Origin of the sequence: Haloprofundus sp. MHR1 (genome assembly GCF_005155585.1) — an archaeon.
Taxonomy (GTDB): Archaea; Halobacteriota; Halobacteria; order Halobacteriales; family Haloferacaceae; genus Haloprofundus; species Haloprofundus halophilus.
Genome location: NZ_CP039833.1, coordinates 1,001,341 through 1,057,044, shown reverse-complemented (window position 1 = coordinate 1,057,044; position 55,704 = coordinate 1,001,341). Strand labels below are relative to the sequence as shown.

At 67.3% G+C, this 55,704-nt stretch carries 56 protein-coding genes (1 of these 56 only partly in view); 28 read left to right on the top strand and 28 right to left on the bottom strand.

The window, feature by feature from the left end:
• The 6 genes from FCF25_RS05350 to FCF25_RS05325 all read left to right on the top strand — a co-directional run.
• Nucleotides 1–35: the 3' end of a hypothetical protein gene (locus FCF25_RS05350; protein ID WP_137047554.1), read on the top strand. It extends 913 nt beyond the left edge of the window; only the last 35 of its 948 coding nucleotides appear in the window; its start codon lies off the left edge, out of view; its stop codon occupies nt 33–35.
• A 94-nt stretch (nt 36–129) separates the two neighbouring features.
• Entirely contained in the window at nt 130–651 is a 522-nt protein-coding gene (locus FCF25_RS05345) for a multiprotein-bridging factor 1 family protein (protein ID WP_117595113.1), read from the top strand.
• 48 nt (nt 652–699) lie between these two features.
• Nucleotides 700–1,944, top strand: coding sequence for an alanine--tRNA ligase-related protein (locus FCF25_RS05340; protein WP_137047553.1), 1,245 nt, complete (start codon nt 700–702; stop codon nt 1,942–1,944).
• 73 nt (nt 1,945–2,017) lie between these two features.
• Nucleotides 2,018–3,166, top strand: coding sequence for an acyl-CoA dehydrogenase family protein (locus tag FCF25_RS05335; protein WP_137047552.1), 1,149 nt, complete (start codon nt 2,018–2,020; stop codon nt 3,164–3,166).
• 68 nt (nt 3,167–3,234) lie between these two features.
• Nucleotides 3,235–3,807 (top strand): GNAT family N-acetyltransferase, encoded by a 573-nt coding sequence (locus FCF25_RS05330; RefSeq protein ID WP_137047551.1) that lies wholly within the window; start codon nt 3,235–3,237, stop codon nt 3,805–3,807.
• A gap of 77 nt (nt 3,808–3,884) precedes the next feature.
• Nucleotides 3,885–4,472, top strand: a complete 588-nt coding sequence (locus tag FCF25_RS05325; protein WP_232819750.1) for an HAD family hydrolase — start codon at nt 3,885–3,887, stop codon at nt 4,470–4,472.
• Nucleotide 4,473: 1 nt separating this feature from the next.
• On the opposite strand, the gene FCF25_RS05320 is transcribed toward FCF25_RS05325, so the two are convergent.
• Nucleotides 4,474–4,758: a DUF5822 domain-containing protein gene (locus FCF25_RS05320; protein WP_137047549.1), complete on the bottom strand. Its 285-nt coding sequence runs from the start codon at nt 4,756–4,758 to the stop codon at nt 4,474–4,476.
• Between the two features lie 126 nt (nt 4,759–4,884).
• Between FCF25_RS05320 and panB the strand changes: the two genes are divergently transcribed.
• Nucleotides 4,885–5,694 (top strand): 3-methyl-2-oxobutanoate hydroxymethyltransferase, encoded by an 810-nt coding sequence (gene panB / locus FCF25_RS05315; protein ID WP_137047548.1) that lies wholly within the window; start codon nt 4,885–4,887, stop codon nt 5,692–5,694.
• Between the two features lie 129 nt (nt 5,695–5,823).
• Here panB and FCF25_RS05310 read toward each other — a convergent pair whose 3' ends face one another.
• Nucleotides 5,824–6,609, bottom strand: a complete 786-nt coding sequence (locus tag FCF25_RS05310; RefSeq protein WP_117595108.1) for an alpha/beta fold hydrolase — start codon at nt 6,607–6,609, stop codon at nt 5,824–5,826.
• A 205-nt stretch (nt 6,610–6,814) separates the two neighbouring features.
• Between FCF25_RS05310 and FCF25_RS05305 the strand changes: the two genes are divergently transcribed.
• From FCF25_RS05305 to FCF25_RS05295, 3 genes are all read left to right on the top strand, one after another.
• Nucleotides 6,815–7,066 carry an Hsp20/alpha crystallin family protein gene (locus tag FCF25_RS05305; RefSeq protein ID WP_117595107.1) on the top strand — a complete coding sequence of 84 codons (252 nt, stop codon included), beginning with the start codon at nt 6,815–6,817 and terminating at the stop codon, nt 7,064–7,066.
• Nucleotides 7,063–9,324 (top strand): CDC48 family AAA ATPase, encoded by a 2,262-nt coding sequence (locus FCF25_RS05300; protein ID WP_117595106.1) that lies wholly within the window; start codon nt 7,063–7,065, stop codon nt 9,322–9,324. The genes FCF25_RS05305 and FCF25_RS05300 overlap by 4 nt, the downstream gene beginning before the upstream one ends.
• Before the next feature lie 388 nt (nt 9,325–9,712).
• A complete protein-coding gene (locus tag FCF25_RS05295) occupies nt 9,713–10,657 on the top strand; it encodes a DMT family transporter (RefSeq protein ID WP_117595105.1) in 945 nt (314 codons plus the stop codon).
• Nucleotides 10,658–10,679: 22 nt separating this feature from the next.
• Here FCF25_RS05295 and bcp read toward each other — a convergent pair whose 3' ends face one another.
• From bcp to priS, 3 genes are all read right to left on the bottom strand, one after another.
• A complete protein-coding gene (gene bcp, locus FCF25_RS05290; protein ID WP_137047547.1) occupies nt 10,680–11,138 on the bottom strand; it encodes a thioredoxin-dependent thiol peroxidase in 459 nt (152 codons plus the stop codon).
• Between the two features lie 66 nt (nt 11,139–11,204).
• On the bottom strand, nt 11,205–12,143 hold the full coding sequence (locus tag FCF25_RS05285) for a hypothetical protein (RefSeq protein ID WP_137047546.1): 939 nt from the start codon (nt 12,141–12,143) through the stop codon (nt 11,205–11,207).
• Nucleotides 12,140–13,297, bottom strand: coding sequence for a DNA primase small subunit PriS (priS, locus tag FCF25_RS05280; RefSeq protein WP_117595102.1), 1,158 nt, complete (start codon nt 13,295–13,297; stop codon nt 12,140–12,142). Before priS ends, FCF25_RS05285 begins: the two co-directional genes overlap by 4 nt.
• Nucleotides 13,298–13,676: 379 nt before the next feature.
• Between priS and FCF25_RS05275 the strand changes: the two genes are divergently transcribed.
• Complete coding sequence (locus FCF25_RS05275; RefSeq protein ID WP_117595101.1) at nt 13,677–15,029, top strand: ribonuclease J; 1,353 nt, start codon at nt 13,677–13,679, stop codon at nt 15,027–15,029.
• Entirely contained in the window at nt 15,029–16,075 is a 1,047-nt protein-coding gene (idsA3, locus tag FCF25_RS05270; protein WP_117595100.1) for a geranylfarnesyl diphosphate synthase, read from the top strand. The genes FCF25_RS05275 and idsA3 overlap by 1 nt, the downstream gene beginning before the upstream one ends.
• A gap of 39 nt (nt 16,076–16,114) precedes the next feature.
• On the opposite strand, the gene FCF25_RS05265 is transcribed toward idsA3, so the two are convergent.
• The gene (locus FCF25_RS05265; protein WP_137047545.1) at nt 16,115–16,477 is read right to left on the bottom strand and encodes a hypothetical protein; all 363 of its coding nucleotides are present in this window, start codon (nt 16,475–16,477) and stop codon (nt 16,115–16,117) included.
• Between the two features lie 131 nt (nt 16,478–16,608).
• Here FCF25_RS05265 and FCF25_RS05260 point away from each other — a divergent pair, with 131 nt between their 5' ends.
• Nucleotides 16,609–18,324, top strand: a complete 1,716-nt coding sequence (locus FCF25_RS05260) for a glutamate--tRNA ligase (protein ID WP_137047544.1) — start codon at nt 16,609–16,611, stop codon at nt 18,322–18,324.
• A gap of 169 nt (nt 18,325–18,493) precedes the next feature.
• Here the strand turns inward: FCF25_RS05260 and FCF25_RS05255 are convergent, their stop codons facing one another.
• The gene (locus tag FCF25_RS05255) at nt 18,494–18,976 is read right to left on the bottom strand and encodes a DUF456 domain-containing protein (protein ID WP_137047543.1); all 483 of its coding nucleotides are present in this window, start codon (nt 18,974–18,976) and stop codon (nt 18,494–18,496) included.
• Nucleotides 18,977–19,013: 37 nt separating this feature from the next.
• Nucleotides 19,014–21,350, bottom strand: a complete 2,337-nt coding sequence (gene tmcA, locus FCF25_RS05250; protein ID WP_137047542.1) for a tRNA(Met) cytidine acetyltransferase TmcA — start codon at nt 21,348–21,350, stop codon at nt 19,014–19,016.
• 276 nt (nt 21,351–21,626) lie between these two features.
• Between tmcA and rpl7ae the strand changes: the two genes are divergently transcribed.
• The 8 genes from rpl7ae (at nt 21,627) to FCF25_RS05210 (ending at nt 26,491) form a co-directional block, all read left to right on the top strand.
• Nucleotides 21,627–21,989, top strand: a complete 363-nt coding sequence (gene rpl7ae / locus FCF25_RS05245; RefSeq protein WP_117595096.1) for a 50S ribosomal protein L7Ae — start codon at nt 21,627–21,629, stop codon at nt 21,987–21,989.
• Between the two features lie 6 nt (nt 21,990–21,995).
• Nucleotides 21,996–22,220 carry a 30S ribosomal protein S28e gene (locus FCF25_RS05240; protein ID WP_058582947.1) on the top strand — a complete coding sequence of 75 codons (225 nt, stop codon included), beginning with the start codon at nt 21,996–21,998 and terminating at the stop codon, nt 22,218–22,220.
• A gap of 4 nt (nt 22,221–22,224) precedes the next feature.
• Nucleotides 22,225–22,407, top strand: coding sequence for a 50S ribosomal protein L24e (locus FCF25_RS05235; RefSeq protein WP_117595095.1), 183 nt, complete (start codon nt 22,225–22,227; stop codon nt 22,405–22,407).
• Nucleotides 22,404–22,883 carry a nucleoside-diphosphate kinase gene (gene ndk / locus FCF25_RS05230; protein WP_117595094.1) on the top strand — a complete coding sequence of 160 codons (480 nt, stop codon included), beginning with the start codon at nt 22,404–22,406 and terminating at the stop codon, nt 22,881–22,883. Before FCF25_RS05235 ends, ndk begins: the two co-directional genes overlap by 4 nt.
• A 186-nt stretch (nt 22,884–23,069) precedes the next feature.
• Nucleotides 23,070–23,660 (top strand): hypothetical protein, encoded by a 591-nt coding sequence (locus FCF25_RS05225; protein WP_137047541.1) that lies wholly within the window; start codon nt 23,070–23,072, stop codon nt 23,658–23,660.
• A 104-nt stretch (nt 23,661–23,764) separates the two neighbouring features.
• Complete coding sequence (locus FCF25_RS05220) at nt 23,765–25,231, top strand: selenium-binding protein SBP56-related protein (protein WP_137047540.1); 1,467 nt, start codon at nt 23,765–23,767, stop codon at nt 25,229–25,231.
• 1 nt (nt 25,232) lies between these two features.
• Nucleotides 25,233–25,550: a 2Fe-2S iron-sulfur cluster-binding protein gene (locus tag FCF25_RS05215; protein WP_117595091.1), complete on the top strand. Its 318-nt coding sequence runs from the start codon at nt 25,233–25,235 to the stop codon at nt 25,548–25,550.
• Nucleotides 25,547–26,491, top strand: a complete 945-nt coding sequence (locus tag FCF25_RS05210) for a hypothetical protein (protein ID WP_137047539.1) — start codon at nt 25,547–25,549, stop codon at nt 26,489–26,491. The genes FCF25_RS05215 and FCF25_RS05210 overlap by 4 nt, the downstream gene beginning before the upstream one ends.
• 273 nt (nt 26,492–26,764) lie before the next feature.
• On the opposite strand, the gene FCF25_RS05205 is transcribed toward FCF25_RS05210, so the two are convergent.
• The 8 genes from FCF25_RS05205 to FCF25_RS05170 all read right to left on the bottom strand — a co-directional run bounded on the left by FCF25_RS05205 (nt 26,765) and on the right by FCF25_RS05170 (nt 32,997).
• Nucleotides 26,765–27,838, bottom strand: a complete 1,074-nt coding sequence (locus tag FCF25_RS05205; protein ID WP_137047538.1) for a methionine synthase — start codon at nt 27,836–27,838, stop codon at nt 26,765–26,767.
• Entirely contained in the window at nt 27,835–28,857 is a 1,023-nt protein-coding gene (locus tag FCF25_RS05200) for a 5-methyltetrahydropteroyltriglutamate--homocysteine methyltransferase (protein WP_137047537.1), read from the bottom strand. The genes FCF25_RS05205 and FCF25_RS05200 overlap by 4 nt, the downstream gene beginning before the upstream one ends.
• A gap of 87 nt (nt 28,858–28,944) precedes the next feature.
• Nucleotides 28,945–29,574, bottom strand: coding sequence for a HemK2/MTQ2 family protein methyltransferase (locus FCF25_RS05195; RefSeq protein ID WP_254425890.1), 630 nt, complete (start codon nt 29,572–29,574; stop codon nt 28,945–28,947).
• Nucleotides 29,571–30,749 (bottom strand): mechanosensitive ion channel family protein, encoded by a 1,179-nt coding sequence (locus tag FCF25_RS05190; protein ID WP_137047536.1) that lies wholly within the window; start codon nt 30,747–30,749, stop codon nt 29,571–29,573. The genes FCF25_RS05195 and FCF25_RS05190 overlap by 4 nt, the downstream gene beginning before the upstream one ends.
• Nucleotides 30,742–31,614: a 16S ribosomal RNA methyltransferase A gene (locus FCF25_RS05185; protein ID WP_137047535.1), complete on the bottom strand. Its 873-nt coding sequence runs from the start codon at nt 31,612–31,614 to the stop codon at nt 30,742–30,744. Before FCF25_RS05185 ends, FCF25_RS05190 begins: the two co-directional genes overlap by 8 nt.
• 93 nt (nt 31,615–31,707) lie before the next feature.
• Nucleotides 31,708–32,304 (bottom strand): DUF655 domain-containing protein, encoded by a 597-nt coding sequence (locus FCF25_RS05180; protein ID WP_117595086.1) that lies wholly within the window; start codon nt 32,302–32,304, stop codon nt 31,708–31,710.
• 41 nt (nt 32,305–32,345) lie between these two features.
• Nucleotides 32,346–32,702, bottom strand: coding sequence for an RNA polymerase Rpb4 family protein (locus FCF25_RS05175; RefSeq protein ID WP_117595085.1), 357 nt, complete (start codon nt 32,700–32,702; stop codon nt 32,346–32,348).
• Between the two features lies 1 nt (nt 32,703).
• Nucleotides 32,704–32,997, bottom strand: a complete 294-nt coding sequence (locus FCF25_RS05170) for a 50S ribosomal protein L21e (RefSeq protein WP_058582934.1) — start codon at nt 32,995–32,997, stop codon at nt 32,704–32,706.
• Between the two features lie 96 nt (nt 32,998–33,093).
• Between FCF25_RS05170 and FCF25_RS05165 the strand changes: the two genes are divergently transcribed.
• Together FCF25_RS05165 and FCF25_RS05160 are read left to right on the top strand one after the other, a co-directional pair.
• On the top strand, nt 33,094–34,260 hold the full coding sequence (locus tag FCF25_RS05165; protein ID WP_117595084.1) for a cystathionine gamma-synthase: 1,167 nt from the start codon (nt 33,094–33,096) through the stop codon (nt 34,258–34,260).
• Nucleotides 34,261–34,399: 139 nt separating this feature from the next.
• A complete protein-coding gene (locus tag FCF25_RS05160; RefSeq protein ID WP_137047534.1) occupies nt 34,400–34,711 on the top strand; it encodes a hypothetical protein in 312 nt (103 codons plus the stop codon).
• A 387-nt stretch (nt 34,712–35,098) separates the two neighbouring features.
• On the opposite strand, the gene FCF25_RS05155 is transcribed toward FCF25_RS05160, so the two are convergent.
• The 7 genes from FCF25_RS05155 to FCF25_RS05125 form a co-directional block, all read right to left on the bottom strand.
• A complete protein-coding gene (locus FCF25_RS05155; protein ID WP_117595082.1) occupies nt 35,099–35,365 on the bottom strand; it encodes an elongation factor 1-beta in 267 nt (88 codons plus the stop codon).
• Between the two features lie 2 nt (nt 35,366–35,367).
• Nucleotides 35,368–35,547 carry an HVO_2753 family zinc finger protein gene (locus FCF25_RS05150; RefSeq protein ID WP_058582930.1) on the bottom strand — a complete coding sequence of 60 codons (180 nt, stop codon included), beginning with the start codon at nt 35,545–35,547 and terminating at the stop codon, nt 35,368–35,370.
• Nucleotides 35,548–35,639: 92 nt separating this feature from the next.
• On the bottom strand, nt 35,640–36,914 hold the full coding sequence (locus tag FCF25_RS05145) for a tripartite tricarboxylate transporter permease (protein WP_137047533.1): 1,275 nt from the start codon (nt 36,912–36,914) through the stop codon (nt 35,640–35,642).
• Between the two features lie 160 nt (nt 36,915–37,074).
• The gene (gene rpl12p, locus FCF25_RS05140; RefSeq protein ID WP_117595080.1) at nt 37,075–37,404 is read right to left on the bottom strand and encodes a 50S ribosomal protein P1; all 330 of its coding nucleotides are present in this window, start codon (nt 37,402–37,404) and stop codon (nt 37,075–37,077) included.
• 24 nt (nt 37,405–37,428) lie between these two features.
• Nucleotides 37,429–38,472: a 50S ribosomal protein L10 gene (locus FCF25_RS05135; protein WP_137047532.1), complete on the bottom strand. Its 1,044-nt coding sequence runs from the start codon at nt 38,470–38,472 to the stop codon at nt 37,429–37,431.
• A complete protein-coding gene (locus FCF25_RS05130; RefSeq protein WP_117595078.1) occupies nt 38,469–39,110 on the bottom strand; it encodes a 50S ribosomal protein L1 in 642 nt (213 codons plus the stop codon). Before FCF25_RS05130 ends, FCF25_RS05135 begins: the two co-directional genes overlap by 4 nt.
• Before the next feature lie 329 nt (nt 39,111–39,439).
• On the bottom strand, nt 39,440–39,934 hold the full coding sequence (locus FCF25_RS05125) for a 50S ribosomal protein L11 (protein ID WP_117595077.1): 495 nt from the start codon (nt 39,932–39,934) through the stop codon (nt 39,440–39,442).
• Nucleotides 39,935–40,169: 235 nt separating this feature from the next.
• On the opposite strand from FCF25_RS05125, the gene FCF25_RS05120 reads away from it, so the two are divergent.
• The 3 genes from FCF25_RS05120 to FCF25_RS05110 all read left to right on the top strand — a co-directional run bounded on the left by FCF25_RS05120 (nt 40,170) and on the right by FCF25_RS05110 (nt 43,949).
• Nucleotides 40,170–40,604 carry a hypothetical protein gene (locus FCF25_RS05120; RefSeq protein ID WP_137047531.1) on the top strand — a complete coding sequence of 145 codons (435 nt, stop codon included), beginning with the start codon at nt 40,170–40,172 and terminating at the stop codon, nt 40,602–40,604.
• A gap of 83 nt (nt 40,605–40,687) precedes the next feature.
• Nucleotides 40,688–41,644, top strand: a complete 957-nt coding sequence (locus FCF25_RS05115; protein WP_117595075.1) for a zinc-dependent metalloprotease — start codon at nt 40,688–40,690, stop codon at nt 41,642–41,644.
• An 85-nt stretch (nt 41,645–41,729) separates the two neighbouring features.
• Entirely contained in the window at nt 41,730–43,949 is a 2,220-nt protein-coding gene (locus tag FCF25_RS05110; protein ID WP_137047530.1) for a glycoside hydrolase family 3 N-terminal domain-containing protein, read from the top strand.
• Nucleotides 43,950–43,985: 36 nt separating this feature from the next.
• Here the strand turns inward: FCF25_RS05110 and FCF25_RS05105 are convergent, their stop codons facing one another.
• The 4 genes from FCF25_RS05105 to FCF25_RS05090 form a co-directional block, all read right to left on the bottom strand.
• Nucleotides 43,986–47,639 (bottom strand): glucodextranase DOMON-like domain-containing protein, encoded by a 3,654-nt coding sequence (locus tag FCF25_RS05105; RefSeq protein WP_254425889.1) that lies wholly within the window; start codon nt 47,637–47,639, stop codon nt 43,986–43,988.
• Nucleotides 47,640–47,874: 235 nt separating this feature from the next.
• Nucleotides 47,875–48,090: a hypothetical protein gene (locus FCF25_RS05100; RefSeq protein WP_137047529.1), complete on the bottom strand. Its 216-nt coding sequence runs from the start codon at nt 48,088–48,090 to the stop codon at nt 47,875–47,877.
• Between the two features lie 126 nt (nt 48,091–48,216).
• Nucleotides 48,217–48,768 carry a hypothetical protein gene (locus FCF25_RS05095; protein WP_137047528.1) on the bottom strand — a complete coding sequence of 184 codons (552 nt, stop codon included), beginning with the start codon at nt 48,766–48,768 and terminating at the stop codon, nt 48,217–48,219.
• Nucleotides 48,769–48,825: 57 nt separating this feature from the next.
• Entirely contained in the window at nt 48,826–49,236 is a 411-nt protein-coding gene (locus tag FCF25_RS05090) for a hypothetical protein (protein WP_137047527.1), read from the bottom strand.
• A gap of 138 nt (nt 49,237–49,374) precedes the next feature.
• Between FCF25_RS05090 and FCF25_RS05085 the strand changes: the two genes are divergently transcribed.
• Both FCF25_RS05085 and FCF25_RS05080 read left to right on the top strand, forming a co-directional pair.
• Entirely contained in the window at nt 49,375–52,092 is a 2,718-nt protein-coding gene (locus FCF25_RS05085) for an AAA domain-containing protein (RefSeq protein ID WP_137047526.1), read from the top strand.
• Between the two features lie 108 nt (nt 52,093–52,200).
• Nucleotides 52,201–52,707, top strand: coding sequence for a DUF6789 family protein (locus tag FCF25_RS05080; RefSeq protein WP_117595068.1), 507 nt, complete (start codon nt 52,201–52,203; stop codon nt 52,705–52,707).
• A 42-nt stretch (nt 52,708–52,749) separates the two neighbouring features.
• Here the strand turns inward: FCF25_RS05080 and FCF25_RS05075 are convergent, their stop codons facing one another.
• Nucleotides 52,750–55,566: an ATP-dependent helicase gene (locus FCF25_RS05075; RefSeq protein ID WP_137047525.1), complete on the bottom strand. Its 2,817-nt coding sequence runs from the start codon at nt 55,564–55,566 to the stop codon at nt 52,750–52,752.
• Nucleotides 55,567–55,704 lie beyond the last annotated feature (138 nt).

Here is a 55,704-nt window from a genome sequence, read left to right as displayed (position 1 = left end):
CACGAAGCGACCCGGTCACACGGACCGCCGACTGAGTCCGGGGCCGCCGACTGAATCCGATCTTCCCCCGTCGGCCGCCGCGTCGCACGCCGGGCACGGGTTTAAATCAGCAGAGCAAGTATGGCGGGTATGCCCAAGTACTCCACCGGAAGCGGCGGTGGCGGCGGCGACGGCGGCAGCTGCGAACTCTGCGGCACGGAGAGTTCGAGGCTCCGCCAGGAGAACGTCGCCGGCGCGACGCTGATGGTGTGTCCCGACTGCGCCAGCCACGGCGAGAACAAGAGCAAAGAGCGCAAACACCGCGACCAGTCGCGCGGCCGCGACCAGAGCGAACCCAGCCGAAAGAAGCGCGCCGCCCAGCGCGCGGCGAAGATGTACGACGCCGGCAAGGGCGACTCGAAGCACTGGGAGGAGGAGGGGACGAACTACGAACGCGACCGCCTCCCGTATCTCGTCCGCGACTACGGCGACCGGGTCGCCGAGGCTCGCGAGGACGCCGGCCTGACGACCGGCGACCTCGCAGCCGAACTCGACGTGAGCGAGCGCGACCTCGTCGCCGTCGAGGAGGGACGAGCGACGCGTGCGGGCGTCGGCGGCTCCGTCGTCCGCAAACTCGAAGACCGGCTCGGCATCGAACTGACCGACGAGTAGTCGGAAGCTTTCTGTAGCTTTTTGTCCGCGTGCCGTCTTGGCACGTCCATGTCTACCACGCTCGCACCTGCCCACCCCGACGTTCGGACGTTCGAGACGACCGTCGACGCCGTCGACGGCCGCGAAGTGACGCTCTCTGAGACGTACTTCTACGCCGAGAGCGGCGGCCAACCCGCCGACAGAGGGACGCTGGACGGCGTCCGCGTCGTCGACGTGCAGAGCCGAGACGGCGAGGTCGTCCACGTCCTCGACGAACCGCCCGCGTTCGAGGCCGGCGACACCGTCACCGCCGACATCGACGACGAGTTTCGGACGTACTGCATGCGGGCGCACACCGCGAGTCACGTGCTCTACGGCGCGGGACGCGGCCTCCTCTCGGAACTCGGTTACGGCGGCTTCGACATCAGCCCCGAGAAGGTGCGCGTCGACTTCACCACGACGACCGACATCGACGACGAGACGCTTGTCGAGCTGGAACGCCGGGTCAACCGCGTCGTCTGGGAGTCGCGGCCGGTGACGTGGGAACAGCGCACGCTGGAGGACGCGCTCGACGACCCGGACATCGCGTTCAACACGAAGACCGAGGAGGGCGTGATGGCCGACGCCGACTCGATTCGCGTCGTCACTGTCGGCGCGGCGGCGCGGCGGGGAGACGAGAGCGTCGGAAGCGGTAGCAGCGGCGACCCGTGGGACGTCGCGGCCTGCGGCGGAACGCACGTCTCGAACACGCGAGAAATCGGCCCCGTCGAGGTGCTCGGTCGGTCGAACCCCGGCGAGGGACTGACCCGCGTCGAGTTCGCCGTCGGCCCCGAGGCCGTCGAACGCCGCGCCGACGTCAAGCGCGCCGCGCTCGACGCTTCGCGGACGCTCGGTACGAGCGTGGTCGAACTCCCCGAGTTCGCCGCCAAGCTCAAAGCGGACAAGGAGGAGCTGGCCGCCGAGCTGCGCGAGGCGAAGACGGCGATGCTGGCCGCCGACTTGGACTCCCTGCCGACCGTCGAACGAAACGGGGCGACGTGGCGCGCCGGCGTCGTCTCCGGGGTCGGGCCGAACGAAGTGGGCGACGAACTGCAGTCGCGCGTCGGCGACGGAGCCGATGTTATCGCCGTCGCGGGTGAGCAAGGGTCGACGTTCGTCGTCGTCGCCACCGACGGCGAGGTCGACGCGGGCGACGTCGTGGGCGAAATCACCGACGAGTTCGGCGGCGGCGGCGGCGGCAGTCCGACGTTCGCGCAGGGCGGCGGGCTGTCGGCGTCGCCGAAAGAGGTCGCTGAGTCGCTTCGGGAGACGTAAGCTCGCCACCGGTTCGGCCCGCGTCGAACGGCGAGTCGGTCATCTTTTTCCATCCGGGACCGAATCCGAGCGTATGGCAACTACACGGGCGGACTCGTCGCTCACCGGCGAGCAGCGAGCCATCCGCGACGTCGTTCGGGAGTTCGCCGTCGAGGAGATTCGACCCACCGCGCGGGCGGCCGACGAGACCGAGACGTTCCCCGAGGAGGTGTGGGACGGCCTGGCCGAGTTGGACCTGACCGGCCTCACCGTTCCGGAGGAGTACGGCGGGTTCGACGCCGACCGGACGACCTACAGCATCGTCAACGAGGAGGTCGCCTACGGCCAACTCGCCGTCGCGACGGCGCTGTCGGTGCACTGCCTCGCCACCGAGTGCATCGCCGCCTTCGGAACCGAGGACCAGAAAGAGCGCTGGCTCCCCGACATGGCGCACGGTCGGCCGGTGGGGACGTTCGCGCTCTCGGAACCGCAGGCGGGGTCGAACCCCGCGGAGATGGAGACGACGGCCATCCGCGACGGCGACGAGTACGTCGTCAACGGCGACAAGCAGTGGATTACGAACGGCGAACGCGGCGAGGTCTGCATCCTCTTCGCGAAGACCGACCCCGACGACCCCTCGTCGGTGACGCAGTTTCTGGTGCCCAAAGAGGCGGGAATCGAGGTCGGACAGAAGGAGAAGAAGCTCGGCCTCCGCGCCAGCGACACCACCGGTCTGAAGTTCGACGACGTGCGCATCCCCGCCGAGAACCGGCTCACCGAGGAAGGGAAGGGACTCTCCGCGGCGTTCACCATCCTGACCGGCGGCCGCGTCGGCATCGCCGCACAGGCGGTCGGACTCGCCCAGTCGGCGCTCGACGAGGCCCGCGAGTACGCCCACGAGCGCGAGCAGTTCGACGAGCCCATCGCCTCGATTCAGTCCATCCGCCACAAGTTCGCCGACATGGCGACGCAGGTCCACGCCTCCCGGCTGATGGTCCGCGAGGCCGCGAGACAGGAAGACGCCGGCGAGGACAACCGCGTCGCGGCGGCGATGGCGAAGTACCACGCCAGCGAGGCGGCCGTCGACGTCTCCAACGAGGCCGTCCAGATTCACGGCGGCTACGGCTACGTCACCGAGTTCGACGTCGAGCGTCTCTACCGCGACTCGAAGATCACGACCATCTACGAGGGGACCAGCGAGATACAGAAAGAGATCATCGCGCGCGGCGTCCTCGACGACTGAGCGTAGGGCGACGCAAATTCCTCGAACCGTTTGGAAAACACCTTGTCGGTTCAATTGTCACTTACTCCATGGCAGGCGCACGCGTAACGAGCGGTAAGCGAGTCACCCTTCGGACGGTCGAGAACGAAGATATCCCGTTTCTGCAGCGCGAAAGCGTCACTCCTGAAATTCGCTATTCACTAGGCAACCCTGTCCGGGCTCGCGAGCAGTTCGAAGTTTCGACCGAGCGGGGCACCGACCAGTTTCTCGTCTGTCTCGAAGCCAAAGGGACCGACCCCGACGACACGGACGAGACTGACGTGAGGCGAATCGGCCAGGTGAACGTCGAGGACGCCGACTACAAGCGCCCCGAACTGGGCTATTGGCTCGTCCCCGAGGTTCACGGTAAGGGCTACGGGAAAGAGTCCGTCTCGCTCGTCGTCGACTACATCTTCCGCGAGTACGACACTCCGGCGATTGGGGCGAAGGCGTTCGACTTCAACGACGCCTCGCGGGGATTACTGGAGTCCCTCGGATTCGTCGAGGAGGGTCGACAACGCGGTTTCATGTTCGTTGACGGTGAGCACCGAGACATGGTTTTGTACGGATTGCTCCGTGACGAATGGCTCGGCTCGGAAGCACATCTCGACACATACGATTGAATTTCATACCCGCACGCAGTACTCTCCACTCTCAACGACCGAAGCCGTCTTTTCGGTGGCGGGCACAGTCGAACACAGTGACCGCAAACTCCCTCGACAGACTGCTGTCGGACGACTCGACGGTGTTCGAGGCGTACGACGCCGTCGTCTACGACCTCGACGGGACGCTCGTCGACCTGCTCGTCGACTGGAACCGGGTCGCCGCCGACGCCGAAGCCGCCTTCGACGACGCCGGCGTCGACGCCGCGGGGATGGACCTCTGGGCGATGCTCGACTTGGCCGACGAGGAGGAGATGCGCCCCGAAATCGAGGCCGTCATCGCGGACCACGAGCGCGACGGCGCGCGGAACTCGACGCGACTGGCGCTGGCCGACGGCGTCGCCGACCACGCCGTCCCCGTCGGCGTCTGCTCGCTCAACTGCGAGGACGCCTGTCGAATCGCGCTCGACGTCCACGAACTCGCCGGGTACGTCGACAGCGTCGTCGGACGCGACTCGGTGGCGACGCGGAAGCCGGACCCCGAACCGCTGTTGGCGACGCTCCGGGAACTGGGCGTCGGCCCCGAGAACGCGCTGTTCGTCGGCGACTCCGCGCGGGACGAACGGACCGCAGAGCGCGCGGGTGTCGCGTTCCGGTACGTCGGCGGCGGACCGTCCGGCGTCTGACTCAGTCCGACGGGTCGTCCGCGGACTCCGCCTCGTCCGGCTTCGACCCGCCGTCTCCCGCGTCGGTGCGCCGTGCGTACGCGTACGCGCTGAGCGCGACGAGAACCCAGATGATCGCGCCGACGCGGACGGCGAAGGAGACGCGCGACTCCCACGTCGGCAGCGTCACCGTCGTCGACAGCGCGGCGACGACGGGCGCGCCGACGAGAATCGTCGTGACGAACGTCACCTGCATCACCCACCCGAAGTCGACGCCTTCGGGGTTCGAGCGCTCGACGGGTTGCACGCGCGAACGTTCGCACGCGAACCTTAATGTGTGCCGGTTTGCCGCACGCCCGTCCGCTCCGGCGTCTCCCTCGACAGCTCCGCCGATAGGCGTACGTATTTACTTTCGGGAGCGCCAACGGCGGGTATGCCAACGGTTCGGGACATCCGCGCGATGGGGGGCGAGGAGACGATAACCATGTTGACGGCGTACGACGCGCCGACGGCCGCAGTCGCCGACGAGGCGGGTATCGATATCCTCCTCGTGGGCGACAGCATGGGGAACACGGCCCTCGGCTACGAGTCGACGCTCCCGGTGACGGTCGACGAAGTGGCGAGTCGGACGGGTGCGGTCGCCCGCGCGGTTGAGGACGCGCTGGTCGTCGCCGACATGCCGTTTCTCTCCTTCGGCGTCGACGAGGCGTCGGGAATCGAGAACTGCGGTCGGATGCTGAAGGAGGCCGACGCCGACGCGGTGAAACTGGAGAGCGGCCCCCACACCGTCGAACTCACCGAACGACTCGCGCAGTTGGGTATCCCGGTGATGGCGCACCTCGGACTGACGCCGCAACAGGTCAAATCGGTCGGCTACGCCCGGCAGGGGACCTCACCGGAGGCGGCCAAGGAGATTCTCGAACTCGCCCGGGCACACGAGGACGCGGGCGCGTTCTCGCTCGTCCTCGAACACATTCCGTCGAATCTCGCCGCCCGCGTCACCGAGGAACTGGAGATTCCGACTATCGGCATCGGCGCGGGAACGGACTGCGACGGGCAGGTGCTCGTCGTCGACGACGTGCTCGGGATGAGCGACTACACGCCGCCGTTCGCCACGCAGTTCGGTGACGTTCGCAGCGAGATGGAGTCGGCGATTTCGTCGTACCGCGAGGCGGTGCAGAACGGCGAGTTCCCAGCGGAGGAGCACAGTCACGTCGAGGAAGAGTTGGACTCGCTGTACTAGACCCACCTTTTTTTACTGCCGTGGGGTGCGCTTTGGCACCCTCGCTTGGAAAATCTGGACCAAAAAGGCCGCTCGCTCGTTTCACTCGCTCGCGGTACGACGAGCGGGTTCGGCTTACGGCGTCCCCGGCTAGATTCCCCGCTCGTCCAGAAACGCCGACACCGCGTCGTTGAACGCCTCGGGCTGCTCCAACATCGCCAGATGCGCGGCGTCGCCGACGGTGACCATCTCGGCGTCGGGAATCTCGTCGGCGAGATACTCGTGGTATCGCGGCGGCGTCAGCTTGTCGTGTTCGCCGACGACGGCCAGCGTCGGCACGTCGATGTTCCCCAACTTGTCCCGAACGTCGAACGTGTGGCAACTCAGGAAGTCGCGGTGGGTGACCTCCTGGCCGGCCTCGCGCATTGCCTCCCGAGAGAGGTCGAGGTAACGCTCGTCGGGGTCGTGGAACAGGCGGTCCTCGCCGTGTAGAAACTCGACGGCGCGGTCGAAATCCTCTTCGAGCCACACCAGGAGGTCGTCGAGGACGGCGAGTTTCGCCCCCGTCCCCGTCAGAACGAGCGCGTCCGGGTCGACCGCCCCGTCGAGGACGGCGAGCATCGCCACCGCGCCGCCCAACGAGTTGCCGACGAGCACGCGGCAGTCGGTCTCGTCGGCGACGGCGGCGACGTCGGAGACGTACGCCGACAGCGCTTCGTATCCGGCGTCGGCGTCGACGTCGTCGCTCTCGCCGTGTCCGCTCAGGTCCAGCGCCGTGACCGGCCGCTCGTCGGCGAGTCTGGACTGCGACTTCCAGACGCCGTGTGAGCCGCCGCTGCCGTGGATACAGAGCAGCCCCGCGTTCTCGGAGTCGCCGGCGTCTCCGCCGGAGACGCGGTAGGCGGTCTCGCGTCCGTGGTGCGTACACGTGTTCATGTGATGTGTTTTCGTGGCGCTCGTGATAAACGCATCCGTGCGTCGGGTCGCCCCGGTATCTCCGCGCCGTTCGGAGTGACTCACACCGACTACTCTCGTGTGAACCACAATTCCACCGCAGTTGGCCAAATCGGCCGGTGTACTGCGATTAGGCGAAGAAATGTTTAAATACCTGCGTGCCTAACTTGGGGTTAGGAATCACCCAATGAGTGTTCAACAATCAGCCGGCGGCGAGCGGTTCATCCGCCGATACGAGTACGACGACAGTTGGGTCATCGCTGCGGAACTCGGCGTCGCCGACGACGCCGTGGACGTAGACGTCGTCGGGACGACGGCCATCGTGGTCGTCGACCACGGCGACCGGGTGTCCGAAACCGAGTTCGAGTTCGAACTGCCCGGGACCGACGCAACAGTTGAGACCAACAACGGTGTACTGACTATCACGGTGTCCAAATGAAGCTCACAGTCAAACCACTGAAACAGAAAGACGCCGGTCGCGGACTGGCGGCCATCGACAAGCAGGTAGCCGAGGAGATGGGGCTCGAAGGCGGCGACTTCATCCGCATCGAAGGCCAGGAGAGCGCGGCCATCGCGCGCGTCTGGCCGGGCTACCCGGAGGACCGCGGATCGGGCGTCATCCGCATCGACGGTCGACTCCGCCAGCAGGCGAACGTCGGCATCGACGACCGCGTGACCGTCGAGAAAGCGGACGTCAAGCCCGCGAAGCGGGTCACCGTCGCGCTCCCTCAGCGGCTCGGCATCCGCGGGAACATCGACGCGCTCATCCGCCGCGAACTCGGCGGCCAGCCCGTCACCAAGGGCCAGACGGTCCGCCTCCCGCTCGGCTTCGGCTTCATGTCGAACCAGAGCCAGGCCGTTCCGCTGAAGATCGCGTCGACCCAGCCGTCGGGGACGGTCGTCATCAACGACTCGACGACCGTCGAGATCAGCGAGAAGCCCGCCGAGCAGATTCGCGAGGGCGCGAGCGGCGACTCCGGCACCGGCCCGGACGTGACCTACGAGGACATCGGCGGCCTCGAGAACGAACTCGAACAGGTCCGCGAGATGATCGAGCTGCCGATGCGCCACCCGGAGCTGTTCAAGCGCCTCGGCATCGAACCGCCGAAGGGCGTCCTCCTGCACGGGCCGCCCGGAACGGGTAAGACGCTCATCGCCAAAGCCGTCGCCAACGAGATAGACGCCGAGTTCCACACCATCTCCGGTCCGGAGATAATGTCGAAGTACTACGGCGAGTCCGAAGAGCAACTGCGCGACGTGTTCGAGGAGGCGACCGAGGACGCGCCCGCCATCATCTTCATGGACGAACTCGACTCCATCGCCGCCAAACGCGAGGAGGCGGGCGGCGACGTGGAGCGCCGCGTGGTGGCGCAGCTGCTCTCGCTGATGGACGGTCTCGAGGAGCGCGGCCAGGTCGTCGTCATCGGCGCGACGAACCGCGTCGACGCCATCGACCCGGCGCTGCGCCGCGGCGGACGCTTCGACCGCGAGATCGAGATCGGCGTCCCGGACCGCGACGGTCGCAAGGAGATTCTGCAGGTCCACACTCGCAACATGCCGCTGGCCGACGACGTCGAACTCGACGTGTACGCCGACAACACCCACGGCTTCGTCGGCGCGGACCTCGAATCGCTGGCGAAGGAGTCGGCGATGACCGCGCTGCGGCGCATCCGCCCGCAGTTGGACCTCGACGCCGAGGAGATAGACGCCGACGTGCTCCAGTCGCTACAGGTGACCGAGAACGACTTCCGCGAGGCGCTGAAGGGAATCGAGCCCTCCGCGCTCCGCGAGGTGTTCGTCGAGGTGCCCGACGTGACGTGGGAGGACGTCGGCGGTCTCGAAGACACCAAGGAACGGCTCCGCGAGACCATTCAGTGGCCGCTGGAGTACCCCGGCGTGTTCAAGACGATGGACATGGCCGCCGCGAAGGGCGTCCTCCTCTACGGCCCGCCCGGAACGGGCAAGACGCTCCTAGCGAAGGCCGTCGCCAACGAAGCCGAGTCGAACTTCATCTCGGTGAAGGGGCCGGAGCTGCTGAACAAGTTCGTCGGCGAGTCCGAGAAGGGCGTCCGCGAGGTGTTCAGCAAGGCTCGCGAAAACGCGCCGACGGTGGTGTTCTTCGACGAGATAGACGCCATCGCGACCGAGCGCGGCCGAAACAGCGGTGACTCGGGCGTCTCCGAGCGCGTCGTCTCCCAACTGCTGACCGAGTTGGACGGCCTCGAAGCGCTCGAAGACGTGGTCGTCATCGCGACGACGAACCGGCCGGACCTCATCGACTCGGCGCTCTTGCGCCCGGGTCGACTCGACCGCCACGTCCACGTACCGGTGCCCGACGAGGAGGCGCGCCGGAAGATTCTGGAGGTCCACACCCAGCACAAACCGCTGGCCGACGACGTGGACCTCGACAGAATCGCCCGCCGTACCGACGGTTACGTCGGCGCCGACCTCGAAGCGCTCGCCCGCGAGGCGGCGATGGCCGCCAGCCGCGAGTTCATCCTGAGCGTCAAACCCGAGGAGGTCGACGACTCCGTCGGCAACGTCCGCATCACGATGGACCACTTCGAGGACGCCCTCGACCAGGTCGGTCCGAGCGTGACCTCGGAGACGCGCGAGCGCTACGACGAGATCGAAAAGCGCTTCGGCACCGCCGAGATCGAGCGCGACACCGACGAGATGAGCCGAACGTTCCAGTAACCGGCTCGCGAAGATAGCGCCTCGAACGCGCTGCTACCGTCTTTTTCGCTGCGACCGTTCTCTCCCGAGTCGGCCTCCGTCGTCTCTCATACTCGGGAACGAAAAACATGTTAACCGTTTATTTCACCGGAAACGAGGTGTGTTTCGGTAGCGATGTCACTCTCGATTTCGCGGGGTCGTCCTCGTGGATACCGTTCCGCGCCGTGACGACTTCGACCCCGCGGGCCGACCGGTCGCAACCACGGTGCGGCGAGCGACGACGTGTCCGACCCGAAGGAAACCAGTCGCCGTATTAAACAGTTTCTCTTCGAAGAGCGCCCCGAAACCCGAAACCGGCGACCCCCGCCCGGACGGACAGCCTCTTTTCCGTCCGTCGCCGACGGTCGGTGTGTCCCGATACCGAGACGTTGGGCTGTTCTTTCTCCTGTCGGCGCTGTGGGGCGGGTCGTTCGTCGCCATCGAAGTCGGGTTGGAGAACCTCCCGCCGGTGCTGTTCGCCGCGCTCCGTTTCGACGTCGCAGCGGTGTTGCTCCTCGGGTACGCCGCGTCTCGCCTCGACGACCCGATACCGCGGACCCGCGGCGACGTCGCCGCCATCGCCGCCAGCGCGTTTCTCATCGTCGCCGCCAACAACGCGCTGCTGTTCGTCGGGCAGACGCAGACGACCGGGAGCATCGCCTCTATCGTCTACAGCCTCAACCCGATTCTGACGACGGCGTTCGCGGCGCTGCTGGTCGGCGGCGTCGGCCTCGACTCGCGGGGGTACGTCGGCGTCCTCCTCGGCCTCGTCGGCGTCGTCGTCGTCGCCGGCCCGGACCCGTCGCTGCTCTCGGGCGACCTCTCCGGCGACGCGCTCGGCGTCGCCATCGTCTTCTGTGCGGCCGTCGCCGTCTCGCTCGGGAGCGTCCTCGTCCGCCGGGCGGACGCGCAGACGCCGAGCGTCGCGGTCACCGCGTGGTCGATGGCGCTCGGCGCTATCGTCATCCACACCGGCAGTCTCGCCGCCGAGGGCGTCCCCCCAGTGTCGTTTACGCCCCGAACCGTTCTCGCACTGCTGTTTCTCGGCGTGTTCGCCAGTGCGCTCGCGTACTCCATCTACTTCGACCTGCTCGACCGACAGGGTCCGTTTCAGGCGAACCTCGTCGCCTACGTCGTCCCCGTGGTAGCGACGTTTCTGGGGTGGTCGTTGTTGAACGAGCAAATCACGGCGATGACCGTCGGCGGCTTCCTGCTCGTCTTCGTCGGATTCGCGCTGGTGAAGTACGAGACGCTGACCGCGGAACTGCCGAAGCTACGCGCGAGCCTCCGGTCCGTCGTCGGCCTGTTCCGCTGACGTTGCGAAGTCGGCGCGGGCGCTACGCGTCGATGTCGTCGAGGATGGCCTCGGCGTGGCCTTCGGGGGAGACGCCTTCGTACGCTCGCTCGATGGTTCCGTTCGGACCGACGACGTACGTGTTCCGGAACACGCCGTCGAAGGTGTTGCCGAACATGTTCTTCTCGCCGTAGGAGTCGTAGGCGGCGGCGACCTCTCCGGACTCGTCGGAGAGCAGTTCGAACGGGAGGTCGTACTCCTCGGCGAACGACTTCAGGTCGCTCACCGGGTCGTCGCTGACGCCGAGGACGTGGATGTCGCGCTCCTCGAACCGCTCGATGCTGTCGCGGAAGCCGCAGGCCTCGGTCGTGCACCCGGGGGTGTCCGCCCGCGGGTAGAAGTAGAGCACCACTCGGTCGCCCGAGAAATCGGAGAGCGAAACCGTCTCGCCGCGCTGGTCGGGCAGTTCGAAGTCGGGGGCGTCGTCGCCGACTGAGAGCATGGTCGATTCACGGAGTCCGCGTAAAAACCGTTTGTGACTTCGGTCGCGTCGGTTCGCTCGCTCGATTCAGTCCAACCGCTCGGCGGCGTCGCGGGCCAAAAGCGGCTCGGCGTTCGCCGTCGGCAGCGTCACCACGTCCTCGGCGGCGAGGTCGTACTCGCGCTCGTCGACGCCGAAGATGGAGCCGACGTTCTGGGTGATGCGGACCGTCGTGCGCTCGACGTCCGCGTCCGTCTCGGTATCGGCGTCCGCAGTTCCCTCCGCGGCGGACTCGCCCCCGACCTCCGGGTCCGGCGTGTCCGGCGGAACCGACTGCGGGGAGTCGTCGACAGTCGTCTCCGACTCGGTTCGGGTCGCCGTCGCCTCCGCGTCGGCCGTCGGCGGGTCGGGAGACGACGGCGACGCGTCGGTAGCCGCATCGGCCGCCGACCCGTCGCTACCGCCCATCGCGTCCGCGAGAGCGTCACCGTCGCCGTCGCCGGACGGCCCCGACCGGGACTCGCGCGCATCGGAGACGACGTCCGGCGTCGCGTCCGCGACGGGACCGGTGCCGGCGCTCGACGGACCGGCCTCCGGCGTCTCGTCGCGACTCGGGTCGGGTTCGGCGCGCGGACTCCGTCTGCCCGAGAGGATGTCGAGGACGGTCGACTTGTTCCGGTCGATGCGCGCGACGAGGTCGTCGAACAGCGCCCGCTCCTCGTTCGTGAAGCCGTCTTCGTCGACGGGCATATCGGCGGCGGCGAAGCTGGCGAGTTTGACCACCTTGCCGACGCGGCGTTCGTACACCGCTTCGACGACTTCCTCGGCCGTCTCTATCTCGTCGGTGAGGCGGCCGACTTCGGGCGACGAAAACGGGTCGTCGGTGGCGTCGGCGACGCGCTTTCGTTCGGCTTTCAGGTCGGCGATGTACTCGGCGACGTCGGCGTAGAAACTGTCGCGAAGCTGCTGGAGGCCGTCCTTTCGGCGCTCTTTCGACTGGACCGTTCTGAGTTCGTCTAAGTTCATTCTCTGGCTTTCTCCGCCGCCCCGCGCGTCATCAGGAAGACGCCGACGCTCTCCGTCACTGTATTCTCTCCCGCTGATAGCTTAGTCGTTTCCCCGCCGAACTCGACGACCGCCGGTTCGTCCAGTTCGACCGCGATATCTCGCCGCGCGAACCGGTCGGGGACGGCGTCCCGGAGGGGTTCGAACCCTTCGACCTGCTCGCGGTCGAGTCGCGTCACGACGAGCGACGATCCGCCGTGGAGGCTCCCGGGGAGTCGGATGAGCCGTCGCACGTCGGTCGTCACCGGTTCGTCGATGGGGGCGGTCTGGTCGGCGACGACTCGCTCGGCGACCGTCTCGACGAGCAGGCGGAGACCGGGGCCGCCGGCCTCGACGTTCCCCGCTCGAATCGCGTCGGGGTTGCGCCGCAGCGCCCCGATAATCGTCTTCGCGCGTCCCTCGCCGATGCCGTCGAACTCCTGGAGGCGCTCGCTCGCGTCCGCGTCGTCCATCGACTGGAGCTCCTCGACGAACGACAGCAGCGCCGTGTGGGTTCGCTTCCCCCACCCGCCTTCGGTCCGGAGGACGCGGCGGGTCGTCCCGCGCTCGCTGCGCGTCGTGACGAGGCCGTCGAAGTCGAGGTCGATGGCGCGCACGTAGTCGACGATCTCGCGCCGCGCCTCGCTGTCGAGTTCGCGCACCGACTCGTCGCGGACGTGGACGTGGTAGCCGCGACCGCCCGAGAAGACAATCTCCAGCTCCGAGAACGCGAAGTCGTCCTCGAGAAACGACAGGAGGCGAAGCAGCGCCTCTTTGCACTCCGCGAGCATCTCCGCGTAGCTCGCGGCGTCGGGGTCGACGCCCGGCAGGTGGTCGGCGTCGAGGTCGAACACGAGGTCCGCACCCTGCCACTCCTTCTCGTCCATCTCGTTGGCTCCGGGGTCGGCGTAGCGCGCCGCCGAGAAGTAGACGTGCCGCGGCGACTCGCGGGCGAGGAAGCCGCCCAGGTCGCCGACGTCGAGCAGCGACTGGTGGCGGACCATCGTCGTGCCGCCGGCGGTCCAGGGAATGTGACCCCACTCGCGCCGCTCGGCCGCCGGCGGCAGCGTGAGGTCCGCGCTCCGGTAGTAGTCGCCGAAGCGGCCCCGGAGGTACTCTCGTGTCCGACGGTTCATTGCGTCACCATCGTTGCGAGGGGGGCGATAAAGGCGTTGTCGTTGTGGACGAGACGAGTGTCGTCGTCTCGTGAGCGACGGCGGTCGACGACCGTCCCCACCGGCCGTGCCGTCCGATTCGAGCCGTTTCGGTCTCGGCCGACTAACCCACGTAGTTTTTAATACCCCGGCGTGTAGCCCACAAGTACCAACAGCCCGCGGGTAAGTGTGGACGCGACGCGCGGCGGTGCCGTGCGCGACATCGGGTCGGACGCGACCACACGCGGGGACCAGCGACCGACGCGCTGCAAGACGCCGGGGCCGGTGGCCCCCTGACGCCCTCGGATTTGCGTGAGCAACCGCAGCCACAGGACGTGGCGTTTCAATGCTCTGATAAACCATGGAAATCGAAATCGCAACCATCGGCGGCTACGAAGAAGTCGGTCGGCAGATGACTGCCGTCCGCGCCGGTAACGACGTCGTCGTCTTCGACATGGGTCTGAACCTCTCGCAGGTTCTCATCCACGACAACGTCGAGACCGAGAAGATGCACAGCCTGGACCTCATCGACATGGGGGCCATCCCGGACGACCGCGTGATGAGCGACCTCGAAGGAGACGTGCAGGCCATCGTGCCGACGCACGGCCACCTCGACCACATCGGCGCCATCTCGAAACTGGCCCACCGCTACGACGCGCCCGTCGTCGCCAGCCCGTTCACCATCGAACTGGTGAAACAGCAGGTCCAAGGCGAGAACAAGTTCAACGTCAACAACGACCTCGTGAAGATGAGCGCCGGCGAGACGATGTCCATCGGGGACTCCGGCCAGGTCGAACTCGAGTTCGTCAACGTCACCCACTCCATCATCGACGCCATCAACCCGGTCATCCACACGCCGGAGGGCGCCATCGTCTACGGTCTCGACAAGCGGATGGACCACACGCCGGTCATCGGCGACCCCATCGACATGAAGCGCTTCCGCGAAATCGGCCGCGAGGGCAACGGCGTCCTCGCGTACATCGAGGACTGCACGAACGCGGGTCGGAAGGGCCGCACGCCCTCCGAGTCCGTCGCTCGTCGCCACCTCAAAGACGTGATGACCTCCGTCGAGGACTACGACGGCGGCATCGTCGCCACGACGTTCTCCAGCCACATCGCTCGCGTCACGAGCCTCGTCGAGTTCGCCAAGGACATCGGCCGCCAGCCGGTTCTCCTCGGCCGCTCGATGGAGAAGTACTCCGGCACCGCGGAGCGCCTGAACTTCGTCGACTTCCCGGACGACCTCGGGATGTACGGTCACCGCAAGTCGGTCGACCGCACGTTCAAGCGCATCATGAAGGAGGGCAAGGAGAACTTCCTGCCCATCGTCACGGGCCATCAGGGCGAACCGCGCGCGATGCTCACCCGGATGGGCCGCGGCGAGACGCCGTACGAACTCGAAGACGGCGACAAGGTCATCTTCTCGGCCCGCGTCATCCCGGAGCCGACCAACGAGGGTCAGCGCTACCAGTCCGAGAAGCTCCTGAAGATGCAGGGCGCGCGCATCTACGACGACATCCACGTCTCGGGCCACCTCCGCGAGGAGGGCCACTACACGATGCTCGACGCGTTGCAGCCCCAGCACGTCATTCCGGCCCACCAGAACCTCAAAGGGTTCGCGCCGTACGTCAGCCTCTGTGAGTCGCAGGGCTACACGCTCGGCCGGGACGTGCACGTGACGAGCAACGGGAACATGATTCAGCTGGTCCAGTGATGTCATCGAACGCGACAGAAGAGCGGGTACTGGCCGCCGTCGGCGAGCGACGCGAGCTCGTCAACGAGGCCATCGACGAGGAGGTGCCCATGGCCGAACCACAGCGCCTCTACGAAGCCACGCGTTACCTCTTGGAGGCGGGTGGCAAGCGTCTCCGTCCCGCTGTCGCGCTTTTGGCCGCCGAAGCGCTCGCCGACGTGTCGCCGCTGTCGAGGGAGTACCGCGAGTTCCCGGCGCTCGACGGAGGCGACGTCGACGTGATGCGCGCCGCCGTCGGTCTCGAAGTCATCCAGTCGTTCACGCTCATCCACGACGACATCATGGACGACGACGACCTACGCCGCGGCGTTCCGGCAGTACACGCGGCGTACGACACGGAGACGGCCATCCTCGCCGGCGACACGCTCTACTCGAAAGCGTTCGAACTCATGACGGACACGGGTGCCAAACCCGAGCGTGGTCTCGAAGCGACTCGACTGCTCGCGACGACCTGCACGCGAATCTGCGAAGGTCAGGCGCTCGACGTCTCCTTCGAGCACCGCAACGACATCCTCCCCGACGAGTATCTGGAGATGATCGAGTACAAGACGGCGGTACTGTACGGGGCGGCGGCGTCGACGCCCGCCGTGTTGATGGGTGCCGACGAGGACGTCGTCGACGCGCTCTACCAGTACGGCATCGACGCCGGCTGCGCGTTCCAGATACAGGACGACGTGTTGGACCTCACCGTCCCCTCCGAGGAGCTCGGTAAACAGCGAGGGTCGGACCTCGTCGAGGAGAAGGAGACGCTCATCACGCTGCACGCGCGCCAACACGACGTGGACATCGCCGCTCTCGTCGACACCGAGTCGATAGACGAGGTGACCGAGGCGGACATCGACGCGGCCGTCGCGGAACTCGAAACCGTGGGCAGCATCAAGTACGCCCGCGAGATGGCCGAAGACCTCGTCGAACAGAGCAAAGAACGACTGTCGGTGCTGCCGGACAACGAGGCGCGAGGGCTCCTCGAAGACATCGCCGACTACCTCATCACGCGCGGCTACTGAGACGTCGCTCCGGTTCTCTCGGCGCTTTTTTGCGCTCCGTCAGCCGAACTGCACCATCGACCAGACGTTGTAGCCGGTGAGCCCCGCCCCGACCGCGGCGAGCAGACCGGGAAGCACGTACGGAACCACCGGGTCACCGACGCGGGCGGCGTACTGACTGATGGCCAGACAGAGCGCGAAGACGGCGAGTTTCAGCCCGACGAGTCCGGCGAACCCGAACGACGAGATGCTCGCACCCATCACCGGATTTCCCTCTACGACGCCTGGGGCGAACGCGACGATGGCGATGGTCGTCACCACGTCGCCGACGCCGTAACCCGCCGCCGCCGCGATCCACGCCCAGTAAAAGCGTCGCTCGGTGACCGGCGTCCCGTCGAGCGAGAGCCACGACCGAGCGTTCACGCCGAGGCCTCGCTCGGGACGTCATATAGGCTTGTTGCTACCGCCGAGTGTCACGTTCTCGGACCGGTGTCGTGGTCGGCGCTGCGGGCAATCCACGGCTGTTTTTACCGGGCGGACGAAACCCGCCGGTAATGGACGACGACCTTCGGACTCGCGTGCAGGCGGAAGCCGAGAAGCACGCGCTGTTCAACGCAGTGAAGTACGAGAGCGACGCCGACGTCGGCGCGGTGATGGGCCCGCTCATGGGCGAGAATCCCGAGTTCCGCCCGCACGGCGGCGAGATACCCGGCGTCGTCGGCGGCGTCGTCGCCGAGGTCAACGGGATGGACCACGCCGAGCGCCGCGAGCGACTGGGCGAACTCGCACCCGACCTGCTCGACGAGCTCGACAGCGAAGACGAGGAAGACGACCGAGCGCTCTCGGACCTCCCGAACGTCGACGCGTACGACGAGGTTCGGATGCGCGCCGCGCCGAACCCGAACGGCCCGTGGCACATCGGCCACGCGCGGATGCCCGCGGTCATCGGGACGTACAAGGAGATGTACGACGGCTCGTTCATCGTCCGCTTCGACGACACCGACCCCGAGACGAAGCGCCCCGACTTGGACGCCTACGACGCTATCTTGGACGACATCGACTACCTCGGCTTCGAACCGGACGAGGTGCTTCGGGCCTCCGACCGCCTCGACGTCTACTACGACCACGCCCGACGGCTCATCGAGAAGGGCGGCGCGTACACCTGCTCCTGCTCGGGGGAGGCGTTCTCGGAACTGAAGAACTCCGGCGAGGCGTGCCCGCACCGCGACAAGGATCCCGAGACGACGCTCCGGGAGTTCGAGGCGCTGGTCGACGGCGAGTACAACTCGGGCGAGATGGTTCTTCGCGTCAAGACCGACATCGAGCACAAGAACCCCGCGCTGCGCGACTTCGTCGCCTTCCGCGTCATCGACACGCCGCACCCCCGCGAGGAGGCCGAGGAGTATCGTCTCTGGCCGATGCTCGACTTCCAGTCCGGCATCGACGACCACCTGACGGGCGTCACCCACATCATCCGCGGCATCGACCTGCAGGACTCCGCGAAGCGCCAGCGATTCGTCTACGACTACTTCGACTGGGAGTACCCCGAAGTCGTCCACTGGGGCCACGTCCAGATCGACGAGTACGGCGTCAAGATGTCGACTTCGACCATCAAGCGCCTCATCGACGAGGGCGAACTCGACGGCTGGGACGACCCGCGCGCGCCGACCATCAAGAGCCTTCGACGGCGCGGCATCCGCGGGGAGGCCATCGTCGAATCGATGGTCGGTCTCGGCACCTCCACGAGCAACGTCGACCTCGCGATGAGCACCGTCTACGCGAACAACCGGGCGCTCGTCGACGACGAGGCGCCGCGGTACTTCTTCGTCCGCGACGGCGTCGAACTGCCGCTCTCCGGCGGCCCCGACGCCGGTCGACCGCCGATTCACCCCGACCACGAAGAGCGCGGCCGACGGACCGTCCCGGCCGGAGACGCGGTGCTCGTCGAAGAGGGCGACCTTCCGAACGACGGCGAGCGCGTCTGGCTGAAAGGCTACGGCTGCGTCCGCTCCGAGGGCGACGCGCTCGAATACGTCGGCGACGACATCGACGTCGTGCGCGACGGGGGCGTCGACGTGGTTCACTGGGTCCCGGCCGACGAGAACGTCTCGGTGACGATGCGGACAATGGACGGCGACGTGACGGGTCACGCCGAACCCGATTTCGGCGACGCCGCCGTCGACGACGTGGTCCAGTTCGAGCGCGTCGGCTTCGTTCGCGTCGACTCGCAGGGTGACGGCGAGGCGGTGACGTACTTTAGCCACGACTAAGCGGGCGGCTCGAAGGGTCGAATCGGAGGCGAGCAGGCGACACGACCGGTTTCGACTCGCGGACTCCGGACCGCCGTGTCGCGCAACCGCGAACCGGTCCGGAGCGAAGGTCAGCGCACGCCGGTCGTTGGTCCCGTTTTCGTATTTGAACGTTCGCACCGACACGGCCTCAGAGAAACACGACGAGGACGAACGCGACGAGCATCAGGAGGGTCAACACGACCTGCACGGCCGCCGACGCCAACACGCCGGCCGTCGCGAACAGCGCGGTCCTGAAGCTCGCGTTCGCGTCCTGATTCCGGTAGAATTCGAGCGCGAAGACGGTTCCGGCGACGCCGAGGAGGATGCCCGGCGGCCCGGCGACGAAGAACGCCAGAAAGCCGACGGTTGCCGCGACGAGCGTCGTCGCCGTCGACGCCCCGCCGTACCGGGCGGCGATAGGGCCGGCGAAGTAGTCGAGAATCATCGCGGTGAGGCCGACGAGAGTGAGGCCCGCCACCGCGAGGAGGCCGGGTTCTCCGTAATCCGTCGACCACCAGTAGAGGTACACTCCCGCGAGCGACGTGAGCGCGCCCGGCAACAACGGTGCGACGCTGCCGACGACGCCGAGCACCAACAGCGCGAGCGCGAGCCATCCGAGCGGTTCGACCATACTCTCCGTACGCGGACGCCCCTCTTCGGCGTACCGCTCAGGAACCGTCGGAGAAACGCGTCCGCTCCTCGGCGACGACCGGTTCGTCCGCGCCGTAACGGTCGACCAGCGGCCGGAACGCCGCACCGAGCGCCCGCATGCACTGCCCAGTCGAGACGTAGTCGAGTTCGTCGGCGACGACGTCCCACGGGTGGCTCTGAAGCACTTTTCTGACGAGCAGGCGCTCCGCGCGGGGCGAGAGGTCGACGATGCCCTCGACGAGGTGGGCGAGCGCGAGACGCCGAAACGCTCCGGGGGCGGCGACGTAGAGGCCCGGTCCGTACGATGCGCCGACGACGACGCGCCACTCGTGGTCGGAGAGCGTCGGGTCGACACCCGAACCGGTCGCACCGAGCGTGGCCCGAACGACGTCGGCGTCGGCGTCCCGGAGCGGGTCCGAGAGGACGCCGACCGCCCTGTCTCGGAACCACCGCGAGTGTCGTTCCGCGAGCGCCCGACCCGACGCCGAGAGCGGATGCAACATGACCGCGGAGTACTCGCCGCTGGTGTCGTTTCGCGTCGTCGAGAGGTGAACCGTCCGGTAGCCGTTCTCGCGCCAAAACGAGAGCAGTTCCGGCGTCGCCCCGTAGCCGACGCCGAGCCAATCGGCGCTCTCGTCGAACTCGTCTCGAACGTCGGCGAGCAGCCGAGAGCCGAGGCCGCGCGAGCGGACGGCGTGGTGCGTCGCGATGCGGAGCACTCGGTAACCGACCGGCGACGCCGCGTCTTCGTCTCTGAGCTGACTCGTCAGCACGTCGGGAATCATGTTGCCCGCGACGCGCTGGCCCTCGTACATCTCGCGCCGAGTCGACTCCGGGAGCCCGCCCTCGCGGGCCAGCAGCGCGACGGAGACGACGCGGCCGTCGTGAAGCAACGCCCGCACCGAGAGGTTCGGCGCGTCGAGCAACCGCGCGAGGTCGTTCGGCTCGGTTCGGTAGTGTGCGAGTACGAGCAGACCGAACACCTCCCGAAGGAGATGCTCGTCGGCCAGCAGGTCGTCGGGGTCGAACGCGCGGTACTCGACCGATTCGGTCGTCGCGTCCGCGACGAGTTGGTCGACCGGCGGGCGGGCGTCGAGCAGCAGCGCGCGGAACGCCCAGAGTTCGAGCGGGTCGCCCCCAGCGTAGCGGATGGGCTCCGCGAGCGTCACGTTCGACACCTCGAACTCGCTGTCGTCGAGTCGGTCGCGGAACCGCACCGAGAAACCGCGACCCGCGCCCTCGTAGCCGCGGACGGTGGTGAAGAAGCCGACGGCGGGCGCGTCGAGAACGTTCGAGAGCAGACGGACGGGGAACGCCGCCGCCTCGTCGACGAGCACGACGTCCGGATTGTCGCTGTCGTGGTCGTGGTCGCCGCCGTGGTCGCCGTCGCTGTCGCTGTCGCTGTCGCTGTCGCCGTCGTAGTCGCTGTCTGCCTCCCCGAGTCGGTCGACGGCGTCGACGGGTGGAACGAACCGCACTCGCCCGCCGGTGACCGTCTCGATTCGCCGGTCGTCGTCGCCGTCGTCGGCCCGGCAGCCCATCGACTCGACGACTGCGGCGGCGCGGACGAACACCTCGCGGGCGTTCCGGAACGCCGGCGCGGTGACGAGCACGTCTCTCCCTTCGGCGGCGAGCGCACCGGCGGCGATGCCCGCGGCGCTCGACTTGCCTCGTCCACGGTCGGCTTCGACGACGACGGCGTGGCCGGGGTCGGCGAGCGCTTCGAGCGCGGCGACGGCGTCGGCCTGGTCGTCGGTGAGGCAGCTCTCGTAGACAGCCTCGGGGAAGGCCGCGTTCTCGGGAGTCTCCGGCGGGTTGTGCGGTCGCGCGGGCCACGGGTCGGTGAGTCCGTCGCGTTCGATCGTCCCGGAATCGACGTCGACGACTGCGATCCCCGGATGCTCGCGGAGCGTCCCGACGAGTCGCGCCCGGAACCGCGTCCCCACGTCGTCGAGGTCGAACGGCGGCACCGCGAGGTGGTCGTCGAACCAGCCGCGGCGCTCGGGCCACTCCGACAGCGGCGGGGCGAGGAGGACGAGGAGACCGCCGCCGTCGACGGCACCGACGACCTGTCCGAGCGCGTTCGGCGAGAACCTCTCGTGGGCGTCGAGCACGACGGCTTTTCGCGTCCGGCCGAGGAGGTTCGACGCGCGGTTCGGCGCGTAGCGCTCGAATCTGAACCCCTCGCGCGAGGTGACGAAGGTTACGTCCTCGTCGGGGATTCCGGCGGCGCCGAGGGCGGTGTAAGCGGCGTCGGTGCCGGCGTCGCGGTCGCCCGCGAGTACGAGCAGTCGGCGTTCGTTCGCACGCTCGGCCTCGGCGCGGAGGCGGTCGGCGAGGGCGGCCACGTCCATCGTCCGTACTGGTCGCTTACGGGTAATGGTGATTTCGTCTGGGCGGCGGTTCAGACCGATTCGTCACTCGCTCGGTTCCTGTCAAACGTGTTTCTCTCTCGTTCCTGAAAATCGCCATGCGCAGGCCTACCACGGCCTGTACGCTTTGAAAGCGCTTTTATGGGGTGCTACGTTACAGGAGTGTACAACCTGTTCGAGGTTGATGAAGCCCCACGCCATCAGGGACCGACCATCTGGTGTGGGGCGCGAGCCTACGAACAGGGAGGTGAACAACCAATGCCAGTTTACGTTGATTACGAAGTTCCGGCCGACCTCGCCGAGCGCGCTCTCGAAGCGCTCGAGGTCGCCCGAGACACCGGTACGGTAAAGAAGGGAACCAACGAGACGACCAAAGCCATCGAGCGCGGCAACGCCGACCTCGTCTACGTCGCCGAAGACGTCTCCCCCGAGGAGATCGTCATGCACCTGCCCGAACTCGCGGACGAGAAGGGCATCGCGTACATCTTCGTCGAGACGCAGGACGACATCGGCCACGCGGCCGGTCTCGAAGTCGGCAGCGCCGCCGCCGCCATCGTCGACGCCGGCGAGGCCGACGAGGACGTCGAAGACATAGCCTCGAAGGTCGAGGACCTGCAGTAAGCGACCATGAGCGCAGAAGAGAGTACCAACGACTCGACGTCCGCGGAGGTCATCGAGATCGTTGGCAAGACCGGGATGCACGGCGAGGCCATGCAGGTCAAATGCCGCATCCGCGAAGGCTCGAACCAGGGCCGCATCATCACGCGCAACGTGTTGGGTCCCGTCCGAGAGGGCGACGTGCTCCAGCTCCGCGAGACCCAGCGTGACGCGGACTCCATCGGAGGCCAGTAAGCCAATGCCACAGAACCGAGACTGCGACTACTGCGGCGCGGACATCGAACCCGGAACGGGCACGATGTTCGTCCGCACCGACGGAACCGTCATCCACTACTGCTCCTCGAAGTGCGAGAAGAACGCCGACCTCGGCCGCGAATCCCGCGACTTGGAGTGGACCGAAGCCGGCGGAGGGGCCGAATGAGCCACCACGACGAGCGAACGTTCGTGATGGTCAAACCCGACGGCGTCCAGCGCGGCCTCATCGGCGACATCGTCTCCCGATTCGAGGACCGCGGCCTCAAACTCGTCGCCGGGAAGTTCATGCAGATCGACGAGGAGCTCGCCCACGAACACTACGGCGAGCACGAGGGCAAGCCGTTCTTCGACGGCCTCGTCGAGTTCATCACCTCCGGACCCGTCTTCGCGATGGTCTGGGAGGGCGCGGACGCGACCCGACAGGTCCGCCGCATGATGGGCGAGACCGACCCCGCCGACTCCGCGCCGGGCACCATCCGCGGTGACTTCGGCCTCGACCTCGGCCGGAACGTCATCCACGGCTCCGACCACGAGGACGAGGGCGCGAACGAACGCGAAATCAGCCTGTTCTTCGACGACGAGGAACTGCTCGACTACGAACGCGTCGACGAGCAGTGGCTCTACGAAGACGAAGACCACTAATCTCCGCGTTTTCTCTCGCTTTCCGACCGCCGAGCGACCGCCGTACTCGGCTCGTTCCCGTTCGTCTCGACTGCTTGAGTCTCCCGAACCCGGGAGAGTTCAATCGTCGCGCGCAAAGCGATATGCGCACGGCCCTCTTCTCTCAGCCTGAATCAGCGGCGACACCACGCCGCCGGAAGGTCACCCATGGTCGACATCTCACAACTGTTCGTCCTGTTCGCGATACTCCTCGTCGTCGTCTTCGTCGGGTACGTCTTCGTCGTCTTGACGGGTGCGCTCCTGCTCGCACGAGTCGCGAGCGCGCTCACCGCGAGAACGACGACCGTCGTCCCGGACCGTCGAAGCCTCGGCGACGTGGAGCGTCACCTCGAATCGCTCGCGCTCGAACGCCACGTCGACGCAGGTGTCGTCCGCGCCGTCGAACCGGAGCGCCGCCGCCCCGGCCGAAGCCCGGCGGCGTACGCCAGAAACCCGGTAGACGGCGTTCGCGTCGACGTGGCGATTCCGACGCCCGACCGCCCCGTCGTCAGCGAGTGGTTCCCGCTCCCGGCGCGACTCGACGGGGGGTCGAGACTCGAAGCGGTCCTTCGAAGGTACGGCGTCCCGCCGAGCGACCTCTCGGAGCTCTTGGGGACCGAAGTCCCCGTCAGAAGGGACGCGAGGGGCGAGTGGGTCGTCGACTGGAAGAGAGATGAGCCGAGGTTCGACTTCCCGCTGACGGCTCTCCTCGGGGCGGGGGTTCGGTGGGCCTCGGAGCGGGACAAACGACGGACGTGACGTTCAGGACGAAACGGAGGCTGATACCCCTGAAAATCCCTCATTCGGGATGTACAGGCGAAGCTGGCAAATGAGTTAAGAAAGCGTGAGAGGTTCCTCCACTTATGGGGAGTGCTAACAAACCACAAGACTCGGCGCAGGACCATCACGCAGATCACGACCACCACAACCACCACGACCACCACGACCACCACAACCACCACGACCACCACGACCACCACGACCACCACGACCACCGCGGTCCGGGCTATGCGACCCCGCAGGCCGCAATCGAGGAATCCGAACCCGAGACCGTCGCCTACGTTCCGGCGCTCTACGTCGGAACGGACGTCGACGCGCCGGACTTCCTCGCGGTCGTCGACCTCGACCCCGACTCGGCGACGTACGGCGAGGTCACGGACCGAATGGAGATGCCGAACAAGGGCGACGAGCTCCACCACTTCGGCTGGAACGCCTGTTCGTCCTCCTGCCACGTCGAGGGACTCGACCGACGGTATCTCGTCGTCCCGGGCCAGCGCTCTTCGCGGATCCACATCGTCGACACCGATGATCCGCGACACCCCGAAATCACGAAAGTGATCGAACCGGAGGAGGTGTTCGAGTACGACCTCTCCGCGCCCCACACAGTCCACTGCGCGCCCGGCGGCACGATTATCGTGAGCATGCTCGGCAACGCCGACGGCGAACTCCCGGGAGGGTTCCTCGAACTGAACGAGGAGTTCGACATCGTCGGTCGCTGGGAGTCGCCGGACCAGATAGAGATGAACTACGACTTCTGGTACCAACCCCGGCGCAACGTGATGATCTCCTCGGAGTGGGCCGCTCCGAAGACGTACCAGCCCGGCTTCGACCCGGCTGACGTCGAGGCCGGCAACTACGGCCGTCGCATCCACGTCTGGGACTGGGAGAACCGGACGGTGAAACAGACGCTCGACCTCGGCGAAGAGGGTCACCTTCCGCTCGAAGTTCGGTTCTTCCACTCGCCGGAGGGGGCCGGCGCGTTCGTCGGCGCGGCGCTCTCGTCGAACGTCTTCTACGCCTACGAGCGCGACGGCGAGTGGGCGGCCGAGAAAGTCATCGACATCGAACCGCGGGAGGCCGAGGGGATGGACGACCCCGCCCCCGGGGTTATCACCGACCTCCTCCTCTCGATGGACGACAGATACCTCTTCCTCTCGTGTTGGCTCCACGGCGAGGCCCACATGTACGACGTCTCGGACCCGATGCATCCGCGGCTGGTCGACACGCTCGCCGTCGGCGGTCTCTTCGGCGAGGAGGCCCCGGTCGCGGACCGCCAACTCGCCGCCGGGCCGCAGATGCTCCAGCTGTCGGTCGACGGCGAGCGACTGTACTTCACCACGTCGCTGTACTCGACGTGGGACAACCAGTTCTTCCCGGAGGAGGCCGAGCGCGGGTCGGTGATGCTGAAGGCGGACGTCGACCCCCGGAAGGGGACGATGACGCTCGACGAGGAGTTCCTCGTCGACTTCGGCGAGATGCCCGCCGGACCGGCGCGCGCCCACGAGATCCGCTGGCCGGACACGGACTGCACCAGCGACGTGTGGATATGATGTGACCGCGAGAGTTACGCTGGGTTGGCGCGACGGGAGGGAAGCGACCGTCGACGCCGAACCCGGAGAGACGGTCCTGACCGCGGCCGAGCGTGCGGGCGTCGCGCTCCCGTTCGGCTGTCGGACCGGCGCGTGCGGGACGTGTACCGGCCGGTTGCGAGCGGGCGAGGTCGAGTACCGTCGTCCGCCGCGAGCGCTCAAGGAGCGACAGCGCCGGCGGGGATACGTGCTCTGTTGCGTCGCCGAACCGCGCACGGACTGCCGTCTCGCGGTCGGAGCCGACGTGCAGGCCGAACTAACGGAGAACCCGTGGCGGTGACCCGGAACCGCCGTCGGTTCCCCGACAGTCGTTCCGGTCGCGTCCGAACCCGCGACCGACCCGCCGCTCTCGCGGTCGTCGCCGCCACGACGGTCGTCGCCGTCGTCACCGTCCTCGCGGTCCCCGCTCCCGTCGGCGTGTCGGGCGTCGCCGTCGCCCACGAGCCGCCGAGCGCCGCGGGAGAACCGAGCGGGGTGGCGCTGAGCGTCGGTCTCGCGGTGGCGCTGTCGGTCGTCGTGAGCCTCGTCGGCGGCGTCGCCGTCGCGCGTCGCGCGGCCGCATCGGGACTGCCGACTCGAATGCTCGCGACGTTGCTCGTTCTCCTCGGCGGGGGTGCCGTCCTCGTCGCCCTCTTCGACGACCCGCTTTTCGGGTTTCTCGGCGGTAGCGCCGGCGGCGCGGCGGCGACCGCCCTGCTGTATCGGCGCGAGGGTCGCGAAGTCGACGGCGACGCGGCGTTCGGAGCGGTTCTCGTCCACCGGGGGCTCGAAGGGGGGATCCTCGCCGCCGCCGCGGCCACCGACGTGGTCGTCGGCGTCGCGGGCGCGCTGGTGCTCGCGCTCCACGCCGCCGGGGAGACCGCGGCCGTCGGCGCTCTCTACGGCGCGCGAAGCCGCCGACGGGCCGTCGCCGCCGTTCTCGCGGTTCAGGCGGTTTTCGTCCTCGGAGCCGTCGGCGGCGGCGCGGTGGTCGCGGTGCTGCCGCCGGCGGTGCGTGTCGTCGCGCTCAGTCTGAGCGGCGGCGTCCTCGCAACGGTCGGCGTACACACCGCCAGACACTCGCACGGAGTCGGTCCTCACGGAGTCGGCCCGCACGGAGCAGACTCTCACGGAGTCGGACACCAGCGCGAAACACACGTCGCGGCCGACGACGCCGGGTCCGGTGTCGTCGTATCTTCCGGGCAGATTCCCGGAGATGAGAGTCACGACGTCGCGAAGTAGCGGCGCGCCGTGACCGTTCCGGGCTGCAGACGCAGCCCTCACTCAGGTCGCTCCGAAACGGCAGCAGAAGGGCGCCGCGTCGACCGTCTCAATCTCCGTCCGCTTTTCGCTCGTCCGGTTGCGGCGAACGCTTTGCAGTTGCTCGTGGCACACATCCTGCACGACACTCAGCGCACGCAACCGACTCTCGGAGGGCGACTCCGTCGACGTCGTCGTCAAAGCGACCGACGTGATGATAGACGCCTAACCGCAAATCGAAATCGGAGCGGCGCGTCAGTCGGCGGTCGGGACGGGGGCGTCGAGATCGATTTCGCCCGCGTCGAGTTCCGCCTCGACTTCGCGGGCCGCCGTGACCATGTTCTCCATCTTGCCGTAGGCGATGTCGCGCGGCAGCAGTTTGAGCCCGCAGTCCGGCGAGATGGTGAGTTTCTCCGGCGGAACGACCTTCAGCCCCTGTTTGATGTTCTCTTTTATCTCCTCGACGGGTTCGACTTCGGCGGTGTGCGCGTCGACGACGCCGAGCGCGAGGTCCGGTTCGAATTCCGGCTCGGTGAACACGTCTATCTGCTCGTAGTCGCCGTTGCAGAGTTCGACGTCGAACTCGTCGATGGGGAACTCGTTGAGTTCGGGGTAGATGCGCGAGTAGTCGCCGTAGCAGACGTGCAGGCCGATGCGGACCTCCTCGGGGATGCCGTCGGCGATGCGTTCGAGACACTCGCCGACGATGGCGTGGTCGTCGGGCGTCGTCGCCAGCGCGGGCTCGTCTATCTGGACGTAGCGCGCGCCCGCTTCGACGAGTTTCTCGATTTCGAGGTTGACGAGGTCGGCGAGGTCGTACGCGAGTTCCTCCTCGTTCTCGTACGCCTCGTTGAACGACCAGTTAGCCAGCGTGTACGGCCCCGTGATGGGGACCTTGACCGGCCGGGAGGCGACGTCGCGGGTGAACTCGAACTCGTCGACCAGCCACGGTTCGTCGTACTCGACCTCGCTCGCGACGCTCGGCTTGTCGAAGTAGTTGTGCCCCCACACCTTGACCGGGCCGTTGAACTCGTAGCCGTCGATGCGGTGCGCGAAGAACTCGACCATCTCGTTTCGGCGCATCTCGCCGTCGACGACGGTGTCGAGTCCGGCGCGCTCGTGCTCGTGGGTGATGACCTCCGAGGCGTCGTCGTACGCCTCCGCGAGGTTGTCGGCGTCGAAGCGCGCCTCCTCGTCCTCCGAGAGGTCTTTCGCGCGGTTGAGCCACTTCGGCTTCGGATAACTCCCCACGACCGTCGTCAGGAGGAAGTGGTCGTTCTCGTGGTTCTCGGGGCGGAACTGCGCTCTGTTGTCGGCGTCTCGGCTCATGCTTGTACCTCCGTCTCCTCGCCGCGAGCGAGGGCGACGCCCTCGGCCAGCGCGGTCAGCTTCTCTCGATACTTGTTCACCGGCAGGTAGAACAGCTCGGTGTTGCTCGTCGCGTAGACGGCGTCGAACTCCTGTGCCGGAATCTGGTCCTGCACCCACTCGATGCGGTCGCGGACGGTCTCCGGCGACTCGACGAGCGTGTTCTGGCCGTCGACGAGGCCGAGCGCGACGCTGTCTTTCGTACCGTACTCGTTGACGTTGTACAACGTCTGGTCGCGGTCGCCCGACACCACGTCGAAGCCGATGGCGTCGACGTCGGCGTCCATCAGGTGCGCGTACACTTTCTCCTCCAGCGCGCCCCAGTAGCTGTGGACGACCACGTCGGCGTCGGTCGCGGCGGCGACCGCGTCGACGGCCTCGCTCGCTCGCGCGTCGAGGCCGTCACCGGGCGCGTTCTCGACGAGCGACGGTTCGAGGAGGAACAGCGTCTCGTGCTCGGGGAACGCCTCGACCTCGCCGGCGAGGAACTCGGCCACGGCGTCCAGGAACGCCGCCTCGTCGCCGTAGTGCTCGTCGGTCGCGAGGTCGGAAAGCGAGTACGGGCCGGGCAGGACCGCCTGCAGCGAGTCGTCGCCGTCGAGGAGTTCGCTCGCGGCTTCTAGCTCCGCCGCCACGTCGCCGGAGAAGCCGAGTTCGTCAACGACCCGCGGGTCGCGGTAGAAGTTGTTGTTGTCGTAGTAACGGACGATGCCGCCCGTCTCGACGCTGTCGTGGACGGTCAGCGGGTGCGCGAGGTTGTCGTCCCAGCGGAGCTGCCCCTCGACGACTCGGTCGAGGTTCGCGTCCCGCTGGTCGGCGACGACTTCTTCGCGCGCCTGCTCGTACGCGTCGACGATTTCGGGCCCCTCGTCGCCGCTGATGAGGTCGCCTTTCTGGTGGCCTTTCAACTCCGAGAGCCGCTGTTTCGCCCAGTCGGGCAACGGATACAGCCCCGGCGTCGTGGCTACGAGTTCGGTCATCACTCGTGGCTAAGAAATGCCGACGCTTAATATTTGCTAATGAAGAAAATGCCCAAGAGTTATCTCGGCGCGACGGTCCGACGCGAGTCAGCCGACGAGTCGGAGGATCGATAGCGTCTCGAAGGGGTAGGACTCCTCGGCGGCGACGTCGACGTCGAATCCGCGGCTCTCGGCGCGCTGGACCACCTCGTCGTAGCCCGAGAGACTGCTCACGAGCAGGAGTGCCTGCCCGCCCGAGGCGAGCACTCGACCGACACCGTCGACGAACGGGTCGATGAGCTCTCGGCCGGACTCGCCGCCCGACAGCGCGACTTCCATCCAGTCGCTCCACTCGTTGTCGGGGTCGGTGGGGAGGTAGGGAGGATTGAACAGCACCGTGTCGAACGCGTCGTCGGCGAACGGCGAGAAGAGGTCAGCGCGGACGACGTCGAACCCGTCTCCTCCCTCCTCGCGCAGGTCGTCCGCCCGCGCCTTCGCCTGCCGGCAGGCGTGGGGGTTGAGGTCGGAGGCGACGACGTCGGCGTCGGTCTCGGCGGCGACTTTCGCGGCGACCCAGCCCGACCCGGTGCCGACTTCGAGCGTCCGCCCGCGGGCGTGTTCGACCGCGGCTTTCGCCAATAGCCCCGAGTCTTCCGCCGGTTGATACACGTGGGTTTCGACGCCGCGTCGGTCGGCCAGCGAGTCGCGGGTCGTCTCCGGTTGTTCCTCGTCGTTCACCGGTTCTCACCCCCGCCGTTCTCTCTCGGGCCGGCGCTCTCGCCGCCGTCGGCGCTGGCCTGCATCGACCGCGACTCTCCGGCGAGTTCGAGACCGCCCGCCGGTCCCCGACCCATCAGTTCGCGCACCGGGAACGGGATGTCGATACCCTCCTCCTCGTAGGCGGACTTCACCGCCGAGATGACCGTCGTCCGGGTCCGCCACTTGCGGCGCGCGCTGGGGTTGTCTATCCAGACGCGGACGCCCAGGATGACCGCCGAGTCGCCGAACTCCTTGAGCACGACCTGCGGAGACGGCACCGTCAGCACGTCGTCGAGACCCTTCACGGCTTCGTGCGCGACTTCGGCGGCGTGGTCCGCGTCCGCGTCGTAGTCGACACCGACGTCGACTTCGATGCGGAGTCGGCCTTTCCGGGTCCGGTTGACGATGGGTTTCGCGCTCACGTCGTCGTTGGGTATCATCACGTACTCGCCCGCGAACGTCTGGAGTCGGGTCGTCACGATGGAGATGTCGGTGACGATGCCCTCGCTGTCGCCGATTTCGACCCAGTCGCCGATCTCGAACGGGCGCGAGAACATCAACACGAACCCCGCCAGCACCGACCCGAGCGTTTGGCGCGCGGCCATCCCGACGACGATGCCGAGAAAGCCGGCACCGACCAACAGGTTGCCGATGTCGTTGGTCATGAGGCCGATGACGACCAGCCCGACGAGCGAGTAGATACCGACCTGCGTCAGCCGAAAGAGGATCTCGCGCTGGTGTTCGGTGATGTCGCTCGTCCCGGCGAGTCGCTGGATGAGGCGGCCGATGAACCCGGTCAGCGCGTAGGCGGCCCCGATGAGGATGAACGCGAGCGCGACTTTCGGGAGCATCTTCGTCAGGTCGAGGGTCGCGTACGCTCGCCGTAGCTCCCTCGTCAGACCCCACGTTCCGACGAGGACGACGATGCCGATAGTCGAGACGAGCGCGACGACGCCCGAGACGAACAGCTCCGAAGCGTTCCACCCTCGGTCCTCGGCCCACTCGTGCGCGCCGCGTCTGAACGCGAGCAGCGCCACCGAGATGACGATTGTGACGAGAATCTGCGCCTCGGGGTACGGTTCGGCGTTCGCCAACCACGGAATCAGTCCCCGCCAACTCGGTTCCTCCGCGACGAGGACCCACGCGTTATCCATCGCCACCCCTGCGGAACTCGGACGCGATGGCGGCGAGTTCGGCGAACTCCTCCGGCGTCACCTTCCCCGCTCGTTTGCGAAGCAGTTCTTCGGGCGCGGCGTCGACGACGGCGTCGGGGTCCGACAACCCCGAGATGTGTGCCGTGTTCCGGATGCCGTTTCGGACCGTCTTGCGACGCTGGGTGAAGACCGCCTTCACGAAGTCCAGGAAGAACTGTTCGTCGTCGACGTCGTAGTCGGGGTCGCGCGGCGTCAGGCGGACGATGGCGCTGTCGACGGCCGGCGGCGGGGAGAACGCCGTCGGCGGCACGGGTTCGACAAGCTCCGCTTCGGCGTAGTGCTGCGTACTCACCGAGAGGCGGCCGTACTCGGGAGTGCCGGGTTCGGCGACCATCCGGTCGGCGAACTCCTTCTGGAACATCAGTACCATCGGCCGCTTCTCCGGCAGCAGTCGGAACGCAATCTCGCTCGAGACGCCGTAGGGGAGGTTCGCCACGCAGGCGGTGAACTCGGGGAGGTCGACGTCGAGCGCGTCCCCTTCGACGACCGTCAACCGACCCGCTTCGGCCTCCTCGCGGAACTCCCGTTCGAGAAACGCGGCGAACGTCGGGTCGCGCTCGACGACGGTCACGCGCTCGGCGACGGCCAGCAGCCGGTCGGTCAGCGCGCCGGGACCGCCGCCGATTTCGAGGACGTGGCTCGTGTCGGTCCCCTCGGGGAGGTAGTCGGGGATGCGGTCGAGCACGCGGTCGTCGACCAGAAAGTGTTGGTCGTGGTCGGGGTCGCCGCGGACGCCGGCCCGTCGAATCAGGGCGTCCGGGTTGCGTCGCTGCGAACTGTGGGACTCTCCGTCCGACCCAGTCATTGGGCGGCTTTCACGCCCGACGTGGGTAAAGTTCCCGTTCCGGTCCGCGGTTCTCGGCTCCTTGCGGCGTTCGGTGAGGGGCCGCTGACGCTCTCAGCCGTTCGACCGGCGAACGAACGCCTTGTACTTCAGGTCCTCGTCGCGGAGCTCCTCGATGATTCGCTCCGCGAGCACCTCCTTGGGTCGGTGGAGACCCGAGACGCGCTCCTGGAGGTCCTCGAAGCTATCGAACGGCTGTCGTTTCCGCTGTTCGAGGATGTTGTTTCGCAGCGTCTTGCCGATGCCGGGGAGGAGGTCCAACTGGTGGAGGCGAATCGTGATGGGTTGGGCGTCGTTGTAGAACTCGACGAAGCGCTCCTCGTCGCCGTCGATGATGTCGGCGACGACGTACTCCAGTTCGTTGACCGCGCTGTTCGAGAGGTCACCGTACTCGACGGTTCGGATGCGCTGGATGTGCTCCCGCGCCGAGTTCGGTTCGATGGCGACGCGGTCACCGATACTCACGTCGGCGTCGTCGTCGAAGGTGAGCTCGACGAGCCGAAACTGTTTCTCGCCGAGCGCGTACGCTATCGGCTGTTTCTGGTACCTCGGGCGGTCGTCGTCCGACCTCCCGTACGGGAGGTAGTCGAGGACGACTGCGTACTGCGGTCGACTCTCGGCTTCGTCGTCACCGCGTTCGGAACCAGACATAACGAACGTGTACGGTGACGGGCTATTTAAAAATAGGCCGGCTACGCGTACTTGGCGACGATGTCGAGAATGTCATCGAGTTCGTCGCCGGAGAGCGCGTAGCGCTGCTGCGCGTAGACGGCGCGGAGTTCGTTGCGGTCCTGCGGGAGAAGGTCGGCGATCTTGAACGCGGTCTGTTCGTCGACTTTCTCCAGTTCGAGCAGCTCTTCGACGAGTTCGCGCGACTCCTCCGGGTCGAGGACCGCAAAGCGATTGACGTGCTCGATAGAACGCGCCAACTCGTAGCGGAGCTCGCGCTCCTCGTCGGCCGCTCGCTCCGCTTCGACCTCTTGGAGCAGCGGCTTTACCTCCGAGATGGTGAGGTACTCCTCGTCGAGCTTCTCTTTGAATATCGTCATCCTACTTCTGCGCGCGGAGGTGCGCCGGACGGGTGATGACCGTCTTCGCCTTTCCACCGTCGTTGATCTCGACCTTGAACGCGCGGCCCTGTTTACCCAGGACTTCGCCGGTGTGGCCGTTGAAACGCGGGTGGAATCGACCTTTACGGACGCTCGGGTCGATGTTGAGGTGGACTTTCTGTCCCTCCTCGAACTCCTGAATCGCGCGCTGCGGCGGGGAGGTCCCGCGCTCTCGCGGATGGTTCGTCAGCTTGCCTCTCGTGCTTCCCTTGAGTGGACCGTTCGAACTCGGCATGGTCGTGGAGTGGGTTACTCACGGTCGGATTATAAAAGACACGTTCCCGCGCCGCGGAAGAGTAAGAGTAACACGCCCGTACGAACAGACCTCCGTATGGACGACAGTTCGGAGCCACGAATCGAGACGCGCGCGATTCACGACGGACAGGAACCCGATTCCGAGACGGGGGCGCTGATGACGCCCATCTACGCCAACTCGACGTACGAACAGGACGCCCCGGGCGAGCACCGCGGCTACGAGTACTCGCGGACGGGCAACCCGACGCGGACGGCCCTCGAAGAGAACCTCGCCAGCCTCGAAGGCGGCGCGCACGGCCGGTGTTTCTCCTCGGGAATGGGCTCGATAAACACCGTGATGAACCTGCTCGAATCCGGCGACCACGTCGTCACCGGCGACGACGTCTACGGCGGAACCCACCGCATCTTCACGCAGGTGTACGAGCAGTACGACGTGGAGTTCGACTTCGTCGACACCACCGACCACGACGCCGTCGCCGGCGCGATGCGCGAGGAGACGAAGCTGCTGTGGGTCGAGACGCCGACGAATCCGCTCATGCGCGTCAACGACATCGCGGCGCTCGCCGACATCGCGCACGACAACGACGCGCTCTGCGCCGTCGACAACACCTTCGCGACGCCGTACCTCCAGCGCCCGCTCGAACACGGCGCGGACGTCGTCAGCCACTCGCTGACGAAGTATCTCGGCGGCCACTCCGACGTGGTCGGCGGCGCGCTCGTCACCGACGACGAGGAACTTGACGAGCGGTTCGGGTTCTATCAGAACAGCGTCGGCGCGACGCCGAGTCCGTTCGACTGCTTCCTCGTCCTCCGCGGGACGAAGACGCTCCCCGTCCGGATGGACCGCCACTGCGACAACGCCCGCGAGCTCGCTCAGTGGCTCGACGACCACGAGGCGGTCGACCGGGTCTACTACCCGGGACTCGACTCGCACCCGCAACACGACGTCGCCGCCTCGCAGATGGACGACTTCGGCGGCATGCTCAGCTTCGAGTTCGACGGCACGCTCGACCAGGCGAGCGCGGTCGTCTCGAACACCGAGGTGTTCACGCTCGCCGAGAGCCTCGGCGGCGTCGAGAGTCTCATCGAACAGCCCGCACCGATGACCCACGCCGCGATTCCGCGCGAGGAGCGCGTCGCCGCCGGCCTCACCGACAGTCTCATCCGCGTCAGCGTCGGTATCGAACACGTCGACGACCAGAAGGCCGACTTCCAGCAGGCGTTCGACGCGGCGCTCGACTGACGCAATCTGCTGTCGGCACCGAAGGGTGCGATACGTCGAAGTACACCCTCCTTCCTCGATATCGGTCCGTACTGCGAGTACGTACGCTAACGCGATACGTTCCGCGTTACCTTATACCATGAAACTCGTACACTTCCTTATGGTACAAGAGACAACCTCACTCACAGACTCGCTGACTCCCGACGCCGAAGCACAGTCGGAATCGTCACCAACCGAACCGGGCGACGTCCACGCCAGGTGGGATTCGAGCGCCAAAGCCGAGATGTTCGGATTCGGCGTCGTCATCGGACTGCTCCTCGGTTCGATGCTCGGACTCGCCCTCGCGGCGCTGTTCCCGGCGTTCGGCGGACAACTGTTGATTTTCGGCATCGGCGTCGGAGGAGGACTCGGCGTCCTCGTCGGGGTCGCACTGAAGGAGTACGGAGAACGCGACGCTGTCGGAGAGGCGTAGTCACTCGACGCTCGCTGTCGACTTCCAGGTAGTGGACGTCTCCCGGACAGACACCACTTTTCGAACGCTCGACTCGAACGAACCTCGGGCTCTGGTGGCGAACAGACGGCACACCGATTCCCACGACCCACGGAGCGGCGCGCCGTGCACCCGCCTCGACCGCTCCGTGACGACTCGTCAGCGCATGGGATGTCTGGCCCCGTCTTCGGGGATAAACACTCGGAGCGGCGCGGCCGTTGTGTGGTAGCGGTCGCTCGTAGCGGTGCTGCCGGCGAACGAGAATCCGGACCGCGAGGGGGACCGTCAGGCCGCACGAACGGCCTTTCTAGTCCAGATTTTGCAAGTGGGGATGCGCTCCGCGCACTCCCCGCAGTAAAAAGGTGGGTCTTAGATGCGACCGACGTTCTCGACGGCGACGCTCTCGACGCCGTCGACGTTGCTGAACGATTCCTCGATGGCCTCCGTGCCGCCGGCGTCGTCGGGGACGATGACCGTCGGCAGGAGGGCGACGAGACCGAATGCGACTTCGTCGCGCTCGAAGCCGTTGATCTTCCCGCCCTCGGGCAGCGCGTCTTCGAGACGCTCCTGCAGTTCGTCGAGGTCGATCTCGGGGCTCTGCGGCATGACTTTCATCTTGGCGGCGACTTTCCCCATGATTACGGCCCCATGAACCCGCAGTCCGGGCACTCGTAGAGGTTGCTCTGTTTGCGGCACTTCGCACACCGGTAGATGGTCAGCCCGCAGTCCGGGCACTTGAACGACGCCGCGCTCATCCCGGCGATGTTGATGCCACAGGAGACGCACTGTCGCTCCTGTCGCTGTTCCGACTGGCTCATACCCAGACAAACCCGGCGACGACTTTTAACGATTGTCTTTCATTCCCGGTTCGTCGCCCGCCGCAGACCGCCGGACGGTGTGCGGATGCGACTCAAACGCCCAGAACGAGCGGACCGACGAGGACGCCCATCAGATGGACGCGCCGCGTACGGAGTCGCACCGGAACGAGGCCCACGAGCGAGGCGACGACGAAAACCCCGACGCCGACGAGACCGGCGAACAGCCACGAGAGCGCGACCAGGAGAACGAGTATCGTCGCCGAGACGACGGCGTAGTTCGTCCGCCCGACCACGCGGAGATAGCTGTCGCCGACGACCACGACGAGGACGAACCCCGCGAGCGCAGCGAGAGCGGTCGTCGCCAACAGCGCGGGGAGGGCCCCCGCACCGACGCCACCGCCGCCGTCTTCGAGTGCGACCATCACGCCGGTCCGCGGCGTCCCGAGCGTGACGAGGGCGAACAGCGCAAAAACCGTGTTCGACGTGTTGGCACCGCTCGACGCGACGAGAAACTCGCGCGCGCCCTCGTCGTCGACGTCCGGCACGAGCGGCAGCGACAGCACCGACGCGACAGCAGCCGATACGCCCGGCAGATATCCGACGAACGCGCCCGCGAGCGACCCGGCCCCGGCGGTCCAGCCGACCTCCCGACCGGAGAGCGCAAGCGCCGTGTCGTCCTGCGGCGGGACGCCTGCACCGTCGAACGCGTCGAGTAGCACGGGTGCGCCGAACAGCCCCGAGAACAGCGGCGCGAGCATCCCGCCGAGCGCCAGCGGTGCCTCGGGTTCCAGATCGAGCGTCGAGACGCCGAGAGCGGACGCGAGGACGAAACAGAACGCGCCTGCGAGCGCCGCACGACGAGACGGTTCGGTGACGAGCAGGAGCAAGACGACGGCCGAGAGAACGACCGGAAGGTACGCCCGGACGACCGGATACGCCTCCGTCATCAGCCACGTCACCGGCAGCGCGAGCGGTACCGCCAGCGCGACGGCGAGTACGCTACCCAACGCGGAGAGTCTGAGCGCCTCCCGCCCTCGGCCGGCGACGACGAGGCGGTGACCGGGTAGCGCCGTCGCCGCCATCGCCGGGTCGGGAACGCCGAGCGCGAGCGCCGGCACCACGTCGAGAAACGTGTGGACGACGCCGGCGGCGAGAATCGCCGCACCGACGGCGGTCTGCGACCCCGGAAGCGTCGGGCCGACCGCCGCCAGCAGTAGCGCGAAGTTGTTCGCGTGGACGCCCGGTACGAGTCCGCTCACGGTGCCGAGGCAGACGCCGCAGACGGCGAACAGCAGTAGCTCCGCCGTCGGCGCGAGCGCGAGCGTCGGGCGAACTGAGGGGACGAGTCCGACCGCGAGCGGGTCCATCCCGGTGAGTTGGGTGCGTCTTCGGATTTAAACGGTCGCGTATGCTCGGCTGACGAACGCGGTGTGTGCGAGAGTGAGCGGTCGCTCGCCGGTCGAGTGGCCAAAAAACGCGGGATGTAGTCGTCGAAGCGAGGCGGCGGAGTCGGCTGACGCGTCCGGTTTAACCGAACAGGTTGCCGAGACCCTCGCCGGAGGCCTCGTCGTCTTCTTCGTCCTCTTCGGCTTCGGCCTCGTCTTCCTCGGCCTCGTCCTCGTCGACGGTGTCGAGTTCTTCGCTGTCGGCGGAGCCACCGGCGGGCGCGGCGGCGGGTGCCGCGGCGGCCGTCTCGATGGCGTCCTCGATGTCGACGTCCTCCAGCGCGGCGACGAGCGCCTTGACGCGGGATTCCTCGACGTCGACGCCGGCGGCTTCGAGCACCGCGGTGACGTTGTCTTCGTTGATTTCTTCGCCCGTTTCGTTCAGGATGAGAGCTGCGTAAACGTATTCCATTGTTGTGTTCTCCGTTAGTGTTGATTAGCCGAACATCGCGCCGAGTGCGTCGCCGCCGTCGTCGTCTTCGTCGTCGTCGGCGTCTTCCTCGGCCGCCTGGTCGGCGTCTGCGTCTTCTTCGTCAGGCGATTCCTCCTCGGCGGACTCCTCGGCGGGCGCTGCGGGCGCTTCCACGCCGCGCAGTTCCTCCGGGAGCGCCTCTTCGTCGTCGATCTGCGCCGCGAGCGAGCGGAGCTGCGCGTCCGCCTTCGCGACGAGGTCCGGCACGAGGTCCGGTTCGGCGATAGCGGCGCTGATGCCGACGGCCTTCGCCTCGCTCGTCGCTTTGGCGATGAGCGTCGGCGCGGTCTGCGTCGTCGGGTAGACGGCGTTGACCGAGAGGTTCGTCGCCGCCGAGACGGCGGACTGGATGTCCGCGCGGTACTCGTCGACGTCGATGTCGAGGTCCTCGGGGTCGAACAGCGTGCCCTCGGAGTAGACGGCGCGCAGGTCCAGCCCCACTTCCTTCGGCTCGATGCCGAGTTCGTTCAGGACGTTCGCGAGTTCGGCGCTGACTTCCTCGCCGGTTTCGAGGACGGTGGAGTCCTCGGTCACCTTGATGGAGCCGTCCATGATGCGCGCTTGCGCGCCCACCTGCTGGAGTTCGCCGACGAACGGACCCGGGTCGACACCCGTGTCACCCTCGGGGATGACGATGTCGTTGGGCGCGATTTCGCCCGCGTTGATGGGAGCGGGCGTCTTCGACGCTTCGAGCTGTTTGTACAGCCCGAACGGGTTGTCGTTCGTGCCGACGAGCGCGACCTGTCCGTCGATGTGCTCGACGAGGTCCTCGTAGCCGCTGTCGACCTGCTCGAGCGCGCGGACGAGCAGCGTGTTGCGGCTCATCCGCACGGCGGCGCTGCCGTGCAGTTCCCGCCGCATGTTCTGTAGCTGGCGGCTGGGAATGCCGGTGACGCCGACGACACCGACCGACGCGTAGTTCTCGACGAAGTCGACGAGTTCGTCGACCTCGTCCTGTTTCCACTGCGGGATCGTCTCCGTCTTGCGGACGGATTCGCTCTCGCTCATCCGGCCACCTCCACGGAGGGGCCCATGGTGGTCTTCACGTAGATGCTGTCGATGTTCAGCGGGCCTTTCTCGAGGTCGGCTTCGAGGCGACGCACGATGACGTCGATGTTGTCCGCGATCTCCTCGGCGGACATGCTGTCTGCGCCGACGCGCGTGTGGAACGTGCGTCGGTCGCGGCTGCGAAGCTGGACCGTGTTCTTCATTCGGTTGACGACCTCGACGACGTCGTCGTCGGGCTGCAGCGGCGTCGGCATCTTCCCTCGGGGACCGAGTACGGTACCGAGGTAGCGACCGATGTCCTGCATCATGTTGGCTTCGGCGACGAAGAAGTCCGTCTCGTCCGCCAAGTCCTTGGCGGCGTCGGAGTCGTCACCGAGCTCTTCGAGGTCGTTTCCGTCGAGAACGTCGTCTGCGACGTCCTCGGCGCGGAGCGCCGTCTCTCCCGTGGCGAACACCACAATCTGGGTGTCCTGGCCGGTTCCGGACGGAAGGACGATACTCTCGTCGACACGATTCGATGGGTCGTTGAGGTCTAAGTCGCGCAGGTTAACGGCGAGGTCGACCGTCTCGCTGAAGTTGCGAGCCGGTGCCTCGTCGAGCGCGCGAGAGACCGCTTGTACGATAGAGTCGTCTGCCATTATTCACCTCCGTAGTACGCAGGAACTGCTCCTACGGGTCAGTGAAACAGGCGTCTGCCTGTCTCACTGGAAGGTGGGTCATCGCGGACTTAAAAGCGTCGAAGCGAGAGTCGGCGCGTGTGAGGCGTTCGCAGTCGATAGCGGCCGTTCGGAGGGGCTCGACGTCGTCCGTCAGACCGTGGTCGGAGACGGCGACCGCGTGAACCTGTGCCGTTCGGTCGTTTCAATCGCGCTGCTGCTCTCTCTCTAACTGCGCGAAAAGGGCGTGAAGTGGAACTACGCCGTCTGTTCTTCCGCGAGCACACTCAGGCGTTCGCTCCGCTCACGCCTCAAGCGCTCGCTTCGCTCTGCTCGGCGAGCACGTCGTCGTACTCGCCGGAGTCGACGCGCTGCTTGAACGTACGGGCGTCCTCGCCCTCGATGGTGACGCCGAGGGTGACGCAGGTGCCGCCGACTTCCTTGGCGGCGTTCTTCACGTCGTACGCCAGCAGGTCCGTGCTCTTCTGCTCGGCGATCTTCTTGACCTGCTCGACGGAGAGGTCGGCGACGAACTCCGACTGCGGCGTCCCGCTGCCGGAGTCGAAGCCCGCCTCGTCTTTGATGAGCGCCGTCGTCGGCGGCACACCGACGGAGATCTCGAACGAGCCGTCGTCCTCGTACTCGACGGTGACGGGGACTTCCATGCCGTCGAACGCGTCGGTCTGGTCGTTGATTTCCTGTACGACGGCCTGCACGTCCACCGGCGTCGGGCCGAGTTCCGGGCCGAGCGGCGGTCCGGGGTTGGCCTGCCCGCCGGGGACGAGCACTTCGATAGTTCCAGCCATATCCCGAATATTCCCGCGGCGACTTTTAACGATTGTCTTTCGGCCGCAGACGGTGTGAGGGCGTCACACGCGCGAGGCGGGGTGGGCGGGGAACCGAAGAACTGCCGTCGGCCGCGTTCCGTGTCCGTCGGTCACACGCCGGACTCGAAACCGACGATGTGCGATTTCGGTTCGCGCGACCCCCATCTGGCCCGCCACAACGTCTAAGTTCGTCCTCGTCGGATTATCTACAGCTATGGGAGACTTCACACTATTCGAGGTTCACTTGCACGACGGATTCAGCTTCAGCCCCACCAACACCGCACCCATGTTCACAGGCGAGAAAGGCGACGCCGACGAACAGGGCGATTCGACCGGGGCGAAGGGAACAGTCTCGAAACTACTCGGCAAACGCGGGGGGGCCACGAGCGACGGCGGCACCAGCGACGCGGTCGACCAGATAGAGACGGCCGCCGACGTGGAGAACCGCGAGCGCAAGGCGCGCGACGAGTCGGCGTCGGACGCCACCGAGGAAGCGGACGAGGACGCGAGCGACTCCGGTAACGGCGGTAAACTGCTCCTCTCGCTCGTGTTGGTCGTCGTCATCGCGGCGGCCGCCAAGAGCCTGATGGGCGACGACGCCGGTTTCGACGAACTCGAAGAGCTGGACGAACTCAGCGACGAAGCCTGAGCGAAGGCGTCGCCGGCGAGACGTTCCCGCCGGCGCGACACCCTCACACGAAGCGTTTTCTGCCGTGCCCACAGAGTACCCGTATGAATCTCTATCGTAGCGTCCGGGCCGTCGCGGGTGCGTCCGGAACGGGCGTTATCGACTGGGACGCGGTCGCAGACGCCGCGAAAGCCGCCACCGACCCCGGCAGTCTCGACCTCTCGACGGCGGAACGAACGGGCTACGCCGAGGACGTGCGCGACGCTCGCAGCCGCCTCCGGACGGTCGGCGACGTCGAGTTCGAACTCCCCGAGGCCATCGAAGTCCAGAACCGCCACCACTGGATAGACGCCAACATCCGCACGTTCGAGCGCGTGATGCGCCCGCTGGAGGAGCGCGCCGACGGTATCTTTCCCGGCGTCGCCCGCACGCTCAACACCGGGACGATGTCGTTCATGCTCTCGTTTCTCGGCAGCAACGTCCTCGGCCAGTACGACCCGCTCCTCCTCGCGGAGGGCGACGACGACCACGGCCTCTACTTCGTCCACCCCAACATCCGGAAGGTCGCCGACCAGTTGAACGTCGACTACCCGCGCTTTCGCCGCTGGATAGCGTTCCACGAGGTGTCGCACGCCGCGGAGTTCGGCGCGGCCCCGTGGCTCTCGGGCCACCTCGAATCCCGGATGGAGCGCGGCGTCGACGCGCTCACCGAGGGGAGCATCGACCGCGAGGCGTTCCGCGAACTCGACACGGCGATGACGGCCGTCGAGGGCTACGCGGAACTGCTGATGGACCGCGCGTTCGACGACGACTACGAGGACCTCCGGCGGAAACTCGACGCGCGCCGTCGCGGCGGCGGTCCGCTGGCGCAACTCGCGCGACGCCTCCTCGGCCTCGGACTCAAGCGCCGTCAGTACGAGCGCGGCGCGCGCTTCTTCGAGTCCGTCGCCGAGGTCCGCGGCGTCGCTGCCGCCAGCAAAGTGTGGGAGAAACCGGAGAACCTCCCGACCGACGAGGAACTCGACGACCCCGGGCTGTGGCTGGCGCGCGTCGACGCCTGAGAGCCGGCTCTCGCCTCCGCGACTCGCCACCGACGCTGCCGTCGATGCACGAACGTTCTTCACGCTCTTCTCGCTACTGTCACTCATGAGTGACGACGACGAGACGCCGCCGTACCGACGACCGGAACTCGACACCGCCGAGCGCGTTTCGGACCTCCTCGACCGGATGACCGTCGAGGAGAAGGCCGGCCAACTCGCCGGGACGTGGGGCGGCCACCTCCGCGAAGCGCAGACGTTCGAGGACGTCGCGGACGCGGTCCGCAACCACCACCTCGGCGTCGCCGCGCCGTTCGGTTGGGCCGCGCCGCTGGCGACCGACCCGACCGAAGTCGCCGAGATAGCGAACGACCTCCAGCGCGTCGCCCGCGAGGAGACGCGACTCGGGATTCCGCTGCTGTTGAACGTCGACGCGGTCCACGGCCACGCCTACGTCGCCGACACCACCGTCTTCCCGAACGGACTCGGTGCGGCGGCGACGTGGGACCCCGAGCTAATCGAAGCCGGTGCGGAAATCACCGCGAAGGAGATGCGCCGAACCGGCGCACACCAGAACTACTCGCCGACCTGCGACGTGGGACGAGAGCCCCGATGGGGGCGCATCTTCGAGACGTTCGGCGAGAGCCCGCTGCTCTGCGCGACGATGGCCGCGGCGAAGATTCGCGGCTACCAGGAGAGCGACGAACCGGTCCTCGCCACGGCGAAACACTTCCCGGCGTACAGCGAACCCGAGCGCGGCGAGGACGCCTCGCCCGTCGACGTCTCCGAGTACAAGCTCCGAAACACGTTCGTCCGACCGTTCGAGGACGCGCTCGCCGCGGGCGTCGACTCCGTGATGCCGAGCTACAACTCCGTCGACGGCGAGCCCTCCCACAGTTCCCGCCGGGTTCTCACCGGCCTGCTCCGCGACGAGCTGGGGTTCGAGGGTCACGTCGTCTCCGACTGGAACGGCGTTCGCCAGCTCGCCGACGACCACAAAACGGCAAAGAACCAGCGCGACGCCGTCCGACAGGCGCACGCCGCCGGCCTCGACGTGGCCTCCGTCGGCAGCGTCGAACACGCCGAGAACCTCGCCTCGCTGGTCGAAGCCGGCGAACTTGACGAGGAGACGCTCGACGCGAGCGTCCGCCGCGTCCTCGAACAGAAGTTCGAACTCGGCCTCTTCGAAGAGCCCTACGTCGACGCCGACGAGGCGAGCGAGACGGTCGGCACCGACGACCACCGCGAGGTCGCCCGCGAGGCCGCCCGCGCCAGCGTGACGCTGCTGAAAAACGACGGCGTCCTCCCGCTGTCGGGCGACGAGAGTATCTTCGTCGGCGGGCCGAACGCCGACGACATGATCCACCAGCTCGGCGGCTGGAGCGTCCTCGACGCCGACGACGCCGCGGGCGAGACGGTTCTGGAGGCGCTCCGCGCGAAAAGTGAGAACCGCGACGCGACGGTGACCTACGAACGGGGCGCGACGCTCGACGGGACGCTCGACGTGGACGCCGCCGTCGAGAAGGCCGCAGAAGCGGACGTAGCCGTGTTGGCGCTCGGCGAGGGCTGGTACCTCCACGAGTTCGGCCCCGCCGCGCAGGCGGGCGTCGAGACCGGCGAGTGGCCGACGCGCGCCGAACTTCGGCTCTCGGAGGCCCAGCGCGAACTCGCGCGCCGCGTCCACGAGACCGGGACGCCGGTCGTCGGCGTGCTCGTCACCGGCCGCCCGCTCGCCGTCGAGTGGCTCGACCACAACGCCGCGGGTCTGCTGATGGCGTACTACCCCGGTACTGAAGGCGGCCGCGCTGTCGCCGAGACGCTGTTCGGCGAGAACGACCCGCGAGGGCGACTCCCCGTCTCGATTCCGCGGTCGACCGGTGACCTGCCCCAGACTCACGATTACCTCGCGCACCCGCGACCTATCGGCGACGACGAGCACCCGCCGTCGTACGACCCGCTGTACGAGTTCGGGCACGGACTGAGCTACACGACGTTCGAGTACGACGACATCGAGGTCGAAAACAACGAAATCGGGAACAGAGACGAACTCGACGTGACGGTCACCGTCTCGAACACCGGCGACCGACCGGGAACCGAGACGGTCCACGTGTACGCCCACCAGGAGGTGAGTTCGCGCGTCCGCCCGGAGCGCTGGCTGGTCGGCTTCGGACAGGTGTCGGTCGACCCCGGCGAGTCGGCGTCGCTCACGGTGTCGATTCCGGCCGAGGAGTTCGGCTTCTACAAGCCCCGCGAGGGTCGCGTCGTCGAGTCCGGCGAGTACCGGGTGTTCGTCGGCGACGACGAGGCGTCGTTCGAGGTCGCGGAGTAGCGGCGGGCCGAGTCGCGCGACGCGACGGAGCGTCGCTCAGTTGCCGTCCGGTTTCCCCTTCGAGTCGTCGTTGCCGCCGTCGCTGCGACCGCCGTCGCCGCGACCGCCGTTGCCGCGACCGCCGTTGCCGCGACCGCCGTTGCCGCGACCATCGTCGCCGCGACCACCGACGACGCGGACCGTCGCCTCGCCGCGAACCGGCGTGCCGTCGTCCGTCTCGCCGACGAGGACGAGCGTCTCCGTCTCCGCGCCGACGCCGGTCTCCTGCGTCCGGAAGTGGTATCTTCCGCCTTCGTGCCCGCCGTGGTCCGGCGTCGCGCCCTCACCGTCGTCGACGCGTTCCGACGTGCCGAACCTGACGGTCTCGGGGTCGAGCGTCGCGTCGCTGTCGACCGACACCGGAATCACGCCCCTCGATTTGGGGTTGACGGTCGACTCGACCACGACCTCGACGCGCTCGGCGACGAGCCCCGACTCGACGGCGACGTACGGAATCTCCGCCGGGCCGTCGTCGTAGGCCAGCGCCGCCGACTGCGAGACGCCCTCGGGCGTCAGCAGGTCGAGAACGTTCGGGTTGCTGTCGTCGTCCTCGCCGCCGCCGAAGACGTAGCCGCCCGCCTCGGCGACGACGGGGCGGATTCGACCGGCGCTGAACCCGTCCTGACCGAGGACGAGCGGCGCGAACTCCCGCTCCGTGAGGTCGCCGACGGCCGACTTGGGAACGTCGAACTTCACGGCGTCCGCGTCGGCGTAGGCGACGACGTCGACGTCCTCGGTGACGACGCTGCCGTCGGCGGCTTCGACGCGCGGGGGGAACTCCCCGGTGAACCCCTCGACGACGATGCGCGCGTCGTGCGGCGCTTCGAGCGTCGCGTCGACGCCCTCCCGCGCCGCCGTCGACCCGCCGTCGGCTCCCTCGCCGGTCGCGCGCAGGTAGACGTGGAACGTCTGCAGCGAGAAGCCGGCGTCGCCGCCGAAGGGGTCCGTCAGCTCGTCGAGCGTAACGAGGAACTGGTAGCGGTCGTCGGTCTCGAACAGTTCCACGCGCCGGAGGTCGAACGCGCCGTCGACGAACGCCTCGTTCGTCGGGTAGACGTAGCTGCCGGGGCCGTCGTCGTCGCCTTCGGGGTCGTCGAAGCTCGCCACCGGGTCGCCGACGGCGACGCGCGTCACCGTCTCGCGGACGACCGCCGTCCCGGTATCGACCAGCGAGTCGGCGTCGCTGCCGGCGACGACGGTGACGGCGTTCCGGCCGTCCTCGACCGCCACGTCGACGGCGAACGACCCGCCGTCGGCGACGACGCTCTCGACCGGCGTCCGGACGACGACCGTCGCGCCGTCGGTGTCGCCCTCGACGCGGACCGTCTCCCCGTCGGTCGTCGAGGGAATCGACGCCGACAGCGACGGCGATTCGGGGGTCTCACTCTCGACGTACCGCTGCCGGACGAACGCGGGCGTCTCGACGGGTTCGCCCGCGTCGATTCCGTGCGCGAGGCGAACGAACTGCGCCATGCTCCACGACAGCGGCGTCGCCGACCCGGTGCCCTCGCCGAACTGCCAGTTGTAGTCGGTGGGCTCGGGCACGTCCCACACCTGCTCGGGAATCATGTCGGCGTCGTTGGCGAACCCCCGCATCGTGTCGAGCAGCGCGGCGGGGTCTTCGTCGCCCGCGAGCAGTTCGTACTCGGCGCGCTCGCCGGTGAAGATGGGCCACAGCCGACCTTTACCGGCGTTGTCGAGCGACCAGGGCGCGCCGCGCGGGTAGCTCCCGTCGTTCGGTCCCTGCTCGCCGTAGCCGTCGCCGTTGTACCGGTAGAAGCCGGGGCCGTTCGGCGTCTCGACGCGGATAGTGTCGTCGACGACGGCCAGCGAGTTGCGAATCACCTCGTCGTCCCACGGCTTGATTCCCAGTCGCGTGAGCTCGAGGAAGCCCGCGTCGACGACGTTGCGCTCGTCGAGCGTCGGGCCGCCGTTGGCGAGGCCGCGGTCGTCGCCGTCCTCGGGGTCGCGGTCGTCGTTGACGCGGAAGTAGTACGGCGTCCGCGTGTGCTCGTCCGTCCCGGTCTCGGTGGCGGTCCACTCCTCGACGTTCGCGGTCCAGTCGTCGGCCAGCGCCAGCCAGACGAGCGCGTCGGCCGCTCGCCCCTCGTCGTCGGCGAGGCTCGCGGCGCAGGCCAGCCCCGCGATCTCGGCGGCGATGGTCGACGGCGAGTAGCCCGACTCCTCCTCCCAGCGCTCCTGGGCGCTCTCGGGACCGTTGTCGGCGACGTAGTTCGCCGAGCGGCGGACGTTCTCGTAGTCGTAGTTCGCCGCTGAGAAGTCGATGCCGTGGCGCTCCGCGAGCTGGTACGCCATCACCTGCGGGAAGGAGATGTTGTCCATCTGCTCGCCGCCCCAGCGGGTCCGCCCGTCGATGTAGGTGTTCTGCGGGATGAACCCCCGCTCGTCCTGCTGGTACTCGTAGATGTACTCGGTCGCTTCGAGGGCGCTGTCGACGTCGCCGGCGGCGAGATACGCGGTGAACACCTGGTAGAGGTCGCGCGCCCAGACGTAGTTGTAGCCGTAGTCCCGCGGTTCGTTCGCGTTCACCGCCACGCCCCACGGCACCGACGGACTCGCCAGCCCCGCGCCGGCGAACGTCTTGTCGTCGACGGCTTTCAGCTCCATCGCCGCCGCGCGGTACTGCGAGGCGAGGTCGGCGTCGAGCCACGCCGGCGGGTCGGGCACGTAGTCGCGCCACGAGGCGACGTAGTCCGCGCGGACCGCGTCGTAGCCGCGGGCGAGCGACTCGCGCGCGACGGACTCGGCGTCGGCGACGCCCTCCTCGCCGCCCTCCGCGAAGCCGAGCGCCACCGTCTCCGAGAGCGAGTCGACGCCCGTCCCGAGGCGACCGACGAGCGCGACGTTGCCGTCCTCGGCGCGGTCGTAGCGCGTCGCGTCGTCGCCGTCGGTCAGAAGCGGCGAGAGGCTGTCGCCGCCGACGAAGTCGACGGTGGTCCAGTCGAAGCCCGAGTCGGAGACGACCGCCGAAGCGACGTTGTACGGGTCGCCGTTCTCGTCGAGGATGACCGCCTCGTCGTCGTTGTCGTCGGTGTCGAAGCCGGCGAGCGCGTCCGAGTCGGTGACCAGCGCCGTGTCGGCCACCCCGCTGTTCGAGAGCGCGGCGTCGACGAGCAGATACACGTCGTACTCGGCGCTCGACTCGAACGACACGTCGGCGAGGATGGCGTCGTTCTCGGCGTCGGCGGCGTACTCCAGTTCGACGGTCCAGTCGCGGTCGACGGCCGAAACCGTCTGCCGAAACAACAGCGCGTCGTCCTCGACGCGTTCGGTTCGTCGCTCGACGGGGTCCGCGCCGGTGTCGTCGTCGGTGCGGTCGACGTTGTACGTCCGCGCGACGTAGCCGTCGCCGTCGGCGACGACCACGTCGACCGAGCGCAGGCACATCAGGTCGACGCGGGGGAAGCGCGGTTCGGTCAGCGCGCCCTCGGTGAGCGTGAACCAGACGTGGGAAGCGTCGGAGTCGCCGTGGTCGGCGACGGTGCCGACGCCGTACTTCTCGCCGGTCGTCCAGAACGAGTCCGACCCCGGCGCACCCGGGGCGGTGCCCGCCGCCGTAGCCCGCGGAACGCCCGCCAGCGAGACGGTACCGGTCGCAGCGACACCCTGCAGGAACTGTCTCCGTTGCATGACTAACATTCGTGAGGAAATGCTACCTCATTAATGTTTTGCAGGTTCCCTCGGTTTCAAAATAACGTACTCGACCGGTAGTCGTAACTCGTCCATCGGTGCGCAATCGACCTCGCGGAGACGAGAGCCAATCAGAGACGCGAACGTGAGCGACAGACGTGTGAACGAGAGGCGGGAGAACGAACGGAGACGACGGCCGCGGCCACCGCGGTTTTCGTGGAGACGACGACTGCGGTCACCGCGGCTCTTGTCGGAACGAGCGGACGAGAAACACCAGCAACAGCCAGCCGAGGAGAAGCCCGCCGAGAATCGAGAGCCCGAGTTCGACGGGAGTGGGGTCGACCTGCAGGGCGATGAGACCGCCGGACGCGCCGACGAGGAGGACGAAGAACAGTTTCAGTCGAAAGGAGGCGGCGTCGCGCTCGTCGTCCGAGAGGCTTGGACCGACCATCAGTCGCGTCCGCCTCCGCAGTCGTCGGTCGAACGCCTCGCGTCGAAACGGTTCATACGGATGCCAGGGCGCGGAGGCGTTTTAACGCTACTCACTGTCGCCGACCGCGCCCCTCCGACGTACCGCTCACTGGAACCCGCGGCCGACCTCGTCTTCGTCCACGAGGTCGTCGAGTTCGGCGTCGAGCAGGCGCTCGGCCTCCTCGAACTCGTCGCCGAAGGCGTCCAGCGAGTCGGGGCGCTCCTCGGGGTCGAACTCCATCGGGCCGAACGCGGGGCTGTCGAGCGCCTCCATCAGGTCGGTGAAGAGGTCGTCCGGCGTCGTCGGCGCGTCGCCGTGGACCCGGACCGTCTCCCGGACGCGCTTGGCCATCGTCTTCGCGTGTTCGTCGTCCTCCGGCGGGTTCTGGACGGCGAACCGTCCCGCGCTCTCGCGGTTCGGTAGCAGCGGTTCGATGCCGTCGTCGACCTTCCGGGCGACTCGCGCGCCGACGCCGCGGAGCTCGTAGGGGTTCTTCGCGTACGTCTTAAGGAAGTAAACACCCCGACGGGGGTGGCCGAGCACGAGGTCCTCGCCGACGCCCTCGCGGCGGCGGCCGGCGACCGCTCGCCAGTCCTCGCCGTCGCTGCCGTCGGCGGTCACCTCTTCGAGGACGTCTCGCCACGCTCTCACGCGCATGGGTCGCGTTGGCGTGCCGCTCGAATGAGTGTGTCGGTCGGACAGTCCGGTTCGGTATCAGTCAGCGAACGTCAGTTCCCTCGTCAGGAGGAACGCGCCGATTCCCAGGAGCGCGTACGTGACGAGAGACGTGTCGCCCTCGACGAGTCTGACTGCGCCCCACGCGACGGCCCCGGCGTAGAGGGCGATGCGAAACCGGCGGGTCTGCATCGCGTCCGCGACGACGCCGTAGGCGACGACGGCGACGACGTAGAGGCTCACCACGATCTCGGGGAGCGCGCTCGCGCCCTCGACTTGGAACTGTAGCACCGTCGTCACGGCGACGAAGCCGAGCATCCCCAGGAGCAGCAGTCGCCACTTCCGGCCGAACTGCAGGGCCGTCTCGTCGTCGCCGGCCGTTCGAGCGTCCGAATCCGCTCTCGCTTCGTCGGCGCCTGCGCTCCGGCCGGTGCGCTCCGGTTCACTCATCGGTGTCGTCCGCCTCGTACCCGTCGTTACCTTCGCTCGCGTCGCACATACCCGACTCTCGGTTCGGCGACGCCTTCGGTACTCCGGTTTTCGCGACGACCGACAGGGTTTTTCAGACACGGGGCACAGAGCCTCGTAGTGAACGTACGCGGTCACATCGTCGCCGTCGACGGTCCCCGGACGGTCGAGACGAAGTACGGCGAACGCAACGTCGCCGACCTCGCGGTCCGACCGACCGGCGAGAACGCCGAGACGCTCCTCGACGGCGACGAGTCGGTGACGGTGACGCTCTGGGGGAAGTGGACCCACACCGCCGAGCACGCCGACGAAGGGATGGAACTGCTGCTGACGGAGGCGGAGCCGAACGAGTACCAAGGCGAGGTGAGCTACACGACCGGCTCCGACTCTTACGTCGTCCTCGAACCCGGCTTCCTCGTCAACGTGACCGACATCCGCTCGTGGGTGCAGTGCCCGCGGATGTACTACCTGAACAAGCTGTCGGGCATCCCGCTCAACTACCCCGTGGTGAAGGGGACCATCGTCCACGAGGTGTTCGGCGACCTGCTCCGGGGCTGTGACCTCGACGACGCCATCTCCGACCGCGTCGCCGAGGCGGGGCTCCAACTCGGCTTGCTCGGCCGCGAGCGAAAAGAGGTGGAGGACGAGGTCCGAAGAAACGCCGCCGCCATCGAGGGCTGGCTGGCGCAGGGAACACTCACCGACGGCGAGACGTCGGCAGACGTCTCACCGGAGTGGGATGGTAGTCCCATGGAGGACGAGTGGCGCTCGGAGTACACCCTCATCAGCCCCACCTTCGGCGTGAAGGGTCGCGCCGACGCGCTCCGACGCGGGTCGCCCGTCGAACTCAAGACGGGCAAGAACCTCAAGCGCGACCCCAGATTCCAGGACAAGATTCAGGCGGCCTGCTACGCGCTGTTGCTCGAAGAACGCGGCGTCCCCGTCGACACTGGAACTCTTCTCTACACGAAGAACACGGCGCTGGACCGTTCCGAGGAGACGGGCGACCTCTCGCCCGCGAAGGACTTCTCCATCGGCAAAGGCCTGCTCGACTTCGTCGTCCGCACCCGCAACGAAATCGCGGCGATGGAGTACCACGGCGACGTGCCGACCGGGTTCGAGGCCGACGCGAAGTGTCAGTATTGCTTCGAGCAGGACACCTGCATGGTCGTCTCCGGCCGCCTGAACCAGCGCTCGAAAGCCGGGCAGATCGGCAAAGCGCTCCCCGACGACGAACTCGACTACTTCCGGCGATTCTACGACGCCATCGAGGAGGAGCGCCGCGAGACGCACGAGGAGTACCGGAAGCTGTGGGAGCAGACGGCCGAAGAACGCGCCGAGGACGACAGAGCGGTCGTCGGTCTCGAACCGCTCGGTCGCCGGGAGCTGCCGGGCGGACGCTGGGAACTCCGCGCGAGGAAGACCGACGACGCCGTCTCGAAACTCCGCGAGGGCGACGTGGCGCTCGCATCAGACGGCGACCCCGTAGCGGGGCACGCGGAGTTGTGCCGAATCCAGACGCTCGGCGGCGAAGTCGTCGTCACCACCGACGAACCCGTCGACCTCTGCCGTCTCGACGTGTACCCCTCGGACCTCTCGGTCGACCGGATGCTCACCGCGCTGCACGACGCGCTGTTGAAGGGCGACGAAGAGCGAAAAGACGTCCTGTTCGGCCGCCGAGAACCCGAGTTCCGAGACGACGAGACGACGTACATCGACAACAACGAGGCGCAGAACGCGGCGGTCAACTTAGCGGTGAACGCCGAGGACTGCGCGCTCGTCCACGGACCGCCGGGAACCGGGAAGACGTACACCATCGCCCGGACGATTCGCGCGTTAGTCGAGCGAGGCGACCGAGTGCTGCTCACCGCCTTCACGAACCGCGCCGTCGACAACGCGCTCGAAGCGCTGCGCGAGCAAGGGTTCGAGGATATAGTCAGGGTCGGTACCGAGAACGGCGTCCGCGACGACATGCAGGACCTCCGCCTCGTGCGCGACGGCGACCCGAACGAGCGTGCGGCGGAACTCGACGGAGCGAGCGTCGTCGCCGCCACCACCGCCTCCTGCGGGTCGCGCATCCTCCGCGAGCAGGCGTTTGACGCGGCGCTCGTCGACGAGGCGTCGCAACTGACCGAACCGGGGACGCTCGCGGCGCTCAACCTCGCCGAGCGGTTCGTCCTCGTCGGCGACCACGAGCAACTGCCGCCCGTCGTCCGCGCAGAGAACGACCTCCAAAAGTCGCTGTTCGAGCGCCTCATCGACGCCTACCCGGAGGCGTCGGTGATGCTCGACCGCCAGTACCGGATGGCCCAGCGGATTCAGGCGTTCTCCTCGACCGAGTTCTACGACGGTCAACTCCGCCCGGCGACGGGCGAGGTGGCAGCCCAGCGGCTCTCGGACCTGCCGGGCGTCGACGAGTCGAGGCTCCCCGAGGAACTCCGCGGCGGCGTCTCGTTCGTCGACCCCGACGGTCGAAGGGAGGGCAACGCCAACCCGACGGAAGCCGACCGGGTCGCGGAAGTCGTCGAGTCGTTCGTCGCGGCGGGCGTCGACCCCGACGATATCGGCGTCATCGCGCCGTTCCGCGCGCAGGTCGCCGAACTCACGAAGCGCCTCGACGTGACCGTCGACACCGTCGACCGATTCCAGGGTTCCAGCGAGGAGGTCATCGTCGTCTCCTTCGTCGCCACCGGCGAGTTGGACGGGCCGCTGTTCGAGGACTACCGCCGGGTGAACGTCGCGCTCACGCGGGCGAAGAAGTCGCTCGTGCTCGTCGGCGACGCCGAGGCGCTGGGCTCCGACGCCTTCTACGCCCGAATGCTCGACTGGGCGCGGTGAGACCGGCGTCTCGTTCGTGTCCCGCGCGAGAGTGTAATCCGCTCACGACAGTCTCTCGTACTCGAATTCGCGCGAACGCTTTTGCTCCGCGCATCCTACTATCGGAGTATGTCGAACGGCTCGGATAATCCGGCGATGACAGACACCGGCGTAACCCAGGAGACCCCTGACCAGGAGGCGGGACTGAGTCTCGACATGGTGACCGTCGCCGCCGGAGCCGGATTCGGCGGGATGGTCGCGATGACGCCGATACTCGTCGTCGGCATCCTCTTGGGCGTGCTCGAACCGGCGGCGTTCGCGGGGCTGGCCGAGATCGTGATGCTCGGCGATAGCTTCCTCATCGGGTCGTTCATCTTCGTCGGGGGCGGGATGACGACGCTCCCGCTGCTGTTCGTCTCGCTGGCGGTGTTCCTGCCCGGAAAGACGCTCGCGCGCCGCGGCGTCTCCTACGCGACCATCGTCTGGACGGGGTTCGCCATCGCGTTCTACTCCGAGCAGACGGGCGCGACGCTGGCGGGCTACCTCGTGCTCACGCTCGTCGCCCACTGGGTGTACGGCTACGTCCTCGGCTATCTCTACAACCGCTACGCGGCGATTCCGCAGTACGAGGTCTGAGACGGTACCCCGCGGTTCGCCGAGTACGCTATTTTTCGCGTCTCAGTTGTCGGTTCCGGTGGCGTCCGAGCGGAGCCGTTCGAGTTCGTCGTCCTCGCCCAGTTCGTCGAGGACGCGCGCGTGGAACTCCCTGAGCACCGCCGACTCGTCCTCGGCGAGCACCACGTCGCTGGCCATCAGCGTAGCGAGGCCGAACGCCCGCGGCGACGGCGAGGACAGTTCGCGGTGGGTCACACTCACGTCGCCCGCTCGTACCCCTCGAAGCACCTCGACTATCCCGGCGACGTTGAGTTTGTCCTCGATTATCTCCCGGTAGGTCTCCTCCATCACGGCGAAGGCGTCGAGGTCCTCGGCGAACGACAGCAGCATCTCCGAGGACACCTGCTGTTGGGCGGCGGTCTTCTCGTACCCCTTGTACCGCTTCAGAATCATCAGCGAGCGCGTCGCGTTGATTCGGAAGTAGCGTTTCAGGAGGTCCGTCCCGGTGAGCGCCCGTCGGAGCTCCTCGCGGACGGTCTCGGGGTCCAACGACCGAATCGCGTCCGCTACGTCCACCTTCCGATTCAGCGGCATCGAGACGGTGAAGCCGTTGTCGGCGACGGCGACTTTGACGTTCGCGTTCGAGCGTCGGGCGCAGCGGGCGGCGACGAGACGCGAGAGGCCGTCGTTGAACCTCCGGCCGTAGTTCGAGTGGACGTAGAAGTTGCGGCGGTACTCGTCCCTGTCGAGCACCTCCTCGACGGCGAGCCGAGAGCCGGTGCTCACCGTCTCCGGGCCGCCGTAGCGGACCTGTTCGTCGAACGTCCGGGCGACGGCGCGGACGCTGTTCTCGTCCATCGGGAACTCGCGGAGCCACGTGCGGACGCCGGGGCGGCCGCCGCTGGCCAACCGCGCGAGCAGTTCGCCCTGGAACGCCAGAATCTCGCGACCGAGGTCGTACGACAGCGGCAGGCGCTCGGAGAACCACGAGGGGACCGTCGGCCGCGACGACGTGGGGTCGACGTACACTTTCGAGCCGCGGCGGTAGCTGAACTCGAAGTTCGACCCGCCGAGCACGAACACGTCGCCCTTCTCGAGGGTGTCGAGGTAGTTCTCGTCCAGATTGCCGACCCACTCCTTCGACCCGCGGACGTACACGTCGCAGGTGAAGGAGTCCGGAATCGTGCCGATGTTCGTCATGTAGATGACGCGGGCCAACCGCCCGCGTTTGCCGATTAGCGGTTCGCCCACGTCGAACTCCTCGTAGTGGTGATTTTCGTCGGACGGATCGTCCGACGACGTTCGCGAGCCGTCGGATCGCTCACTTCCGTCGGGCGCGTCGTTGGTGTCGCGCCAGATTTTCGCGTAGACGTTCTTCTCCTCGAGCCCCGCGTAGTCGGCGGTGAGATACGCCATCAACCGCTCCCACTCCGCCTCGGAGAAGTCGCGGTACGGGTACGCCCGCCGGAGCGTCGCCTTCACCTCCGCCTCGCGCTTCACCCCGTTTATCGCCATCCCGTACACGTGCTGGCTCGCCACGTCGTAGGCGTTCTCGGGGACGAACACCCGGTCGACGAACCCCTCCTCGGCCTTCTTGAGCATCACCGCGCACTCGACGAGTTCGTCGCGGTCCAGCGCGACGACGCGCCCTCGAACCGTCTGTCCGAGGCGGTGGCCCGCGCGACCGACGCGCTGGAGCAGCGAGGCGACTGACTTCGGCGACCCGACCTGCACGACGAGGTCGACGTGCGGCATGTCGATACCGAGTTCGAGGCTCGTCGACGTCGTCACCACGTCCAGTTCGCCGGCTTTCAGCTGTCGCTCTATCTCCTGTCTCCGGTCCTTCGAGAGCGACCCGTGGTGACACCCGGAGTTCGACTCGTCGAAGGTCTTCGGAGACCTCTCCCGGAGGTTCCGCAGCACTCGCTCCGCGCCCGACCGGGTGTTCGTGAACACGAGCGTGTTCGTGTGCGACGTGACGAGTTCGTGCAGGCGGTCGTAGAACCGCTCCTGGACCTCCTGCCGCGGCGTGTCGACGAGGTCGTCGGTCGGACACTCCAGTCGAACGTCGAACTCGCGGACGAACCGCGTGTCGACGATCTCGTACTCTCGGGGCTCGCCGTCCTCCTCGCCGACGAGGAACTCCGCCATCGTCGACAGCGGTTCGACGGTGGCCGAACAGCCGATGCGCGTCGGCGACGACTCGGTCATGTTTTCGAGCCGTTCGAGCGACACCGACAGGTGCGTCCCGCGCTTGTTCTCCGCGAGGCTGTGAATCTCGTCGACGACGACGTACTCCACCGTCCGGAGTTTCTCCTTGAACTTCGGCGAGTTCAGCAGGATGGCGAGCGTCTCCGGCGTCGTGTTGAGGATGTGCGGCGTCTCTTCGAGCATCCTCTGCCGGTCGGCGGAGTCGGTGTCGCCGTGGCGGATAGCGTGGCGGAGTTCGACGTCGACGCCGCGGTCGGCCATCCGCTCGGTGATTCCCTCCAGCGGGACCTCCAGATTCCGGTGGATGTCGTTCGCGAGCGACTTCAGCGGCGAGACGTACAGACAGTACACCGAGTTCTTTAGCCCCGCTTCCTCCTCTCTGTCCCGCCGGAACAGTTCGTCGATGATGGCGGTGAAGGAAGCCAGCGTCTTACCGGAACCCGTCGGCGCGCAGATGAGCGCGTTCTCCCGCTCGTGGATGAGCGGCACCGCCTCGCGCTGCGGCGGGGTGAAGAAACCGCCGTTGCCGGGGACGTACTCGCCGAACTGGTCGACCCACCACTCTCGGACCGCCGGCTCCAACAGGTCGAGCACCGACTCGTCCTCGATGGTCACCGCCTCGGCGTCGAAATCGACACCCGACGCCGCCAACAGCTCCCGACCACTCATTGATTCTTCTGAGAACCGAGGGGGTAAGTGGGTTGTGCCGTACGTCTCCGACGCCTCCAGCCGTCGCCGCGCCGCGGCGCTGCACGTACTATCATGGACGTTAATTACAGTGCTCGGCGCGGTACGTTTCCGCGTGTC

Bases quoted from the DNA above. Each gene is read 5' to 3' on its own strand.
- FCF25_RS05205 (WP_137047538.1), bottom strand. From the start codon at position 27,838: ATGAGCCGAGACGCCGACAACAGAGCGCAGTTCCGCCCCGAGAACCAC.
- FCF25_RS05145 (WP_137047533.1), bottom strand. From the start codon at position 36,914: ATGGACCCGCTCGCGGTCGGACTCGTCCCCTCAGTTCGCCCGACGCTC.
- FCF25_RS05285 (WP_137047546.1), bottom strand. From the start codon at position 12,143: ATGAACTTAGACGAACTCAGAACGGTCCAGTCGAAAGAGCGCCGAAAG.
- idsA3 (WP_117595100.1), top strand. From the start codon at position 15,029: ATGTCATCGAACGCGACAGAAGAGCGGGTACTGGCCGCCGTCGGCGAG.
- priS (WP_117595102.1), bottom strand. From the start codon at position 13,297: ATGAACCGTCGGACACGAGAGTACCTCCGGGGCCGCTTCGGCGACTAC.
- FCF25_RS05340 (WP_137047553.1), top strand. From the start codon at position 700: ATGTCTACCACGCTCGCACCTGCCCACCCCGACGTTCGGACGTTCGAG.
- FCF25_RS05100 (WP_137047529.1), bottom strand. From the start codon at position 48,090: ATGGTCGGTCCAAGCCTCTCGGACGACGAGCGCGACGCCGCCTCCTTT.
- FCF25_RS05255 (WP_137047543.1), bottom strand. From the start codon at position 18,976: ATGGTCGAACCGCTCGGATGGCTCGCGCTCGCGCTGTTGGTGCTCGGC.
- FCF25_RS05260 (WP_137047544.1), top strand. From the start codon at position 16,609: ATGGACGACGACCTTCGGACTCGCGTGCAGGCGGAAGCCGAGAAGCAC.
- FCF25_RS05135 (WP_137047532.1), bottom strand. From the start codon at position 38,472: ATGAGCGAGAGCGAATCCGTCCGCAAGACGGAGACGATCCCGCAGTGG.
- FCF25_RS05300 (WP_117595106.1), top strand. From the start codon at position 7,063: ATGAAGCTCACAGTCAAACCACTGAAACAGAAAGACGCCGGTCGCGGA.
- FCF25_RS05180 (WP_117595086.1), bottom strand. From the start codon at position 32,304: ATGTCTGGTTCCGAACGCGGTGACGACGAAGCCGAGAGTCGACCGCAG.
- FCF25_RS05310 (WP_117595108.1), bottom strand. From the start codon at position 6,609: ATGAACACGTGTACGCACCACGGACGCGAGACCGCCTACCGCGTCTCC.
- FCF25_RS05305 (WP_117595107.1), top strand. From the start codon at position 6,815: ATGAGTGTTCAACAATCAGCCGGCGGCGAGCGGTTCATCCGCCGATAC.
- FCF25_RS05130 (WP_117595078.1), bottom strand. From the start codon at position 39,110: ATGGCAGACGACTCTATCGTACAAGCGGTCTCTCGCGCGCTCGACGAG.
- FCF25_RS05345 (WP_117595113.1), top strand. From the start codon at position 130: ATGCCCAAGTACTCCACCGGAAGCGGCGGTGGCGGCGGCGACGGCGGC.
- FCF25_RS05080 (WP_117595068.1), top strand. From the start codon at position 52,201: ATGTCGAACGGCTCGGATAATCCGGCGATGACAGACACCGGCGTAACC.
- tmcA (WP_137047542.1), bottom strand. From the start codon at position 21,350: ATGGACGTGGCCGCCCTCGCCGACCGCCTCCGCGCCGAGGCCGAGCGT.
- FCF25_RS05110 (WP_137047530.1), top strand. From the start codon at position 41,730: ATGAGTGACGACGACGAGACGCCGCCGTACCGACGACCGGAACTCGAC.
- FCF25_RS05120 (WP_137047531.1), top strand. From the start codon at position 40,170: ATGGGAGACTTCACACTATTCGAGGTTCACTTGCACGACGGATTCAGC.
- bcp (WP_137047547.1), bottom strand. From the start codon at position 11,138: ATGCTCTCAGTCGGCGACGACGCCCCCGACTTCGAACTGCCCGACCAG.
- FCF25_RS05075 (WP_137047525.1), bottom strand. From the start codon at position 55,566: ATGAGTGGTCGGGAGCTGTTGGCGGCGTCGGGTGTCGATTTCGACGCC.
- rpl7ae (WP_117595096.1), top strand. From the start codon at position 21,627: ATGCCAGTTTACGTTGATTACGAAGTTCCGGCCGACCTCGCCGAGCGC.
- FCF25_RS05160 (WP_137047534.1), top strand. From the start codon at position 34,400: ATGGTACAAGAGACAACCTCACTCACAGACTCGCTGACTCCCGACGCC.
- FCF25_RS05275 (WP_117595101.1), top strand. From the start codon at position 13,677: ATGGAAATCGAAATCGCAACCATCGGCGGCTACGAAGAAGTCGGTCGG.
- FCF25_RS05105 (WP_254425889.1), bottom strand. From the start codon at position 47,639: ATGCAACGGAGACAGTTCCTGCAGGGTGTCGCTGCGACCGGTACCGTC.
- FCF25_RS05175 (WP_117595085.1), bottom strand. From the start codon at position 32,702: ATGACGATATTCAAAGAGAAGCTCGACGAGGAGTACCTCACCATCTCG.
- FCF25_RS05165 (WP_117595084.1), top strand. From the start codon at position 33,094: ATGGACGACAGTTCGGAGCCACGAATCGAGACGCGCGCGATTCACGAC.
- ndk (WP_117595094.1), top strand. From the start codon at position 22,404: ATGAGCCACCACGACGAGCGAACGTTCGTGATGGTCAAACCCGACGGC.
- FCF25_RS05185 (WP_137047535.1), bottom strand. From the start codon at position 31,614: ATGACTGGGTCGGACGGAGAGTCCCACAGTTCGCAGCGACGCAACCCG.
- FCF25_RS05335 (WP_137047552.1), top strand. From the start codon at position 2,018: ATGGCAACTACACGGGCGGACTCGTCGCTCACCGGCGAGCAGCGAGCC.
- FCF25_RS05090 (WP_137047527.1), bottom strand. From the start codon at position 49,236: ATGAGTGAACCGGAGCGCACCGGCCGGAGCGCAGGCGCCGACGAAGCG.
- FCF25_RS05170 (WP_058582934.1), bottom strand. From the start codon at position 32,997: ATGCCGAGTTCGAACGGTCCACTCAAGGGAAGCACGAGAGGCAAGCTG.
- FCF25_RS05235 (WP_117595095.1), top strand. From the start codon at position 22,225: ATGCCACAGAACCGAGACTGCGACTACTGCGGCGCGGACATCGAACCC.
- FCF25_RS05220 (WP_137047540.1), top strand. From the start codon at position 23,765: ATGGGGAGTGCTAACAAACCACAAGACTCGGCGCAGGACCATCACGCA.
- FCF25_RS05155 (WP_117595082.1), bottom strand. From the start codon at position 35,365: ATGGGGAAAGTCGCCGCCAAGATGAAAGTCATGCCGCAGAGCCCCGAG.
- FCF25_RS05200 (WP_137047537.1), bottom strand. From the start codon at position 28,857: ATGACCGAACTCGTAGCCACGACGCCGGGGCTGTATCCGTTGCCCGAC.
- FCF25_RS05115 (WP_117595075.1), top strand. From the start codon at position 40,688: ATGAATCTCTATCGTAGCGTCCGGGCCGTCGCGGGTGCGTCCGGAACG.
- FCF25_RS05125 (WP_117595077.1), bottom strand. From the start codon at position 39,934: ATGGCTGGAACTATCGAAGTGCTCGTCCCCGGCGGGCAGGCCAACCCC.
- rpl12p (WP_117595080.1), bottom strand. From the start codon at position 37,404: ATGGAATACGTTTACGCAGCTCTCATCCTGAACGAAACGGGCGAAGAA.
- FCF25_RS05240 (WP_058582947.1), top strand. From the start codon at position 21,996: ATGAGCGCAGAAGAGAGTACCAACGACTCGACGTCCGCGGAGGTCATC.
- FCF25_RS05150 (WP_058582930.1), bottom strand. From the start codon at position 35,547: ATGAGCCAGTCGGAACAGCGACAGGAGCGACAGTGCGTCTCCTGTGGC.
- FCF25_RS05190 (WP_137047536.1), bottom strand. From the start codon at position 30,749: ATGGATAACGCGTGGGTCCTCGTCGCGGAGGAACCGAGTTGGCGGGGA.
- FCF25_RS05095 (WP_137047528.1), bottom strand. From the start codon at position 48,768: ATGCGCGTGAGAGCGTGGCGAGACGTCCTCGAAGAGGTGACCGCCGAC.
- FCF25_RS05225 (WP_137047541.1), top strand. From the start codon at position 23,070: ATGGTCGACATCTCACAACTGTTCGTCCTGTTCGCGATACTCCTCGTC.
- FCF25_RS05330 (WP_137047551.1), top strand. From the start codon at position 3,235: ATGGCAGGCGCACGCGTAACGAGCGGTAAGCGAGTCACCCTTCGGACG.
- panB (WP_137047548.1), top strand. From the start codon at position 4,885: ATGCCAACGGTTCGGGACATCCGCGCGATGGGGGGCGAGGAGACGATA.